Below are 40,424 nucleotides of genomic sequence, written 5' to 3'. Positions count from 1 at the left end.
GGCCGCGGCCTTGCTGGCCGCCCCGCTGACGCTGGCGCGCGAGCGGCGGCTGGCGCGGCGCTTGACCCGGCTGGTGACGCTGACGGCCACCGGCGCGGAAGGCCTGGCCCGGCGGATGCGCTTGCCGGACGGCCGGGTGTTCCACATTGCGCACGGCAATCGCGAAATCGCCGCCGAACCGCTGCCGGCCTTGCCGCCGCAGGGGCCGTTGCGGCTGCTGTACTTCGGCTACATCTACCAGGGCAAGGGCATAGAGGATGTGCTGGACGCGCTGGCCCTGCTGCAGCAAGAACCGGACACCCGGGACCGGGTGCGGCTGACCCTGGCGGGCGGCGTGGCCCCGGACGTCGCCTTCGGCCGCTCCGGCTCTTATCTGGAATCCCTGCGCCAGCAAGCCATCCTGCTGGGGCTGCACCGGGACATGCTGGAATGGCGGCCGGACCTGCCGGCCACCGACATCCCCGGCCTGATCCAGGCCCATCACGCCATGGTGCTGCCGTATCGGGAATCGTGGAAGCTGGCCTTGCTGGGCCGGATGTGCGGCGCCAGCGGCGCGCTTTCCTGGGCCGTGGCCTGCGGCCGCGGCGTGGTCTGTTCCGACGCGCGCGCGCTGGCCGAGGAGGCCTCCTTCGGCAATGGAGAGGTCTATGCCCGCGGGGACAGCGCGGCGCTGGCCCGGACCCTGATCAGCCTGCTGCGTCAGCCCGAGCGCTTGCGTCTGCACAGCGAACAGGCGCGCAGCCTGGGGCGGGAACGCGCCTGGCCGCGCGTGGCGACGCAGTTTCTGCGCATGTTCCAGACCGCGCTGGGGGAGAGGGCGCATGGCTAGCGCGCGCGGCGCGGCGTGGCGGACGCTGGTCCTGGCGGCGGCGCTGACATTGGCCGCGGCCGGCCCGCGCGCCGAAACCACCGAGCTGACCGCCGGCCGGCCGGTGGTGTGGCGCGACTTTCTCGGCGTCAACGCGCACTTCCTCTGGTTCACGCCGGAGCAATACCAGCGCCAGATGCAGCAGCTCAAATCGCTGGGCCTGAGCTGGGTGCGGGTGGACCTGCATTGGGACCGCCACGAGCCCAAGGAAAACCAGTTCGTGTTCGCGCCGCTGGATCAGCTGGTGGACACGCTGAAGGCGCAGAAGCTCAAATCGGTGTTCTACCTGGTGGGATCGGCGCCCTTCGCCAGCAGCGTGCCGCCGCTGCTTGGTTCCAGCGACCAGTACCCGCCCAAGGACGACAAGGTGTTCGCCAAACGCATGGCCATGTTGGCCAAGCGCTATCCGGCGGTGGACGCCTGGCAGGTGTGGAACGAACCCAACCTGCCCGGCTTCTGGCGGCCGCTGCCCAGCCCGGAAGGTTACGGCCGTTTGTTGCAGGCCAGCGCGGAAGCGCTGCGTGCCGCGGCGCCGGGCAAGCCGGTGGTGATGGCCGGCATGGCTTATTACAGCCAGATGCCGGTGCGCGGCGGCCTGATGCTGGAGGAACTGGGCAAGAAGGGCACGCTGAATCTGAAAACCATCGTCGCCTACCACCCCTACAGCCAGCAGCCTGAGGGCGATGATCCTAAAACGCGGGACTTCGTGCTGCGCGCTCAGCAGATCAACGCCCGGCTGCGCCAGGTCAAGGCGCCGGGCATCTGGGCCACCGAATGGGGCTGGTCCAGTTACGCCGGCCCCAAGGAAGAGCAGGACATCATCGGCCGCGACGGCCAGGCGGATTATTTACTGCGCCGGCTGGCGCTGATGAGCGCGCTGGACTACGACCGCGTCTTTCTGTTCGCGCTGTCCGATCTGGACCAGCGCGCCAGCGCGCGCGACCGCGGTTACGGCTTGCTGGATCTGAACGGCAAGCCCAAGCCCGCCTACAAGGCGCTGGCGCGCTTTCTCGCCATCACCGGCCCGCGGCTGGAGCCGGCGCCGCCGCCGCGCCTGGACGCCGCGCCGGACGGTTTGTACAGCATCGCCTGGCGCAAGCCGGACGGCGCGCGCCTGTGGATGTTCTGGAGCGCGAACGGCGGCGCGGCGCGCTTGCCCGGCGTCGCCCGCGCCACGCTGCGCCAGCCCTTGAGCGGAAGCAGCGCGGCCTTGAGCGCCGCCGGCGACAGCCTGAGCGTGGTGGTGAAGCCGCAGCTGCAAATCCTGGAGTGGCGAGAATGAAGCCGGCCTCTCTTTCCCTTGGCGGCTGTCCGCCGCTGCGCATTCTATGGACCCTGCCGTATCTGCCCTGGCCCACCACCAGCGGCGGCAAGCTGCGCCAGTTCCAGCTGCTGCGCGCCTTGGCGGCGCGCGGCCACCGCATCACCTTGCTGGTGCAGAGCAAGGAACCGGCCAGCGAGGCCTGCCGCCGCCAGCTGGAAGGCATTGTGGAACGGCTGATCGTGCTGCCGCGCCGGCCGCTGAAGCACCCGCTGACGCTATTGGCGGCGGCCTTGGGGCCCTACCCGATGCTGGCCAGCGTCAACGGCCTGTCGCCTGATCTGAGCCGCACATTCGACGGCCTGCTGCGCCAGCGCTGGGACGTGGTGCAGATCGAGCACAGCTACGGCTTGCAGCCCTTCCTGGAAGCGCTGGACCGCCGCCGTCAGCCCTTTTTGCTGACCGAGCACAATGTCGAGTCCGAACTGGGCGCGGCCACCTATCAGCATCTGCCGCGCTGGTGCGCGCCCTTCGTCTGGTGGGACCGCTGGCGTTACCGGCGTTGGGCGGCCCTGGCGCTGAACGCCGCCGAGCGCGTCGCCGCCGTCACCTGGGAGGACGCCGCGGCGATGGCCCAGCACAGCGGCCGGCTGGTGGACGTGGTGATCAACGGCGTGGACGCCGACGCCTTCGCCGAAGTCCGCCCGGATTACGCCAGCCAGCGTCTGCTCTTCGTCGGCAATTTCGAATACCCGCCCAACCGCGACGCCGCCGTCTGGCTGGCGGCGGAAGTGATGCCTAGGCTGTGGCGGCGCTTGCCGCGGGCGCGGCTGGCGATATGCGGCTACGCGATGCCGGAGGATTGGGCGCGGCGCTGGCCGGACGCGCGGCTGGAGTGGCTGGGCTTCGTGCCGGAACTGCCGACGCAGCAGCGGCGCGCCGCGGCCTTCATCGCCGGACTGCGCCAGGGCGGCGGCTCCAAGCTCAAGGTGCTGGAGGCGCTGGCCGCCGGCCTGCCGCTGCTGAGCACGCCGCAGGGCGCGTCCGGGCTGGACCTGCGTCCCGACAGCGAATACCTGCGCGGCGACGACGCCGAGCAATTGGCGGAGGCGGCGGCCGCGCTGCTGAGCCGGCCGGAGCGCGCGGCCAGCCTGGGCGCGGCCGGGCGCGAATTCGTGCGGCGGCGGCACGATTGGGCCATCGCCGCCGACCAGCTGGAAACCTTGTACCGGGAGCTGAGACATGCGCATCGGAATTGACTACCGCCCGGTGACCGCCGCGCCGCGCTCCGGCATCGCGCGGCAAGTGCTGGCGCTGGAGGCCGCGCTGGCGGCGCGGCCGAACGTGGAAGTGCTGCGTTTCACCGCCTGCCCGGCCGACCATCCCCACCGGAGGCTGGCGGAATGCCCGGCGCGGCCCAGCCCGGCCGACGGGCTGCATCGCCCGCGCGAGCGCTGGCATTTCGAATGCCGCTTTCTGCCGCAGGCCATCCGCGCCCGACGGCTGGATCTTTACATCGCCACCGCCAACACCGGGCTGCCGCCCTGGCGCGCGCCCGGCGGCGTGCGCTACGCCATGCTGTTGCACGATGTGTTCCAGCTGACCCTGGACAACTACCACGTCAGCCTGCTGCGCGCGCTGGCCTATCGCGTGATCGATTGGGCCGGCACCGCGCGCTCCCTGCAACGCGCCGACGCGGTCTGGACGCCGTCGCAATTCACCGCCGACGCCGCCGCGCGGCTGTTTCCGCGTCAGCGCGCCAAGCTGGCGCTGCTGCCCAACGCGGTGCCGCAGCCGGCGAGGCCGGCCGCGGAGCCGCCGGCCGGCTTGCCGGCGCGCTATTGGCTGGCGGTGGGCGCGCGCGAGCCGCGCAAGAATATGCCCTGGTTCGTCGAGCAATGGCGGAAAGCGCGTCAGCGCCAGCCGGACCTGCCGGCGCTGGCGCTGGTGGCGCGGCCGGAAGACCTGCCGGCGGAGCTGCGGCGGCTGGACGGCCTGATCTGGCTCAGCGATCTGGACGACGCCATGCTGAGCGCGGTGTACGCGGGGGCGGAACGGCTATGGCAGCCGTCCTACGCCGAAGGCTTCGGCCTGCCGGTGATCGAGGCGCTGGCGCAAGGCACGCCGGTGGCGGTGGCCACCGGCTCCGCGCTGGACGAGGTCGCGCCACCGCAAGCGGCGCGATTCGCCCCCAACGACGGCGGCGAGCTGCAAGCCTTGATGCACCGGCTGGCCGCGGCCGGGCCGGACGGCGATGTCGACGCCAACCGCGCCTGGGCGCGCCGCTACGATATGGACGCCTACCGCCGCCGCGTGGATCAACTGCTGGACAGGCTGCTGGCATGACGCCGCTGAATCGCGCGCTCGCCCTGAGCTGCGGGCTGTTGTTCGGCGGCCTGCTGGCCCTGCTCAGCCCGGCCGCCGCCGCGCTGGCGCTGGCCGCCGCCTGCGCCGGCGTCGCCGTGCTGCGCGCGCCCTTGCTGGGACTGGCCCTGTTCGGCCTCGCCGCCACCCTGGCGCCTTACGCCACGGTGCAACTGGGCGTGCGCGTCACCGTGTCCGAGGCCTTGCTGGGCCTGGCCTGGCTGGGGGCGCTGCCGCGGCTGGCCGTCGGCCTCCTGCAATGGCCGCGCGGCCGCGCCGAAGAGCTGCTGCTGTGGCTGATGGCCTTCAGCCTGCTGCCGTTTCTGGCGGGCCAGCTGATGGTGCAGGCCGACGGCAACGGCCCGGTCAACTGGGCGCGCTGGCTGCTGAATCTGTCCGCCTTGTTTCTGGCGCCGCTGCTGCTGCCGGACGAACGCAGCCGCGACCGCCTGATCGTGACGCTGCTGCTGGGCACACTGGCCATGCTGCTGCTGTCCATCGGCTATTTCCTCAAGGACCGCGACGCCAACAGCTTCATCCCGGTGCTGGAAAAACTGCGCTACGCCCACCCGGAAGCGGTGCGCGACATCTTCTCCGCCAACTACACCCGCATGGCCTCGCCCTGGGTGCATCCCAATCTCACCGGCGGCGCGCTGGCGCTCTTCCTGCCGCTGGCCTTCTTCTACGGCCTGGCGCAGCGCGGCTGGCGGCGCTTGCTGGGCCTGACGGTGGCGCTGCTGGGCGCGGCCGGCCTGCTGTTCAGCATTTCGCGCGGGGCCATCGTCAGCCTGGCGCTGGTCTTGCTGTGGCTGAGGGGGCGGCGCCCCCCCCACGCCGGCCGCATCATCGGCCTGGCCGCGGCGCTGGGCCTGGCCCTGGTCTTGTTCTATCCGCCCTTGCAGGAACGCCTGGCCACCACCTTCTCCGCCAGCAACGCCAGTACGGAAATCCGCATGGACGAATACCGCCGCTTCCCCGACGCGATGCGCGCCTATCCGCTGGGCCTGGGCTTCAAAGTGGATCCGCCGCCGCCGGACAGCGGCCTGCTCGGCATCTCCAACCTCTGGCTCAATTACGTTTACAAGCTGGGCGCGCCCGGCATGCTGCTCTTCGTCGCCGTCACCGTCGCCTGGTGGCGCGAGGCGCGGCCGCGCGGCCCGCTGTCCGCGCTGGACCCGGAGCGCGCGATCTGGCTCGGCACCCTGTCCGGCTTGCTGGCGGCGCTGCTCACCGGCCTGTTCGACCACTACTACAGCTTCACCATGGTGCTGATCGGCCTGTTCTGGCTGCTGATGGGCGTCAATCTGCAAGCGGCGCGCCGGCTGGCCGGCCGCGGCGATCCGCTATTGAGCGCCGTCGCGCCCGCCGGCCCGAAAACCGTTGATCCGAAAGCGAAACCGCGATGAAACCCACCGATCTTCCCGCCGCGCCGGCGCTGACGCTGCGCCACCGCATTTACCACAGCAGCGCGCTGCGCGAGCGGCTGGACGGCTACGCCGCGCGTCTGGGCGCGCCGGCGGCGGAGCTGGCCGCCGCCTACGACTGGATGCTGGCCAACAACGTGGCCTTCGAGGAGGGCGACGCCGCGGAACCGCGCGTGTCCATCGTCTCCGTCGACATGGAAAGCCGCATCCCGCACCCCTTGGCTAGCCGCTTCTACGCGCTCTTGCGCGACGAAGTGCCCACCCAGCTGGTGCCGCGTTACGGCCTCAACTGGGCCACTTTCAAGGATCGCTGGCTGCGCGCCTGGGAGCAGGGCTACAACATCCTGATCAACAAGCTGCCGTCCCACCACCTGCGGCTGGCCTGGCTGCGCCTGGGCGGCGCGCGCATCGGCAAGGGCTCCAGCGTGTGGCGCAACACCGAGGTGCTGGGCGTCAACAATCTGGTGATAGGCGCGGACAGCTGCGTGGCCTGGCACTGCCTGCTGGACGCCCGCGCCGGGCTGATCATTGGCGATCACGTCGCCATCGCCTCCTACGCCAAGATCATCGCCGGCAGTCACGACCTGAGCGCGCCGGAATTCTGGTCGGTGTCCGCGCCGGTCTATATCGACGACTACGCCTGGATCGCCACCGGCGCGCTGATCGGCCACGGCGCGCGCATCGGCCGCGGCGCGGTGGTCACCGCCAACACCGTGGTGGGCAAGGAAGTGGCGCCGTACAAGATCGTCGGCGGCAGCGGGGCCAAGCCCATGGGCGAGCGGCCGCGCGATCTCAACTACAAGGTGGGCGGCAAGGGGCTGTTCACCCTGTTCCACTAATGACACTGAGTCCATGTTCGGTCCCGCCGCGCTCTTGACCCTGGCCACGCTGGCCGGCCTGTTGGCCGGCTTCGCCCGCGAGTGGCTGCTGGTGGCCGCCTGGGGCGCCGGCGGCCGCAGCGACGCCTTTCTGGTGGCGATGTTCCTGCCGGAAGCCTTGCGCACCCTGCTGGCCGGCGGCTTGCTGTCCGCCGCGCTGCTGCCCTTGTGGCAAGCTCAGGCGCCGGCGCGGCGCGGCGCCTGGCTGGCCGGTCAACTGCGCCACTGGCTGGCCGCGGGCCTGGGTCTGGCGGCGCTGCTGAGCCTGGCCGCGCCGTGGCTGACGCGGGCGCTGGCCCCCGGCATCGGCGCCGCTCACGCGGAATCGGCCGCCGCCGCTTTGCGCTGGCTGGCCTGGCTGGCGCCCGGCCTGCTGGTCCAGGCGGTGCTGGCGGCGCCGTTGCAAGCGCAGGGCCGCTTCCTGCTGGCCGGGCTGGGCTCGCTGCTGTTCAATCTGCCGGCGGCGCTCTATCTGTACTGGGCTGGGCCGGCCGCGGCGGCGGCGACGCTGGCGCAATGCTTTCTGGCCGGCAGCGGGTTGATGGCGGCGGCGCTGCTGCCCGGCAACTGGCGGCTGGGCTGGCGGCCCTGGCTGCGCGCTGGCCGCGGCGATGTCCGGCAGGTCTGGCGGCGGCTGTGGCCGCTGCTGGCCAGCGGGGCCGCCAGCCAGGGCCTGGGCTTGTTGGAGCGCCTGGCCGCCTCGCTGCTGGGCGAGGGGACGATTACCCTGCTGAATCTGGCGCGCAAGCTGATCAATCTGCCGCTGATCGCCTTGATGAGTTTGAACCAGGTTTTGTTGAGCAAGATGAGCGGCGCGCAGGACGCGGACCGGCTGCGGCTGCTGGACCGCGGCCTGGCCGCCTGTGGCCTGCTGACCCTGCCGGCGGCGGCCGGACTGATCGGCGCCGCGCCGGCGCTGGTGACGCTGCTGCTGCCGGCCGGCTTGGCCGCGAGCGACCTGCCGCTGCTGCTGGCGCTGTACGCGCCGGGCATCGTGTTCGGCGCCTGGAACGCGCTGCTGGCGCGCTATTGCTACGCCGGCGGCGACACCCGCGGCCCGTTGGCGGTGGAACTGGCCGGCAGCGCGCTGAGCGCCGCGCTGTTGCTGACGCTGCCGCGCTGGCTGGGTCTGCCCGGCCTGGCCTTGGCCGCCTTGGCCGGGGTGTGCTTGACCGGCGCGCTGCTGGCCGTCCGGCTGGGTCAGGGCTTGCCGTCAAGGCTGGCGCGCCAGGGCGTGGCGGCGTGCGCGTCGCTGATCGTCGCCGGGCTTGTCTTGTTCCCGCTGCGCGGCTCCGGGCCGTGGCCGCAACTGGCGCTGGCCGCCTTGGCCGGAGTCGTGCTGCTGTTGGGGCTGGGCTGGCGTTTTAGATCGGAGAGCATAGCTCCAGCAGCAGCCCATCCGGACAACGCAGATGGGACACCGTCTGGCCCCAGGGCTTGAGCGACGGCGCTTGCAGCTCAACGCCGCCGTGGCGCAAGGCCTGGGCGTGGGCGGCGGCCACGTCGTCGGTCGTCAGCGCGATCTCCATGCCCAGCGGCAGCGGCGAGGCGTCCGCCGCCACATAGCCTTCCGGCAGATTCATTCGGCCCAGCGGGTGGGCGGCGAAAGCCAGCGTGGTGGCGCCGGTGTCCAGCTCGCCGTAATCGCCGGATTCGTCCAGGAAGCGGCGCTTCATGCCAAAGGCGTTTTCAAAGAAGGCCAGCGAGGCGGCGACGTCGGAGACATAGAGAATGGTGTAGGCGAATTGCATGGTTGGGCTCCTGATCAGGGTTTATTGCAGCTGCCGCAGCATGTCGGCGCACAGCACGACGCGGGCGTACTCTCCGTCCAGATTGGCCAGCGCCATTGAGTGTACCTCGTCGGCGCTGCGCGGGGTGCCGGCGTAGTCCGCCTTGTCGAAGGCGAAGCAGGCGTCGGCGGCCACCAGGGTGCGGAAGCCGAGGTTGCCGGCGCTGCGGGCGGTGGCTTCCACCGAGTTGTTGGTGCTGACGCCGACGATGAGCAGTTGTTCGATGCCGCGCACGCGCAGCCAGCGTTCCAGGCTGCTGTGGGCGAAGGCGTCCGGCACGTTCTTTTCCATCACGTGTTCGCTGGCCAGCGGCGCCAGCGCCGGCTGGAATTCGACGCCGGGCTGGCCGGGCCAGAACGGCGATCCCGGGGTGCGGGAGATGTGGCGCACGTGGACCAGCGGCGCGCCGGCCTGGCGCCAGGCGTGCAGCAGTTGGGCGATATTGGCTTCGGCCTGGGGGTTGTTGCGGGGGCCGGCTTCGGGGCGGCTCATGCCTTGTTGCATGTCGATGATGATGAGGGCGGGGGCGGTGTGCATGGCGGGGATGCCGGGGTCATGGCGGGGGTTTAGTGTAGCAGGGGAGGCGGGGGTGTTCGATAGATTGCTCTGTATTTGGAGAGGGTTGCTTTGTTGAATCTGCTTTCACGGAGAGATGTGTCCTCCTTTGATTGCGCTGTGATTTGTGAGGGCTTTTCTGTTGAGTCCGCTGCGCGGATGATGATTTAGGTGCCGCTTTCCGCGCGGCGAACGGGGAGGGGGCGGGCCGCCGCCCCCTTCCAGCCCCCCTCGTCCCCCAGGACGCGAAACCCCGAAGAAAAAGGGGCCTGCAAGGCGCGGCTGAACTCGCGATTTGCTAGCGTCAAATCGCTCAAACAAAGCAGCCGCTTAAAACCTTGCAGACCCCTTTTTCTCCGGCGCGCCCCGAGGGGACACTTGGGCGCTACACAAGGTGGTCTTTTTTGAATAAGAGAGGTGGTTTAGCGAAGTGGGTCATTTCTGTGAATAACTTGACCCCATTGCTCTTGTCTGTGGATAAGCCTAGCTCCCTAAAAGAAAGCATGTATCCGACGCGCCCCTGGTCCCTTCAAGCCTGCCGCCGGGTGGCAGGCCCGAGGTTTTAAGCGGCTGCCCTGTTTGAGCGATTTGACGTTAGCAAATCGCGAGTTCAGCCGCGCCTCGGGCCTGACGGGACCCGGCGGGAAGCCGTAGGCCAGGCTTGCAGGGCGGCCTTTGGGGTGTCTACGTGCGAATCTTTGATTCGCTCAGTGATAGGGAATTTGGCCGAGCAAATTCCCCTTCCTGCCTGCCGGGCAGCCCCGGCAATGAAAACCATCATCCGCGCAGCGGATTCAAAACCAGATCACTCAACAAGTAAGCCACGCTCAAGCAAACCAACCACCCTACCTTGACCCCAACCGCCCCCTCGGCAACAATCCCCACGTTGCCGCCCACACGCGGCACACGGGATTGGCGTCCCGTAATCACTGTTAACTTGCTTGCGCAGACCCCTGCGCAAGCTGCTTTTCCATGGTCGTGCCATTCGGCAGGCGCATGGTGGGAGAGTGCTATGCACTCACCGGGTTAACAGTGTCCGGTACGCCAATCCTGCCACGCGCCTGCCCAATACCTCAGCCTTCCCCCGGCAGGTGGTTTATCTTGTGTCACAGCAGGAGAAACACCATGCATCACGCTCAAAACTTCCCCCGTCGCCGCCGCTACAAACTGCACTCGCTGGAACAGCAGGAAGCGCTGCTTCCCTTTGTTCGTTTCTGCCCCGGCCGCACCTATCGGCATTACTGGCAAATGCCCACGCCCAGCAAGGATCTCCTCGCCGACCACGCCTACGGCCGCGAATGCGCGGCTCACCTGTTGCAATGGCTGAAGGACAACCGGGAATACGTCGGTAAAGGCCTGCTCAGCCGCGTGGCGCGCGACATCGATTTTGACGACCGCGCCGGACGCGGCCAGTGGATGGGCTTTTTCAACTATCTGGAAATCATGATGCTGCTGGGCGCCGACCGGGTCCGGGTCTACCGCCATGTAGACAGCCAACACCAGATCTACCTGGCGCTGGGACGGCGCTTCAGCCTGGAAGCGCGCTTCCGCCGCATCCGCCTGCGCAACCGCTAAGCGTCTTGCGGTGGGTATCGCTGCGCTCCACCCACCCGACGGCGGATGGTTTGGTCGGGGGTATTTGTAGGGTGGGTGGAGCCGATAGGCGATACCCACCAAGCCCCGCCGCCAAGATCCAAGCATCGGTCCCATCGCGTTTCCGCGTCGGTATCGCCGCGCTCCGCCCTACGGCGGATGGTTTGCTTGGGTGGGAGGATATCCTCCGCCGACACTGCCCAAGGACTCATCCGCCGCGCCCCCTCGCGCAAACCGCTTTAATCCCCCCGCAACTGCTCGCTGCCCACTCCACATTCCTGTTTCAAGAAGGCGTAACCGGCCGGCGTGATCCGCAAGGCGCGGCTGTCGCTGCGGCGCTCGGTCAGGCCGCGTTGTAAAAAGGCCTGGCACAAGGCCGCGCCCAGGCTGCCGGCGATGTGGTCGCGGCGCTCGCTCCAGTCCAGGCAGGCGCGCGCCAAGGGCCGGCGCGGGCGGGCGATGCCGGCCAGTTGAATGTCCAGCCGCGCCGCCAGCCAGTCCGCGCCGGCCGGCGTCACCGCGAACTCGCGCTCCTCGCGCCGTTGCAGCAGTTGCTGCTGTTGCAGGAAGTCGGCGACGGCAATGCCCAGCCGGCCGGCGAGGTGGTCGTAGCAGCTGCGCGCCAGGCGGATGTCGGCATTGCCCTTGGGGCGCACCGCGCTCCGGTTTTCGCCGGCGGCGGCGGACAGCGCTTCCAGCGCGTGGGCGATGGCCGGACTGGCCAGGCCGTAATAGCGGTGGCGGCCGCGTTGTTCCACCCGCACCGCCTGGCCGTGCAGCAACTTGGCCAGATGGTTGCTGGCCGCTTGCGGCGACAGGCCGGCGGCCTGGGCCAGATCGCTGGCCGGGTAGAGGCGGCCGTCTTGCAACAGCAGCAGCATCAGCGCGCGGCCGGGGTCGGCCAGCAGGCTGGCCAGGCGGCTGATGTCGGGTATGCGGTCGTGCGGGGCTGCAAGCATGGTTCATCCTCGGCTGAAACTTTGGCGGGTGCCGCCGGCTACGATAAACCCATCGTCAAGCTTGAACAAGGAGAGCGGGAATGGAGGATTTGCTGGGCTATCTGCATAGCCATTTTCTGAGCGAGCCGGCCTTGCTGGCGCGCAGCGGCGTGAGCCTGGACACCTTGCGCGCCTGGCAGCGGGCCGGCGCGGCGCCGTGGCCGTCCTACCGGCTGACGCTGAGCGGGGAGGCGGCGTCCTGTATGGGCGCGGCGGCGCTGAGCGCGGAGTCGGCCTGGTATCCGCAGGGCATGTTGTGCTGGCTGGGCCAGGCGCTGGCCTTGGACGGGGATCCGGAGTGCCTGCGCGCCTGTTTCGGCCGGCAGTGGCGCGCCGGGCTGGCGGTGCTGGAACTGCCGCCCGCCGAGGCGGAGCCGGATTGGGAGGCGGCGTGGCGGGATTTCCTGGCCGGCGGCTACGGGGTGTGCACCCGCGCCGGCTTGCCGGGGGAGATTGCGCAGAAGGAGGCGCTGGTGTCCTTGATCGACGCGCTGACCGAGCGGCAAAGCCGGCCCGCTCTGGACCCGGCCCGGCGCGAGCGCCTGGCCTGGGCGGTGACGGCGCTGGATGGGGTGGCGGCGCCGTTTGCGCCGCATGAGCGGGCGGCCAGTTCGCGCGTCCGCTGCGTGGAGCTGACGCGGCGGCTTTACCTGACGGAGGCGGCATGAGCGCCTGGCCTTTGGACCCGCTGGCGGCGGTGACTCACGCCCATCCCTATCCCTATTATCAGGACCTGGCGCAGCGGCGGCCGCTGTATTTTGATGCCGGCCTGGGCGTGTGGGTGGCGGCCGGCCACGCGGCGGCGCAGGCGGTGTTGGCCGCGCCGGAGTGCCGGGTGCGGCCGCTGGATCAGGCGGCGCCGCCGCAGTTGGGCGACGGCGGCTTGGCGCGCACGTTCTGTCTGTGGGCGCGGATGAGCGAGGCGCCGCGCCATCCGGCGCTGAAGGCGGCTTTGAGCCGGGCCTTGGCGACGGCGGCGGGCGCGGAAGCAGGGCGCTTGTCGGAAAGCCTGGCGCGGGACTGGCTGATGCGCGAGCCTTTGAACGGCGAGGTGCTGGACCGGATGGCGCAGGGCTTGCCGGTGCTGACGCTGGCCGGCTTGTTGGGTCTGCCGGCGGCGGACGCGCCGGCCTTGGTCGCGGAGGCGGCGGCGCTGGCGCAAGCGTTGGCGGCGGATGCCGATGTAGAGGCGCTGGCGCGCGGAGAGCGGGCCTTGACGGCTTTGCAGGCGCGGGTGGCGGAGGCGCTGCCGCGGGCCGGCGGCATGCTGGCTGAGCTAAGGAATGAATTGGCGCCGGATGAGGCGACGCTGACGGCGAATGTGATCGGCCTGCTGTTCCAGAGCCTGGACTCCGGCGCCGGCCTGTTCGCCGCCGCGGTCTGGCATCAGGCTCAGGGCCGGCCGCTGGCGGCGGGCGCGGCGGCGGAGTGGGATGGGCTGGCTGTGCAGGACCCGGTCTTGCACAACACTCGCCGTTTCGTCGCGCGGGATTGGTCCCATGGCGGCCAGACGGTGCCGGCCGGCGCTTCGGTATTGGTGGTGTTGGCGGCGGCGGCTTTGGACCCGGCCGGGCCGGGCGAGGCCTTGATGTTCGGCGCCGGCCGGCATGCCTGCCCGGGCCGGGCGCTGGCGCTGGAGATCGCGCGCGGCGGCCTGGCGGCATTGGCGGCGGCGCGGCCGGATTGGCAAGACTTGACGGCGGCGGCGCGTTTTCGCCGGCTGCCCAACGCGCGGGTGCGCCTTTATGGCGAGAAAGGGAGAACGGAATGATTGCGGTGATTTTCGAGGTGGAGCTGGCCGAAGGCGGCCGGGACGGTTATCTGGCTTGGGCGGAGCGCCTGGGGCGGGAGTTGGCGGAGGCGGACGGTTTTCTGTCGATCGAGCGCTTCGTCAGCCTGAATCGGCCGGAGAGGATGTTGTCGCTGTCGTTCTGGCGCGACGAGGCGTCGGTGGCGGCTTGGCGGCGGCTGGAGCCGCACCGCGCGGCGCAGCGGCAGGGCCGGGAGGCCTTGTTCGCCGATTACCGGCTGCGGGTGGCGGCGGTGTTGCGGGATTATGGGATGAACGAGCGGGCGCAAGCGCCCGATGGCGTCAGCCCTGAATTGGATGCAAGGCCTTGATCACGTAAAGATCAAAACGGGTGGACTTGCCGTCCAGCACCGCGGACGGCTTCACGCCCTCGATGGCCGCGCCCAGCCGCGGCCGTTTCACCACCACGCGGTTCTTGGCCGCGGCGATGGCGGCTTGCAGCAGCGCGGCGCTGTCCTGATCGTCGCCTATCACCTGCTGGAAGGCCTGCATGTCCTTCTTGGCGGCGGCGCTTTTCTTGTCGGTGTCCGGGAACATCGGATCGACGAACACCACGTCCGGGCGTTCGGCCTCGCTTAGCGCGGCCAGCCAGGCGATGGAGCTGGCGTGCACCAGATGCATGCGCGCGGCGATGTCGGCGGTGTCCGGGTGGCCGGCGGCGCGTTCCAGCGCGTCGGCCAGCAGCGCGGCGGCCACCGGCGAGCGTTCCACCAGGGTGACGCGGCAGCCCAGCCCGGCCAGCACGAAGCTGTCGCGGCCCAGGCCGGCGGTGGCGTCCACCACATAGGGCAGTTCCTTGGCGCCTTTCAGGCCGATGGCCTTGGCCACCGGTTGGCCGCGGCCGCCGCCCTGTTCGCGCCGATGTTTGGCCGCGCCCTCGACGAATTCCGCATACACCGCGCCGTGCTTGCCGGTGGTCAGCAGTTCCAGCCTTTGTTCGCCCAATTCCAGCCAATAGCCCTGCTCCGGCCGTTGTTCCAGCAGCGGCAGAGCGAAGCGCTGGCTCAACAGGCGGGCGGCGTCCAGGCGGTCGGGACGGGCGCAGTACAGCGGGGTGGCGGGCATGGAGAAATCCTTGGATGGGCGGACGGCGGACGAACGATACGGGATGCGGCGGGCGAGGGCAAGCCGGGGGATTTTGAATATGTTGAACAAATATCATGTGTGCTACGTATTTGCACTTAGCTTACTTCGCGTGAGGAACAACTATTTTTTAAAGAGGGGGCTTCTTGGTCGCGCTTGACAGCTTTTGTCAGCTTGCCGGCTGCCCGGTTTGTTACGGTGTCGCTGTTGTTCTGATTCGAATTTATTTAATTGTCATTTATTTTTGCTTTGATACCGGTTCTAATCCGCTAAGCAGCTTTTGGGATGTAGTCGCAAGCGTGGTTCGATCTGGGTCTTGGCGTCTGTTCAATGCTTGTTGCGTTTGGTGAAGCGTCAGCGGGCGGATACGTCTTAAGAAAGGCCTATGTACCGTATGTACATTCCGCCTTCTCTGCCGTCTTCGCCTTGTCTCGCTCTTGCTCGCAAGATGTTGAACAGCCGCTTAAGCCGAAATAATCCGGGAGAGCGTGATGGGGTGGTGGAAATCAGCGGGGCAATCGCAAGGCAGTGACAAGAAGACACCGGCTCTCAAGCGCTCGCGCCTGCTGTTGCAGGCTCTGGAGCCCAGGTTGATGTTCGACGGCGCGGCGGCCGCCACGGCCGCCGCCGCCTCGGCGCATGCGGACGCGCCGCTTCCGGCGGAACGCCCGGCGCAGACGGAAGCGCCGCGATCGGCCGCGGTGGAGCGTCTGGCGGAGAAGCTCGCAGCGGCGCTGGCGCCGACCGCGCCGCCCAAGCAGGTGGTGTTCGTCGAATCCAATGTCGCCAATTACCAAAGCCTGCTGGCGCAAATGCCGGCCGGCATGGAGGTGGTGGTGCTCAACGCCGGCAAGGACGGCCTGAGCCAGATCGCCGAGTGGGCCAAGACCCACCATGGCTACGCCGCCATCCACATCATTTCCCACGGCCAGAGCGGGGATTTGATGCTGGGCAGCATGGAGTTGACCACGGCCAAGCTGGACAGCCGCCAGGCGGACCTGAAAACCATAGGCCAATCCTTGCGCGCCGACGGCGACATCCTGCTCTACGGCTGCGACATCGCCGCCGGCAGCAGCGGCGCGGCCTTCGTCAGCGCGCTGTCCCGCTACACTCAGGCCGACGTGGCCGCGTCCACCGACGCCACCGGCGCGGCGCGCCTGGGCGGCGACTGGACGCTGGAGCGCAATAGCGGCCATATCGACGTGGATGCCTTGCATTTCAGCTACGACGCCCTGCTGGCGCGGCCGGTAACCGGCACCACCGATTTCACCACATCGGACGGCAACACCTATAACCCCTCAGGCAGTACCGTGAGCGCCGGCAACCTCCAGGGCTGGGATTTCACGTTGCAATTGGGCTCCACCAATAATGGCGGCCAGACGATTATTGTCGAAAAGGCCGGCTCGGTGACCACGGAAACGGTGGACGGCTATAGCGACGGCACCATTCCCATCTCCTATTTCAGCGTCAAGTCCAACGACAGCAGCCGCTTTACCTTGAACTCCATCGGCGTGGTGCTGAACGGCTACGACTCCGCCACTTCCGGCGGCAATCTGCAATTGGTCGGCTATATCAACGGCGTGGCGGTCAGCGGGGCGACGCTGACGCTGAACGTGGGCGACGCGCTGCAAGGCAGCGGCGGGCTGGTGACTTTCAACGTGTCCGGCAACAGCGCCTTCCAGGGCATCGATTCCTTCCGGGTGTTGGCGGCCAGCGGCCATAATGTGACGGGCATGATAGGCATAGGCGCCATCAACGCCATCAATTTCGGCTTTGCGCCGACGCTGACCGCCAGCGGCGGCTCCAGCGCCTACAGCAGCGGCACCGGCACCGCGGTGACGGTGGACAGCGGCATCACCCTGTCCGACTCCGACAGCAGCACCCAGGCCAGCGCCACGGTGTCCATCAGCGGCAACTTCCAGAGCGGCCAGGACGTGCTGGCCTTCACCAACAACGGCAGCACCATGGGCAATATCACCGCCAGCTACAACAGCGGCACCGGGGTGCTGACGCTGACGTCCAGCGGCGCCACGGCCACGCTGGCTCAATGGCAGGCGGCCTTGCGCGCGGTGACTTATTCCGACAGCTCGCTGTCGCCCAATACCGGCAACCGCACCATCAGCTTCGCCATCAACGACGGCGCGATCAACAGTAGCGCGGTGACCAAGACGGTGACGGTGGCGGCGGATTCCGCGCCGGTGATCGGCAACCTCAACGGCGACAACCCCACTTTCACCGAGAAAGGCGGCGCGGTGAAACTGGACGTGGGCACCGCGGTCACGGTGACGGACAGCGACACCCCCAACTTCAACAGCGGCAATCTGACCGTGCACATCTCCGCCAACGGCCAGAGCGGCCAGGATGTGCTGGGCGTCGACACCAGCGGCTCGGTGTCCCTGTCCAGCGGCACCAGCGTGGGCAGCGTGGTGACGGTGGGCGGCGTGAGCATAGGCGTGATCGCCAGCAACGGCGACGGCGTGGGCGGCCATGATCTGATCGTCACCTTCAACAGCAACGCCACCCCGTCGCGGGTGGCCACCCTGCTGGCGGCGCTGACGTACAACAACAGCAGCAACGATCCCAACACCGCCACCCGCACCATCAACGTCAGCGTCAACGACGGCCGCGGCGGCACCGGCTCCAGCAATGTGACGGTGACGGTGGCCGCGGTGAACGACGCGCCCACCGGCAGCGCCACCGCCTCCAATCCCACCTTTACGATGGGCGGCTCCGCGGTGACGGTGTTCAGCGGCGCCAGCGTCAGCGCCGTCGAATCCAGCCAGAGCGTGATCCTGCTGACGCTGACCGTGTCCGGCCTGCAAGACGGCAGCAGCGAAATCCTGTCCATAGACGGCAGCAATGTGGCGCTGACCAACGGCAACTCGGTCACCACCAGCGGCAACGGCCTGAGCGTCACCGTCTCGGTGTCCGGCGGCACCGCCACGGTGTCCATCAGCAGCAGCGGCGTTTCCGGCAGCACCGCGGCCAGCGTGATCAACGGCATCACCTATCGCGACAGCAATGGCAGCCCCTCCATCGGCAACCGGGTGGTGACGCTGACCAGCGTCAAGGACAACGGCGGCACCAGCAACGGCGGCGTGGACACCACCACGCTGGCCGTGGCGTCCACCGTCAGCGTGGCGGTGGTGCCGGTGGTGACCACCAGCGGCGGCAGCGCGGCCTTCACCGCCGGCGACAACACCGCGTCCACCCCGGTGGCGGTGGATTCCGGCATCACGGTGAGCAATAACGCCGGCCCCACGCTGGCCAGCGCCACGGTGTCCATCAGCGGCAATTTCCAGAGCGGGCAGGACGTGCTGGCCTTCACCAACGACGGCAGCACCATGGGCAATATCACCGCCAGCTACAACGCCGGCACCGGGGTGCTGACGCTGAGCTCCAGCGGCGGCAGTGCCACCTTGGCGCAATGGCAGGCGGCCTTGCGCGCGGTCACTTACACCGATACGGCGGTGACGCCCAATTCCGCCACCCGCACCGTCAGCTTCCAGGTCAACGACGGCAGCGCCAGCAGCGGCGTGGCCACGCGCTCGGTGACGGTGACGGCCACGGATCAAACGCCTATCGCCACCGCCAGCGGCGGCAGCGCGGTCTTCACCGCCGGCGACAACACCGCGTCCACGCCGGTGGCGGTGGATCCCGGCCTCACGGTCAGCGATCTGGACAACAGCACCTTGGCCAGCGCCACGGTGTCGATCAGCGGCAACTTCCAGAGCGGCCAGGACGTGCTGGCCTTCACCAACAACGGCAGCACCATGGGCAATATCACCGCCAGCTACAACAGCGGCACCGGGGTGCTGACGCTGACGTCCAGCGGCGCCACGGCGACCTTGGCGCAATGGCAGGCGGCGCTGCGCGCGGTCACCTACACCGACACCGCGGTGACGCCCAATACCGCCACCCGCACCGTCAGCTTCCAGATCAACGACGGCAGCAAGAACAGCGGCGCGGTGACCCGCGGCGTGACTGTGGCGGCGACGGACCAAACCCCTATCGCCACCGCCAGCGGTGGCAGCGCGGCCTTCACTGCGGGGGACAACACCACGTCCACGCCGGTGGCGGTGGACTCCGGCATCACGGTCAGCGATCTGGACAACACCACGCTGGCCAGCGCCACGGTGTCCATCAGCGGTAACTTCCAGAGCGGCCAGGACGTGCTGGCCTTCAGCAACACCAATAGCGTCACCTTCGGCAACATCAGCGCCAGCTACAACGCCGGCACCGGGGTGCTGACGCTGACGTCCAGCGGCGCCACGGCCACGCTGGCGCAATGGCAGGCGGCCTTGCGCGCGGTCACCTACACCGACACCGCGGTGACGCCCAATACCGCCACCCGCACCATCAGTTTCAGCGTCAACGACGGCAGCAAGGACAGCGCGGCGACGACGCGTTCCGTCACCGTGGCGGCCACGGATCAAACGCCTGTCGCCACCACCACCGGCAGCGCCGGGGCCTATGTGGTGGGCGGCGCCGCCACGCCGGTGGACGGCGGCCTGACCGTGTCGGATCTGGACAACACCACCCTGGCCAGCGCCACGGTGGCGATTAGCGGCAACTTCCAAAGCGGCGAGGACGTGCTGGCCTTCACCAACAACGGCAGCACCATGGGCAATATCACGGCCAGTTACAACGCCGGCACCGGGGTGCTGACGCTGACGTCCAGCGGCGCCACGGCCACCTTGGCGCAATGGCAGGCGGCGCTGCGCGCGGTCACTTACATCGACACCGCCGGCTCGCCTAATACCGCCACCCGCACCGTCAGCTTCACCGTCAACGACGGGACCAAGAACAGCGCGGCGGTCACCCGCAACATAGCCTTGCAGCTGATGCCGCCCAGCGTCTCCGGCCTGACCAGCGGCACCGACACCGGCAGCAGTCATAGCGACGGCGTCACCAGCAACGCCACGCCCACGGTGACCGGCACCGGGATCGCCAACAGCCTTGTCATCATCTATGTGGACGGGGTGCCTATCGACAGCACGGTCGCGGACGGCAGCGGGGCCTGGAGTTACAGCTTTGTCTCCAGCCTGAGTTCCGGCGCGCACGCCATCACCGCCGTGGTCAGCAGCGGCGGCGTCAGCAGCGGCCAATCCAGCGCCTTCAACGTGGTGATAGACAATAGCGCGCCCGCGGCGCCGTCCGGCGTGGCTTTGAGCACGGGGACGGACACCGGCAGCAATCACGGCGACGGCATCACCGGCAACAACCGGCCCACGGTCACCGGCACGGCGGAAGCCAATAGCACGGTCACGGTGTATGTGGACGGCACGGCGGTGGGCACGGCGACGGCGGACGGCAGCGGCGCGTGGAGCTACAGCCTTGGCAGCGCCTTGGCGGACGGCAATCACAGCATCCGCACCACCTCCACTGATCTGGCCGGCAACGCCAGCGGCCAATCGACGGCCTACATCATCACGGTGGACACCGTGGCGCCGGACAGCCCGGCCAATACCGGTCTGAGCCTGGCCACCGACAGCGGCTCCAGCAACCGCGACGGCATCACCAACGTCAACCGCCCCAGCGTCACCGGTCTGGCCGAGGCGGGCAGCAAGGTGGCCGTGTTCATCGACGGCGTGCAGGTAGGCACCGCCACCGCCGACGGCGGCGGCGTCTGGCTGTTCAATCTGAGCCAGGCGCTGGCGGACGGCAGCCACAGCGTGCGCGCCACGGCCACCGACGCGGCCGGCAACATCAGCGCGCAGTCGGCCTCGTTCACCGTTGTCGTGGACACCACCGCGCCGGCGCCGCAGTCCTTCACCCGCTTGGACCCGGCCTCCGGCGTCGCCGGCAGCCTGCGTTACGACCTGGTGTTGAACAAACCCATCGTCGGCCTGAGCGCCGGCGATCTGAGCGTGATCACCAGCGGCAGCGCCAGCGCCGGCATCGGCAATATCGTCCGCATCAGCGACAGCCACTACGTGGTGCAATTGACCGGGGTCAGCGGCGTGGGCTCGGTGGCGCTGGCGCTCAAATCCGGCGCGGCGGCGGACCTGGCCGGCAATGTGACCCAGCAGCAAACGGTGGCGCCGGCTTACCAGTTGCGCAGCGCAAGGACAGAGACGCCCCCGCCGATCCAGCCTGTGCCGCCGGCGGACGCGCCGCTGCCGCCCAATGCGGCGCCGGTCATCAATATCGCGCCCATCACGCCCAATATCGTGCTGGCCGCGGTGAGCGGCGCGGGCAACGGCAACGGGCCGGGCGCCGCGCCGACGCCGCAGGGCCCGGCGGGGCCGCAGACGAGCAATCCCATCCAGCTTGCCTTCGGCCAGGACCGCTTCGCGCCGACGCCCAGCGAGCCGTTTGGCCGCGGCAACGCCGGCCTGCCCTTTGTTTCCAATCTGGGCGGCACCTCCGGCGCCCCGTTGCAAGTGATGCCGGATCTGGGCGTGCGGCCGCTGGTGGCCGGACAGGGTTTCAACTTCAGCCTGCCGCCCGGCACCGTGATCACCCGCAATCCGGACGCGGTGCTGAACATCCAGGTGCGGCAGAGCAATGGCCAGCCGCTGCCGGCCTGGCTGAAGTTCGATCCGCAGACCGGTCGTTTCAGCGGCACGCCGCCGGCGGGCTGGAACCGTTCCTTGTCTCTGGAAGTGACGGTCAGCGACCAGAACGGCCACCGCGGCGTCACCCATATGCAGTTGAAAACCGGCGCGGGCGAGCAGGCGGCCGCGGCGACGGAAAAAGCAGCGGCGGCCGGCAAGCCGGCCCTGCACGAGCAGTTCCGCCAGCACGGCAAGCCCGCCTTCGATCAACAGATCGCCGGATGGCTGCAGGCGGAGGACGCGGTTTGACCGCAAGGTCCTAGCCGGCGAGCCACTAAACCAACAAACCGCACAGGGGACGATATGAAGAAAGCAACACAGGGGGGAGGGGCCGGCCGCGGCGTTTATTCAACGCTGGCCGCGCTGACGGCGCTGGCCTTGACCGGCTGCGCGGTCACGCCCGCGCCGATGAGCTTGAGCGACCGCCAGGCCACGCTGGCGGCGGACCGCCAGGCCATGTTCGGCAGCCAGGAGCCCTTGGCCGGGCCGGTGACCTTGCAAGAGGCGATGGCGCGCGCGCTGAAGTACAACCTGGATTACCGGGTCAAGCTGATGGAAGAGGCGATGGCGCAGCGCCAACTCGACTTGTCCAGCCTGGACATGCTGCCCAAGCTGGCGCTGGCGGCCGGCTACACCGCCCGCAACAAGGACAACGCGTCCTCGTCCCAGAACGTGGCCACCGGCGAACAATCGCTGGTGCCGTCTATCTCCTCGGAGAAGCGCAGCCATACCGCCGACCTTAATCTGAGCTGGAACGTGCTGGACTTCGGCGTCAGCTATTACACCGCCCAACAGCAGTCCGACCGCATGCTGATCCTGCAACAGCGCAAGCGCAAAGTGGCGCAGCAGCTGATGCAGCAAGTGCGCGAAGCCTGGTGGCAGGCGGTGGGCGCGCAGCAGCTGGAAGGCCGCATCGACGCGCTGCTGGCGGAAACCAACCGCGCGCTGGAAGACGCGCGGCAGGTGGAGAAGCAGAAACTGCGCGCGCCGCTGGAGGCGCTGAACTACCGTCGCCAACTGCTGGACGTGATCCGCCAGATGGGCATGATCCGCAACGCGCTGGCCCAGGCCAAGCCCAAGCTGGCCGCCATCATGAACGTGCCGCCCGGCACCGATTTCAAGGTGGCGGTGCCCGCAGGGCTGCCCACCCCGACGCTGGGCCTGAAGCTGGAGCAGATGGAAGAAATGGCCTTGCTGAACCGGCCGGAGCTGAACGAGGCACGCTACAACGAACGCATCGGCGTCACCGAAACCCGCAAGGCCATCGCCAAGCTGCTGCCGGGCCTGGAATTCAGCATCGGACAGAACTACGACAGCAATAAATTCCTGGTCAACAACTCCTGGAGCGACGCCGGCCTGCGCATCAGCTGGAACCTGCTCAATCTGTTCAGCGCCGGGCCGATCACCAAGGCCGCCGACGCCCAGCTGCAAGTGGCCAAGACCCAGCGCATGGCGCTGAACATGGCGGTGCTGACCCAGGTGCACGTGGCCTACCTCGATCTCAAAGGCCGCTCGCGCCAGTTCGGGCTGGAACAAGAACTCAACGACGTGGAACAGCGCATCTACGTGCAGAACCGCAACGCCACCGACAGCGGCGTGCAAGGCCGCCTGCCGGCGATCCTGGCCGACGCCAACGCGGTGTTCTCCACGCTGCGGCTGTACCAGAGCTACGGCGATCTGCAAAACGCCTACGGCCAGATGGGTTCCAGCCTGGGGATGGACCCGCTGCCGGAAAGCACCGCCAGCTATGATCTGCCGGCTTTGGCTGCCGCCTTCAAGGGCGCGGAAACGCGTTGGCAGGGGCAGGTGGCGGGGAGCAAGCCATGAAGTTGACGGTTCTGAGGGCCGCGGCCTGCCTGCTGGCGGCCGCCTGCGCCCAGGCGGCCACGCCGCCGGCCAAGCCCAAGCCGCCGGCGGCGCCGGTGACCAACGCCAGCGACGGCCGCATCCGCGTGCAGCTGATGGCGCGCAACGCCGTCACCCTGTCCGGCGAAGTGGCGGCCAAGATCGCGGCCTTGCCGGTGCCTGAGGGCGCCAGCTTCAGCAAGGGGCAGGCGCTGGTGCAGTTCGACTGCGGCAGCTATCGCGCCCAGCTGCGCAAATCCCAGGCTTCGCTGGAGGCCGCCAGCCAGCTGCTCAAGGTCAACAACCAATTGGCCAAGCTCAATTCCGCCGGCGCGCTGGACGTGGCCCAGGCCCAGGGCAAGGCCAAGGAAGCGGCCGCCGACGCCAGCTATATGCAGACCATAGTCGGCAAATGCGTGATCAGCGCGCCGTTCAACGGCCGCGTGGCGCGCCGCATCGCCGCCGTGCATCAATACGTCAGCCCCGGCAACCCGGTGCTGGACATCGTCGATTCCGGCTCGCTGGAACTGCGCATGCTGGTGCCGTCCAAATGGCTGGCCAAACTCAAGCCCGGCAGCAAGTTCACCGTGGCGGTGGACGAACTGGGCGCCAGTTTCCCGGCCAGGATAGAACGCCTGGGCGCGCAGATCGATCCGGTCAGCCAGTCCATCCTCGCGGTGGGCGTCATCGAGGGCAACGGCGCCAGCCTGCTGCCGGGGATGAGCGGCTGGGCCAGCTTCAAGTAGGCCGTGCATGGGGCACGCCGATAGAAGCCGGGAACTGGCCGGCCTGCTGCAGCTGCTGCATCGCGGACGCGATGCGGTCAGCGCCGAGCAGCTGGGTTTCATCATCGTCAACGAAAGCCAGCAACTGCTGCCCTACCGCCAGTCGGCGGTCTGGCGCGAGGGCCTGCATCGCCACGTGACGGCGCTGTCCGGCCTGGCCGAGCTGGACCCCACCGCGCCCTATATGCAGTGGCTGTCCCGCCTGTTCCGCCATCTGGCGGAATCCGGCGGGCCGGAAGTCGGGCAGGACAGCCGCTTGCTCGAGGCCGGCGACCTGCCCGCGGCGCTGGCCGAGGACTGGTCGTCCTGGCTGCCGGCCCACGCGCTGTGGCTGCGCCTGGGCGAGCAGGGCGCCTGGCTGTTGGCGCGGGAACTGCCGTGGAGCGATTACGAGCGCAAGCTGGCGGAAGAGCTGGCCCACGGTTACGGCCACGCGCTGCTGCGCTTCGCGCCCCGGCGCAACTGGCGGGAACTGGCGGGGCAATGGCTGCGGCCCGGCCGCAAGCAGCGGCGGCTGCTCATCGCCGCGCTGTTGCTGGCCTGCATGCCGATACGCCTCAGCGTGCTGGCGCGCGGCGAAGTGGCGCCGCAAAATCCGGTGCTGCTGCGCGCGCCGCTCAGCGGGGTGATAGACCGCATCCAGGTGCAGCCCAATCAGCGCGTCAAGGCCGGCGATCCCTTGTTCGATCTGGACGCCACCTCGCTGGCCGGCCAGTTCGCCATGGCCGCGCGCGAGCGCGACGCCGCGCAGGAAAGCTTCCGCGCCAGCGCTCAGCTGGCGGTCACCGACGACAAGGGCAAGCTGGCCATGGCGCAGGACCGCGCCAAGCTGGAAGAGAAAAGCATCGCGGCCGAATACACCGGACTGGAGCTGCAAAGGCTGCACGTCACCGCGCCCAGCGCCGGCGTGGTGGTGTTTTCCGACCGCAACGACTGGCAGGGCAAGGCGGTGACGGTGGGTGAGAAAGTGATGACGCTGGCCGACCCCGCCCACGTGGAACTGGCCGCCTGGCTGCCGGCGGCGGAAGCCATAGACGTGGCGCCCGGCGGCAAGATCACCCTTTATCCCAACGCTTCGCCCACCGAGTCCTACGACGCGGAAATCCTCCGCGTCGCCTACAAGGCGGAAGCGGTGGAGGGCGGCCTGCTCGCCTATCGGCTGCAAGCCCGCTTCGTCGGCGGCGACAAGCCGCGGCTGGGGCAGATGGGCACCGCCCGCGTCTACGGCGATTGGGTGCCGCTGATCTACTACGCGCTGCGCCGGCCGCTGACCGCCGCGCGGCAATGGCTGGGGTGGTGAGCATGAGATCCCCCGCCTTGCCCGCGCTGCGTCAGGAACTGACGCTGCATCCCGGCCCGGCGCTGGCCGACGGCGCGCCCAGTTGGACCCTGCACGACCCCTGCGCCCACCGCTTCTATCAACTGGGCTGGGCCAGTTTCGAAATCCTGTCGCGCTGGTCGCTGGGCACCGCCGAAGCGGTGCTGCAAGCCGTCAACGCCGAAACCACGCTGCAGTTGGGCGCCGAGGATATCGAGGCCGTGCTGCTCTTCCTGTCCCGCCATCAACTGCTGCAGGCCGCCAGCGCCGAGCAGAACGGCTGGCTGTGGCAGCTGCGCGAGGCCAACCGGCCTAGCCGCGCGATGTGGCTGTTGAAAAACTATCTGTTTTTCCGGGTGCCGCTGCTGCGGCCGGAAGCCCTGCTCAATCGCCTGCTGCCGTGGACCGGCTGGCTGTTCCATCCGCGCTTCTGGCTGGCGATGGGCGCGGTGCTGCTGCTGGCGCTGGCGCTGGTGTCGCGGCGCTGGGACGAGTTCACCCACACCTTCTCCGCTTACGGCGGCGTCAGCGCCGCCATCGGCATCGGCCTGTCGCTGAGTCTGGCCAAAATCCTGCACGAGATGGGCCATGCGCTGACCGCGCGCCATTTCGGTTGCCGGGTGCCGGCGATGGGGGTGGCCTTTCTGGTGATGATGCCGGTGCTCTACACCGACACCAACGACGCCTGGAAGCTGGATTCGCGCCGCCAGCGGCTGCTGATCGGCGGCGCCGGCATGCTGGCGGAACTGGTGCTGGCCGCCTGGGCCACCTTGTTGTGGAGTTTTTTGCCGGACGGGCCGCTGCGCGCCGGGGTTTTTCTGCTGGCCACCACCACCTGGCTGGCGACGCTGGCGATCAATGCCAGCCCCTTCATGCGCTTTGACGGCTATTTCCTGCTGGCGGACTACCTGGGCCTGCCCAATCTGCACAATCGCGCCTTCGCGCTGGCGCGCTGGCGGCTGCGCAAAACGCTGCTGGGCCTGGACGATCCGGTGCCGGAACATTTCCCGGACGCGCGGCGGCGCGGGCTGATCCTGTTCGCCTGGGCCACCTGGCTGTATCGGCTGGTGCTGTTTCTTTCCATCGCCTTCCTGGTCTACCACTTGTTCTTCAAGGCCCTGGGCATTCTGTTGCTGGCGGTGGAGCTGGGCTGGTTCATCGCCCGCCCCGTGGTTGGCGAACTGATGGTGTGGTGGCAGCGCCGCGCGGATCTGCGCTGGGGCCGCGAAACCCGCCGCAGCGCCGCGGCGCTGCTGATCCTGAGTTTGGCGCTGATTCTGCCGTGGCAGCGCGAAGTGGCCAGCCCGGCGGTGTTGGGCGCTTTGCAGTCGCAGGGCTTGTACGCGCCGGCGACGGGCGAGGTGGCGGAAGTTCTGGTGCGCGACGGCCAGCTGGTCAAGGCGGGGCAGATCATGGCCAGGCTCAGCTCGCCGATGCTGGAGGCGCAGCTGGCGCTGGCGGACGCCCGCGAGCGCGACCTGGCCTGGCAGACCGCGCAGCAACCGTTCGATCTGGAGCTGCAACAGCGCGGACCAGCCTTGCGCAAGCAATGGCAGGTGGCGCAGGAACAGGTGGCCGCCTTGCGTCAGCAGATGGCCAGGCTCACGCTCGCCGCGCCGTTCGCCGGCCGCGTGGTGGACCTCAGCGACGCGCTGCGCGCCGGCACCGCGCTGGCCGAGGGCGAGCATCTGCTGGACGTGGTGGGGCCGGACGGGGTCAAGGGCGAAGCCTTTGTCGACGAGGCCGCGCTGAGCGGACTCAAGCCCGGCCATGTCGCCCGCTTCGTCGCCGACGGCGGAGAGTTCTGGAGCGTGGAATGCCGGCTGGGCCAGATCGACCGGCTTAATCTGCCGCTGCTGGATCAGGCCTTGTTGGCCTCCACCTACGGCGGCCCCATTCCCACCGAACAGCGCGACCGCGGCCTGGTGCCCTTGGCCGCCACTTTCCGCGTGCGGCTGGAGCGTTGCGAGCGAGGCGCGGCGCCGCTGCGTGAGCTGGCCGGCGTGGCGCGCTTGCGGGGGGAGCGCTACAGCTTGCTGGAGCGCGGGTGGCGTCAGTTGTTGGCGGTGTTCCGTCGAGAGGCCGGACTGTAGACGCTGTTCGCGATCCGCTGGGGGCGGATAGCAAACGGTCTGGAGACGCCTGGAAAGCTCATGCCTTCGGCGTAGACTGAACAGGCCTTAAGACTGGGTTTCGCCTGATTCGCAAGACCTTGCGCGCGCATGCGCGTAGAACGAAACGGGCGCGCCGCCGGCGCGCCCCATAACAGGTTTTGGAAAGGAGCCGTTCGCCATGTCCTCATTCTTGAACACGTCCTCGCTGGCCGAAGGCCTGCATCTGCGCCCGGCGCGACATCACGACGAGGCCTTCATCGCCGGCCTCTACCGCAGCGCCCGCCCGGACCTGCAATTGATAGACGGCGAGGAGGAACTGATCCGCACCGTGCAGGAGCAGCAATACCAGGTGCTGCAACGCGGCGCAGGCGACAACTACCCGGACGCGATGCACTTCGTCATCGAGAAAACCGGGGCCAACGTCGGCGTGGTGATGGTGGACTTCGGCCATAACGAGGTGCGCATCATCTTTCTGGCCATGGTGCCGGAAGCGCGCGGCCTGGGTTACGGCAAGGAGGTGCTGATGGGCTTGCAGCAGGCGGCCTGGCAAGTGCGCGCGCCGCTGGCGGTGGTGGTGTGGCACAGCAATGTGCAGGCGCGCCGGCTTTATCACCAATTGGGATTCGTGCTGGAAGAGGCCGGCGACATGGCGGACAAGCTGGTGTGGCGGCCCGAGCGTCATTCGCCGCAGGGCGAGGCGCGGGCGGGTTTGTAATATTTCGCCGGGCGCGCCGCCCGGCCGGAGTCTTCGTCCTTTTTATCCGTCCGCCGGCCGCCCACGGGCTGTCGGCGGGCCGGCTCAATTGAACGGCAGCTGGAAGTAGGCCAGCGCCGGATCGCGTCCAGCGGGAATCACCCGCCCTATCCACACCAGATCCAGCCGGATGGCGTCGCTGTGCTCGGTGGCGGGCAGCTCCAGCTGGCCCACCGCGTCCGCCAGCTCGGTGGCGCCCTCGGCGGCCAATTCCACCACGAAGGGGGTGCGCCGCGCGGTCTGATGCGGCGATTGCGCCTGCGGCCGCAGCTTGACGGCCTGCACTTGCAGCGCGATATCGGGATGTTGCGGGTTGCGGAAGATGCAGTGCTTGCCGAGCAGATGCATGAAGTCTTCGGCTTGAACGGTGGCGAGCATGGCGATATCCCCTGAAGGCAACGGCCGCCGCCCCTGCGGCGGAGAGGCGGCCGGAAGCGGCGGTAGGCCGCGTATTGTGATTATGGACGAACCGGATACAGACCGTTGATAGCGATACAGAAATTCAGCGCCAGGAAGGGGTTGAGCACGCTGACCGGAGCGTTGCCGCCGGTCAGATCGGTATTGCCGGTGGCGGACAGGCCTTGCACCGACACGGGGTTGTTCAGCGCGGTGGACCAGATGGTGGCGAGGCCGGTGCCGGCGCCGGAAGCGCCCAGATAGGGGTTGCTGGAGCTGGGCGCGCTGGCCGGGGTGGCCGGCGTCGGCGTGCCGGCGGCGTGGAAGGTCACCGCCATGGACGTGGCGGTATGGGAGTGCGCCGGCAGGTTGGCCACGCTGAGCGCCACGTTCTGGGTGCCGCCGAACTGTCCGGGGTTGTAGGCCGGCAGATTATAGGCGGGCTGCGCGGGGCCGGTGCCGATGGCCATGCGGCCGGTCAGGTTGGGCAGCTTGAAGTTTTGAGACGCGGTGCCGCCGTAGAGCGTGCCCAGCAGCGAGTACAAGGCTTCGTACTGCGATACCTGATAGGTCTGGCCCTGGCACAGCGCCCAGTCTTGCGGCGCGTAATTGAAGCCGTAGACCGTGATGGTGCCCATGTATGCGTCCATGTATTCCTCCTGCGAGTGAACCGTCTGGCGGCTGCCAGATGGAAAGTCATGTGAAAGAGAGGCAGGCTGCCGCGCTTGGGCGCCGCCTGGACCTGGCGAGGCGTCGCGGCGGCCGGGGGTTTCGAAAGCGCTTGTCCTAGGTGTAGTCCAGCGCTTCGTTAATGCAATACGCATTTGTACTTGTTATTTTTTCCCGTTTCATCTGCTATGGGTGCGTTCCGAGATCATAAAAAATACGATCGGCATGATCTATTCGCTGCGCTTTAGTGAATGTATTTAATAGATTGCGGTGCCGCGGCATCGCCGCCTAAGATGCCGGCATGCCTGTCTTGATCGCTGTGTTGTGCGGCATCGCCGCGTGCGCCGTCTTGCCGGACTTGCCCGCCGCGACGGCTTGCCTGGGCCTGGCAGCGGGCGCGGCGGCGCTGGCCGCCTGTCTGCCGTCGCGCGCTCGGCCTTGGGCGGCCCTGGCGCCGGCTTTTCTACTGGGGCTGGGCTACGCCTCCTGGCGCGCCGACAGCCGAATGGCGCAGCAATTGCCGGCCGATTGGCAGCAACGGCCCATCGTCTTCGTTGGCGAGGTGCGGGGCCTGCCGCAGCCCGGCGAGTACGGGACGCGCCTGACCATGGAGGTGGAGCGCACGCTGACGCCGGGCGTGGACTTGCCGCCAACGGTGAGGCTGACGGATTTTCGCCGGCGGGAGTGGCCGACGGGCAGCCGCTGGCGGGCCGAGGCCCGTTTCAAGCGCAGCCGCGGGCCGGCCAATCCCTTCGGTTTCGACGTCGAGCAATGGCAATGGTCGGAAGGCGTGCTGGCCAGCGGCTCGCTGGGCGCGGGCGAGCGTCGCTTGGAGGACGGCCGCGCGCCGCTGGCCTGGGTGGACCGCGCGCGCGCCGCCCTGGTGGCGCGCATCGAGCGGGTGCTGGGCGAGTCGCGCGAAGCGGCGCTGATCGCCGCGTTGACGGTGGGTGCGCAGCAAGGCGTGGCGCGGGAGGATTGGCGGCTGTTCGCCGCCACCGGCCTGACGCATCTGATCTCGATCTCCGGCCTGCACATCACCATGCTGGCGGGCCTGGCCGCGGCGGCGCTGGCCTGGCTGGCGCGCAGGCTGCCGGCCTTCGGTCTTCCGCCGCGTTTGCTGATCGCCGGCGGGGCTTTTCTGACGGCGGCGGCCTATGCCTTGCTCGCCGGTTTTTCGGTGCCGACCCAACGCACCTTGTTCATGCTGGGCGTGGGGCTGGCCGCCTTATGCCTGCGGCGCGGCCTGTCGCCGTTCCGCATTTGGTGGCTGGCCCTGGCGGCGGTGTTGCTGATCGATCCTTTCTGCGTGCTGGCGCCCGGGGTCTGGCTGTCCTTCGGCCTGGTGGCGGCCTTGATGGCCAGCGCCATCGCCAGACGCCGCGCGCCGGGCAAGTGGCGGGCCGCCTTGGCCGGGCAGTGGGCGGCGGGCGTGTGCACGCTGGCGCCGCTGGTCTGGTGGTTCGGCGGCATTCCGCTGGTGTCGCCGCTGGCCAACGCGCTGGGTATTCCCTATGTGTCGCTGCTGCTGACGCCGCTGGCCCTGGCCGCCGTCTTGCTGCCGCTGGAGTGGCCGCTGCATGGGGCGGCCTGGCTGGCGCGCGGCTTTTACTGGGGCGTGGAGAGGCTGGCGCAAGCGCCGGTCCTGCCCTTGGCCGGAACGCCCTTGCCGTTGTTCTTGCTGGCCTTGCTGGGCTCGGCGTGGCTGATCGCGCCGCGCGGCGTGCCCGGCCGGGGACTGGCGGCCTTGATGCTGCTGCCGATGTTGCTCTACCGGCCCCCGCCGCCGGCTGAGGGCGCGTTCCGCGCCACCATGCTGGACGTGGGCCAGGGCCTGTCGGTGCTGGTGCAGACCCGGAGTCGCGCCCTGTTGTTCGACACCGGCCCAGGCGGGGCCGAGAGAGTGGTGTTGCCGCAGCTGCGCGGCCTGGGGGTGAGGAGGCTGGACGGCCTGATGCTGTCGCATCGCCACAGCGATCACGACGGCGCGGCGGCGGAGCTGGCCGCCGCCATGCCGCCGGGCCGGGTATGGGCGGGGCAGCCGGAATCCTTGTCCGAGTTGGGCTTGAGCGGCGAAGGCTGCCGTCCGGGACAGAGCTGGGCGTGGGACGGGGTGCGTTTTGACGTGCTGGGGCCGCCGGAAAGCGTTCCGGCCAAGGACGCCAATGCGCGCAGCTGCATCTTGCGGGTGGCGGGCGCGAGCCATGCGCTGCTCTTGAGCGGCGATGCGCCTGAGGCGGCGGAGCGGGTGCTGGCGGGCCGGTTGGACCTGCGCTTGCGCAGTACGGTGCTGGCCGCCGGCCATCATGGCAGCCGCACCGCCACCGGGGCGGCCTGGCTGGCGGCGGCGCGGCCGGAGGTGGTGTTGATCAGCGCCGGCTATCTGAACCGTTATCGCCATCCGCATCCGTCCGTGCTGAGGCGGGCGGAGGAGGCCGGCGCCGCGGTGCTGCGCACGGATCTGGACGGCGCCTTGACGCTGGAGTTCGGCGAAGGGGTGGAGTGGAGCTGTTGGCGCGACAGTCAGCGCCGTTACTGGCGCGAGCGCGGCGATTGCGGCGAGCCGCCGTGAGCCCGGGCGGGCCGGCTCGGGCGCGAACGCCGCGGCCGCTCCGCCTCAGCGGGGCCTTGAACCGCGTCTTATTCTCCGCTGTTGACGTGGGCGACCACGATATTGCCCCGGCCCTGGTAGTGCAGGCCGTCGAAGGACAGCTTGCGCGCGATCAGGATGCCGCGCCCATGACTGGACATCAGCGAGGCGGGCTCGGCGTTTTGGTAATGCTCCCAGTCGAAGCCCGCGCCCATATCGCTGATGGTGAAGCGCATCTGTTCCGGTTCGCGGCTGAAGTCCACGCTGATCTGGCGCTGTCCCAGCACCGGGTCTTGCATGCGGCGGGCCAGCTCGGCCTCCCACTGGCCTTCGGCCATATAGTGGCTTTTCTCGTCGAAGCTGATGTCCAGATTGCCGTGCTCGATGGCGTTGACCAGCAGCTCGAATAGGCCGGTGGCCACCCGCTCCGGATGGGCGCAGGTTTTGGCCAGCAGGGCGGTGACGGTCTGGGCCTCCTTGTGGCTGCGGCAGCTGAAGGTGGCCTTGTTCAGGTGGCGCAGGGCGTCGACGTGAAGATTGGCCAGTTCGCGGAAGTGGGCGTAGCGGTCCCAGTGGCCTATTGCCGCCTCGACGATGGCCAGCAGCATGTCGCGGGAAAACGGCTTGGTCAGATAGTAGAAGGCGCCGGCCGCCAGCCCTTCCTGCACGCTGGAGGCCGCGCCCATGGCGGTTTGCATGATGACCGGCAAAAACTCCAGCCGCGGCTCGCTCTTGATGCGCTTGAGCACGTCGAAGCCGCTGATGCCGGGCATCATCTTGTCCAGCAGCACGGTGGAGAAGGTTTCGCCTTCTCGCTGCAGGATGTCCAGCGCGGTCTCTCCGTCCTCGGCCTGGACCACTTCGTGGCCGGCGTCCTGCAGCAGCTCGGCCATCAGCTCCAGATTGAAGGGTTCGTCGTCAACGAGCAGTAGTTTGTGGGGCATGGTTGGGGTCCTCCGTGGCGCCGGCCTGTCCGGTGCGCGGAATGATGAAAGTGAACAGCGCGCCGCGTGTCGGCAAATTGCTGGCGAAGATGCGGCCATGGTGGGCGGAGATGATCTCGCGGCAAATGGCCAGCCCCAGGCCGGTGCCGCCTGCGCCGGTCTTGGTGCTGCTGCTCTGGATGAATTTGTCGAAAATGCTTTCCAGTTCGGACTCCGGCACGCCGGGGCCGGTGTCTTCCACGGTGACGAGGATGTTCTCGCCGTCGGCGTCCTGGCGCAGGCCGGCGTTGACGTAGATCTCGCCGCCGTGCGGGCTGAACTTGATGGCGTTGGACAGCAGGTTGCGCATCACTTGGCCGATGCGGAAGGGGTCGATGTCGGCGTGCAGTTGCTCCGACGAGCAGTTCAGATAGATGCGGATGTCGTTGAGCGCGGCCAGCGGCGTCATTTCGTCGCAGATGTCGTGCAGGCATTGGCACAGATTGTTGCGGCTTATGGTGTATTCCATGCGGCCCACTTCCATCTTGGCCAGGTCGAGCAAATCGTTGAGCAGGGTCAGCAGCCGGTTGCCGCTGCTCTGGATGCGGCTGAAGTATTGCGCCATCTTGTCGTCGTGCTGCCCGCGCGAGCGGGCCTGGCCCATTTCGGTGAAGCCCAGGATGGCGTGCAGCGGCGTGCGCAGCTCGTGGGACATATTGGCCAGGAACTCCGTCTTGGCGCGGCTGTTTTCCTCGGCCAGCACCTTGGCGTGGCGCAGGGTTTCCTCCAGTGCGCGCTGGGCGGAAAAGTCCTGATACAGCCAGATGGTGCCGAGCTTGGGCACCGAGGGGTTGATGGCCTTGCCGTACAGCCGGCACCAGAACAGCTTGCCGGTGCCGGTGCGCAGCCTTTGCTCGGTCTGCACCACCTTGCCGTCGTTGAGCAGGCTGTACAGCGCCTTGCCGGTGCGCTCCCATTGCTCAGGCGATTCAAAGAAGGGCAGGGTGCTGTGGCCGAGGACGACTTCCTCGCGCTGCTCGAACAGATCGAGAAAGGCGCGGTTCACCTGGAGCAGATTGCGGTCCACGATGTAGGCCATCGCCATCGGGCTGGCGTCCAGCAGCGCGGACAGCTGGCGGCTTTGCACTTCCACCTGCTCGGCCAGGCTGTTTTTCAGTTCGATCAGCGCCGCTTCCTGCTCCTTGCGGATGGAGATGTCGCGGCACACCACCACGTAGAACCAGTCGTCCGGCAAGGTGACCCGGCTGAGCGACAGCTCCACCGGCAGCATATGCTCGTCGCTGCGGCGCAAGCTGGCCTCGAACGGCCGGCCCTCGTGCTCCTGGGCGATGTGTTCGAAGCTGCGCGCCGGATTGCGGTCGTACAGCTCGTCCAGCAGCTTGCCTATCGGCAGTTGCCGCACCATGTCCGCCGATTGGCCGATCAGCCGCACCGCCGCCGGATTGATCTGCAAGACCAGGCCCTGGTGGTCGATCAGGATGATGGCGTCGGAACTGGCTTGCAGAATGGCGCGCTGGCGCGCCTCGCTCTGCGCTAGCGCCTGCTCGGACATCACTCTGTCGTTGATCTGCTCGCGCAGCGTGCGCGTGTTCATTTCCAATTGCTGCTGGCTGCGCTTGAGCTGATCCTGCATCCGGCGCCGGGATTGGGCCTGCTGTTGCTGGAACCAGAACATCGCCAGCAAAAAACCGGCCGTGGTGGCCAGGATCGCCCAGTGGGTCAGCCGCATGCCGGGATTGGCTACGCCTTGCGGATAGGCGCCGAACAAGATCTCGTTGCCGCCCAGATTGTGGCGAATGGTGTACAAAGGCGGCGTGGACGGCAGCGGCCGGGTGGGCTGGGAGTCCAGCAGCGGCGCGTCAGGTTGTTCCTGGGTCCAGGCGACGATGCGGACATGGCGCAGCGGGCTGGCGGTGCCGGGTTCGCGCTGGCTGTCCTGGATCAGCTTGTCCTTGCGCAGATTCAGCAGCAGCAGGGTGTTGTCGTCGTTCAGCCGCACGACGATGTCCAGACGGCTGCCGTTGCTGCCGGGCAGCGTGGTCGGCATCAGCACCGGCTGGGTGCTGTGGCGCGCCAGGTCCATCTTGCGGCGGGCGTTGCCTACGCCCCCCAGGTCCAGACCTTGCGGCAAGGCGTTGCTGTCGTCCGGCAGGTAGCCGGACACCGGATAGTACAGCGGGCGGCGCGGGCTGGGCGCCAGATGGCGGTCCTGTAATATGCGTATGCTGTTGGCGATGCGGCTCTCGAACGCCTCGCGCTGTTCCGGGCGCACGTATTCGATGATGCCCAGACCGCCGAACGGCGTATCGTCGCGTATGGTGCTGCGCGCGAGCACGGCCAATGAACGCGGCTGAGGGCTGTTGGCCAGGCTCTGCGCCAGCACGGCGGAGTGGTCCAGCATCGCCTGCATCCGCACCCGCAGCAACTCGGCGCTCAATTCGCCCCAGTAATGCTGGCGGTCGATGAGCTCGGCGCGTTCATCGTTGATCATCAGCCAGTATTCGGCGGACAGCAGGCCGACGCTCAGCAGGCCGCTGACCAGCAGCGAGCTCAGGCGATTCAAGGGGAGCCGCCTCCGCGCGAGCCGGCGGACAGCGGGAGAGGGACGCTAGGCCGGCCGTCCATCCCGCGCCAGCTCCTGGTAAAGCGCTTCGAACTCGCGAGACAGTTTGTGGCGCGGGTCCAGGTACACCATGGGAAGCGCCGCATCGTGTGACTCCCGGATTTTCACGGATGAAGACAGCGGAGAGGACAACACCGGCAGGCCTTCTTGCTTGAGCTCCTCCACCAGGCGCACCGGCAAACTGGCCCGCGCCTGGAACTGGTTGACCACGATGCCTTCGATGAACAACTCGGGATTGTGGTCGGCGCGGATTTCCTCGGTGTTCACTTTCAGGTTATAGAGGGCCTGGCGGGAAAAGGCATCGCAGTCGAAGGGAATCAGGCAGCGGTCAGCGGCGATCAGCGCCGAGCGGGTGAAGAAGTTCAAGGCCGGCGGAGTGTCGATCCAGATCTCGTCGAACCGGCCGCTCAAGCTGTCCAGCGCTTCCTTGAGTTTGAACATCTTGTAGCGCGCCTCCAGCTTGCCCATCAGCTCGGCAAGATCCGGGTGCGAAGCCAACAGGCTGAGCCCGGTCAGCGGCGTGGCGCGGACAAAGTCCGCCGGCTCCTTGCTGAACATGGAAATGCTCAGCATCTGCTCGAACAGGCCGGCCAGCGACGGCGCGTCGTCCCGGGCGGCGGAACCCATCAGATAATGGCTGGCGTTGCCCTGCGGATCCAGGTCCACCAACAGGACCCGTTTGCCCTGTTTGGCGGCGACGGCGGCCAGATTGACGGTAATGGTGGACTTGCCCACCCCCCCTTTTTGATTGAAGACCACTCGTCGAATCGCTTGCATGGGCGCTCCAGGCATGGGGCCGGTTGGGCGGCGGGGCCGCTACGCAAAAAACGCCCGCTCGCGTTTTGGCGCGCCGCGGGACGCGGCCGCGAGCGAGCGGGCTGGGCGAAACGGGCTCAGAACCCGGGTTCTCCCTTGCATACCAGCAGCATCTGTTGATAGCTGGCCGAATTCTGCACTACCGGCATAGGTTTTATCTGAGCGTCATTATAGGTGAAGCTGGCGATCTGGCGGCCGTTCTCATCGAACAGCACCATGTCCAGCAGGCGGAAAGTGCGCTGCGAACAGTCTATCTGCCAAGTATTGATCGACACCTTGTGACGCGGCGTGGACAGGAAGTTTTCCTTCTTCAGATTGAAGATGGTCTTGCGGTCGCGAAAGCTGGCCACCTGGCCCTGCTTGCGGACAGACAGCTTGTCCAGCTCGTTCAGGATGTTGCCGTTGGGGGAAACCCCCAGGTTTTGCCAATCGGCGTTGGCCGGACTGGCCCCGGACTGAGCGGGCTTGCCGACGGTCGATGGGCTGGGTGCTTTGCTGGGAGCGCTGGCGCAGCCGCTGATCACTGCGGCCGCCAGCAGGACGGGCCAAATATTACGCATTAATGCCTCCAAGAAATCGTCGGTCAGTGTCGCACAGCCGGGGGAAGGCTCCAAGCGTCGGCGCGCGGGACGGCTTGCGCGGCGGTGGCTAGAGACGGGTGGCGGGCTGCCTTCGACAGTGCGGCGCCGCAAAAAATCCGCAATGCCATATAAGTATTTTTTTGCGAAAAAACGCCAAAAATAAATGGAAAAAAAGGAACTTCGCGAGTGTCCCACAGGTCCATGGTAGTGCGAGAGCATTTTTCCTCTTCGTTTCACATTGTCTCCATCCAACTTTATGGCCGCTGCACTCCAGCGGCCCTTTTTTTGCCCGTGGCTCCCGAGACGGGACGCTGCTGGCCACTTGCCGTACAATAGGCCCCTTCTCGCAAGAAGACGGCTTATGCAGGACGCGCTCTCCCTACTCAATAATATCTTCGGCTATCCCGAATTCCGCGGGCAGCAAGGGGAGATTGTCGATCACGTCGCCCAGGGCGGCCACGCGCTGGTGCTGATGCCCACCGGCGGCGGCAAGAGCCTCTGCTTTCAGATCCCCGCGTTGATGCGGCCGGGCGTCGCCATCGTGGTGTCGCCGCTGATCGCGCTGATGCAGGACCAGGTCGCCACCCTGGTGGAGCAGGGCGTGGCCGCCGCCTGTCTCAATTCCGCCACCCCGCTGGACGAGGCGCGCGACATCGCGCGCCAGGCGCGCGCCGGCTCGCTGGATCTTTTGTACGTGGCGCCGGAGCGCCTGCTGACCCCGCGTTTCCAAGAGTTCGTGTCGCAGCTGAACATCAGCCTGTTCGCCATCGACGAAGCGCATTGCGTCAGCCACTGGGGGCATGATTTCCGCCCGGAATACCAGCAATTGGGCTTTCTGGCCGAGCGCTTCCCGCAAGTGCCGCGCATCGCCCTGACCGCCACCGCCGACGAACAGACCCGCGCCGACATCATCCATTACCTGAAGCTGCAGGACGCGCGCGTCTTCCTGTCCAGTTTCGACCGGCCCAATCTGTTCTACCAAGTGGTGGAAAAGCACAACGCCAAAAAGCAGCTGCTCGACTTCATCCGCAACGAATACCCGGGCAGCGCCGGCATCGTTTACTGCCTGTCGCGCAAGCGCGTGGAAGACACCGCGCAATGGCTGTGCGACAACGGCATCCACGCCTTGCCCTACCACGCCGGCCTCAGCCATCAGCAGCGCGAGGCGAACCAGCGCGAATTCCTGCGCGACGAAGGCGTGGTCATGGTCGCCACCGTCGCCTTCGGCATGGGCATAGACAAGCCGGACGTGCGCTTCGTCGCCCATATCGACATGCCCAAGAGCCCGGAAAACTTTTATCAGGAATCCGGCCGCGCCGGCCGCGACGGCCTGCCCGCCGCCAGCTGGCTGTGCTACGGGCTCAACGACGTGGTGCAACTGCGGCAAATGATAGAAGGCGGGGAAATGGCCGAGCTGCAAAAGCAGGTGGAACTGGGCAAGCTCGAAGCCATGCTGGCCTTCTGCGAAGCCGCCTCCTGCCGCCGCCAGCACATCCTGGCGCATTTCAGCGAACAGAGCCGGCCTTGCGGCCATTGCGACAACTGTCTGCATCCGCCCATCACCTTCGACGCCACCGTGGCGGTGCAAAAGCTGCTGTCCTGCATCTACCGGGTGGAGCAGCGCTTCTCCGCCGGCCATGTGATTGATGTGCTGCTGGGCCGCGCCAATCAAAGCGTCGGTCATTACGGCCATGACAAGCTATCCACCTTCGGCATCGGCCGCGACTACAACCAACGCGTTTGGCGCTCCATCATCCGCCAACTGGTGGCGCGCAAGCTGCTGCATGTCGACATCGCCCGCGGTCAGTCGCTGGTGTTGAGCGACGAATGTCGGGCCGTGCTCAAAGGCCAGGAAAAAGTCTATCTGCGGCCGCTGGCCGACGATAAGGCGACGCGCAGCAGCGCCAGCGCCGATCGCTGGCTGCGCACCGAGCGCGAAGAGCGGCTGTGGCAGGCGCTGCGCGGCTGGCGCCGGCAAATGGCGGACGAACACAATGTGCCGGCCTACGCGGTGTTCTCCGACCGCACCCTGCGCGACTTGGTGGAAAAGCATCCCAGCTCCCGTGCCGGTCTGGCCAAGGTGTATGGGTTGGGCGAACTCAAGCTGGCGCGCTACGGCGAAGCGCTGCTTGAACTGCTGAGCACGGCGGCGGCCGAAGCGGGTTGATCCGGCCGCCGTTTTTGTTTCCGGTCCGGCGGATCAAATCCGCTACAATCGATGCGAATAATATTGATTGATCTGGAGCGATAGATGGCAGTAAACCTCAAGCCCGTCAGCGGCGAACATCTCTTCCCCATTCCCGGCGTGGAACTGAGCGTTGCCGCCGCCGGCATCAAGAAAGCCGACCGCAACGACGTGCTGGTCATCCGTCTGGATAAAGGCAACACCGTTGCCGGCGTGTTCACCCAAAACCGCTTCTGCGCCGCGCCGGTGCAAATCTGCAAAAAGCATCTGGACGCCGGCGTGCAGATCCGCGCGCTGGTCGTCAACACCGGCAACGCCAACGCCGGCACCGGCGAACAAGGGCGCAGCGACGCGCTGCAAGTCTGCCGCACGCTGGCCGACGAACTGGGCTGCCAGCCGGAACAGATCCTGCCCTTTTCCACCGGCGTCATCCTGGAACCGCTGCCGGTGGACAAGATCGCCGCGGCGCTGCCGCATCGGCAAGGCGCGGACTGGGCCGACGCCGCCCGCGCCATCATGACCACGGACACCGCGCCCAAGGCGGTCAGCGCCCGCCTGACGCTGGACGGTCATCCGGTCAACATCACCGGCATCTCCAAGGGCGCCGGCATGATTCATCCCAATATGGCCACCATGCTGGGCTTCATCGCCACCGACGCCGCCGTGACGCGTCCGGTGCTGCGTCAACTGGTGAAGGAAGTGGCCGATGTTTCCTTCAATTGCATCTCGGTGGACGGCGACACCTCCACCAACGACAGCTTTATTCTGATCTCCACCGGCCAAAGCGGCGCTCCGTTGATCGATTCGCCGCAGCTGGCGGCTTATCAGGCGCTGAAGGCGGAACTGATTCAAGTCGCCACGGCGCTGGCTCAGGCCATCGTCCGCGACGGCGAGGGCGCCACCAAGTTCATCACCGTCAAAGTTGAGGGCGGCCGCTCCTTCGAAGAGTGCAAGGACGTCGCTTACGCCATCGCGCGTTCCCCGCTGGTGAAAACCGCTTTCTTCGCTTCCGACCCAAACCTGGGGCGCCTGCTGTGCGCCATCGGCTACGCCGGGGTGCAGGACCTGGACGTCGATCGCCTGGAGCTGTATCTGGACGAGGTGCTGGTCGCCGTCAACGGCGGACGCAATCCTCTATATAAAGAAGAAGACGGCCAGCGCGTGATGGCCCAGCCGGAAATCCTGGTGCGGGTAAACCTGGGGCGCGGCGCGGCGGAAGCCACGGTTTGGACCTGCGACTTCTCTTATGACTATGTGAAGATCAATGCGGACTACCGCAGCTGAGCAAGGCGTTTTAGCCGTTTGGGCCGCTCCGTTCGCCGGAATGCCGGCCTCCTGCCCAGAAAAAGCCCCGTCAATCGGGGCTTTTTCGCATCCTGCGCGTTTCCTCCGCGCGGGCTTGTCGGAGCGTTGGAGAGAAATTGTTCCGGCCCGGAATGACAGCTTCTTTACAAATCAAAAGCTTGCCGGCGCTGTTTGCGAAATCTCCGTCTTTTTTCAAAATAGGTGTTGACGGAGCGAGGGCTGTAACGTATATTTCACCTCCTCAGCAGACAACGCAGCGGCGGAAACGAAACGCAGCGACCTGCACCGATCTTTAACAGAACGAATAACCGATAG

General features: G+C 67.7%; 30 protein-coding genes. 20 read left to right on the top strand and 10 right to left on the bottom strand.

All coding sequences use genetic code 11. The features are described from left to right. The 7 genes from ACODSD_RS22480 to ACODSD_RS22450 all read left to right on the top strand — a co-directional run. Positions 1-829: glycosyltransferase (locus ACODSD_RS22480; RefSeq protein ID WP_488878380.1), on the top strand; the 829-nt coding region annotated here is incomplete at its 5' end. Beyond that, on the top strand, positions 822-2,150 hold the full coding sequence (locus ACODSD_RS22475) for a cellulase family glycosylhydrolase (protein WP_488878379.1): 1,329 nt from the start codon (positions 822-824) through the stop codon (positions 2,148-2,150). The genes ACODSD_RS22480 and ACODSD_RS22475, both read left to right, overlap by 8 nt. Beyond that, positions 2,147-3,388, top strand: a complete 1,242-nt coding sequence (locus tag ACODSD_RS22470) for a glycosyltransferase family 4 protein (protein WP_227106305.1) — start codon at positions 2,147-2,149, stop codon at positions 3,386-3,388. The genes ACODSD_RS22475 and ACODSD_RS22470 overlap by 4 nt, the downstream gene beginning before the upstream one ends. Continuing rightward, positions 3,372-4,475 carry a glycosyltransferase family 4 protein gene (locus ACODSD_RS22465; protein ID WP_227106306.1) on the top strand — a complete coding sequence of 368 codons (1,104 nt, stop codon included), beginning with the start codon at positions 3,372-3,374 and terminating at the stop codon, positions 4,473-4,475. Before ACODSD_RS22470 ends, ACODSD_RS22465 begins: the two co-directional genes overlap by 17 nt. Then, positions 4,472-5,899, top strand: coding sequence for an O-antigen ligase family protein (locus ACODSD_RS22460; RefSeq protein WP_488878378.1), 1,428 nt, complete (start codon positions 4,472-4,474; stop codon positions 5,897-5,899). Before ACODSD_RS22465 ends, ACODSD_RS22460 begins: the two co-directional genes overlap by 4 nt. Next, a complete protein-coding gene (locus ACODSD_RS22455) occupies positions 5,896-6,756 on the top strand; it encodes an acyltransferase (protein WP_199225973.1) in 861 nt (286 codons plus the stop codon). The genes ACODSD_RS22460 and ACODSD_RS22455 overlap by 4 nt, the downstream gene beginning before the upstream one ends. 13 nt (positions 6,757-6,769) lie before the next feature. After that, the gene (locus tag ACODSD_RS22450) at positions 6,770-8,236 is read left to right on the top strand and encodes a lipid II flippase MurJ (protein WP_488878377.1); all 1,467 of its coding nucleotides are present in this window, start codon (positions 6,770-6,772) and stop codon (positions 8,234-8,236) included. Here ACODSD_RS22450 and ACODSD_RS22445 read toward each other — a convergent pair. Both ACODSD_RS22445 and ACODSD_RS22440 read right to left on the bottom strand, forming a co-directional pair. Then, positions 8,160-8,546, bottom strand: coding sequence for a VOC family protein (locus ACODSD_RS22445; protein WP_488878376.1), 387 nt, complete (start codon positions 8,544-8,546; stop codon positions 8,160-8,162). The genes ACODSD_RS22450 and ACODSD_RS22445 overlap by 77 nt on opposite strands. 21 nt (positions 8,547-8,567) lie before the next feature. Continuing rightward, entirely contained in the window at positions 8,568-9,122 is a 555-nt protein-coding gene (locus ACODSD_RS22440; protein WP_488878375.1) for a cysteine hydrolase family protein, read from the bottom strand. Between the two features lie 1,143 nt (positions 9,123-10,265). Here ACODSD_RS22440 and ACODSD_RS22435 point away from each other — a divergent pair. Next, positions 10,266-10,715 (top strand): hypothetical protein, encoded by a 450-nt coding sequence (locus ACODSD_RS22435; RefSeq protein WP_488878374.1) that lies wholly within the window; start codon positions 10,266-10,268, stop codon positions 10,713-10,715. Between the two features lie 257 nt (positions 10,716-10,972). Here ACODSD_RS22435 and ACODSD_RS22430 read toward each other — a convergent pair whose 3' ends face one another. Beyond that, on the bottom strand, positions 10,973-11,692 hold the full coding sequence (locus tag ACODSD_RS22430; RefSeq protein ID WP_107801171.1) for an ArsR/SmtB family transcription factor: 720 nt from the start codon (positions 11,690-11,692) through the stop codon (positions 10,973-10,975). 80 nt (positions 11,693-11,772) lie between these two features. Between ACODSD_RS22430 and ACODSD_RS22425 the strand changes: the two genes are divergently transcribed. Genes ACODSD_RS22425 through ACODSD_RS22415 form a run of 3 tightly spaced genes read left to right on the top strand, consistent with a single transcriptional unit; the run spans position 11,773 to position 13,852 of the window. After that, complete coding sequence (locus ACODSD_RS22425; protein WP_488878373.1) at positions 11,773-12,399, top strand: DUF6058 family natural product biosynthesis protein; 627 nt, start codon at positions 11,773-11,775, stop codon at positions 12,397-12,399. After that, entirely contained in the window at positions 12,396-13,502 is a 1,107-nt protein-coding gene (locus ACODSD_RS22420) for a cytochrome P450 family protein (RefSeq protein ID WP_488878372.1), read from the top strand. The genes ACODSD_RS22425 and ACODSD_RS22420 overlap by 4 nt, the downstream gene beginning before the upstream one ends. Continuing rightward, entirely contained in the window at positions 13,499-13,852 is a 354-nt protein-coding gene (locus ACODSD_RS22415) for an antibiotic biosynthesis monooxygenase family protein (RefSeq protein WP_107801168.1), read from the top strand. Before ACODSD_RS22420 ends, ACODSD_RS22415 begins: the two co-directional genes overlap by 4 nt. Here ACODSD_RS22415 and ACODSD_RS22410 read toward each other — a convergent pair. Then, entirely contained in the window at positions 13,824-14,606 is a 783-nt protein-coding gene (locus ACODSD_RS22410; protein ID WP_107801167.1) for a class I SAM-dependent methyltransferase, read from the bottom strand. The two genes, ACODSD_RS22415 and ACODSD_RS22410, sit on opposite strands and share 29 nt — an antisense overlap. Positions 14,607-15,115: 509 nt before the next feature. On the opposite strand from ACODSD_RS22410, the gene ACODSD_RS22405 reads away from it, so the two are divergent. From ACODSD_RS22405 to ACODSD_RS22380, 6 genes are all read left to right on the top strand, one after another. Further along, positions 15,116-21,433 carry a DUF4347 domain-containing protein gene (locus ACODSD_RS22405; RefSeq protein WP_488878371.1) on the top strand — a complete coding sequence of 2,106 codons (6,318 nt, stop codon included), beginning with the start codon at positions 15,116-15,118 and terminating at the stop codon, positions 21,431-21,433. 54 nt (positions 21,434-21,487) lie between these two features. Further along, positions 21,488-23,011, top strand: coding sequence for a TolC family protein (locus ACODSD_RS22400; RefSeq protein WP_227106330.1), 1,524 nt, complete (start codon positions 21,488-21,490; stop codon positions 23,009-23,011). Then, positions 23,008-23,775: an efflux RND transporter periplasmic adaptor subunit gene (locus tag ACODSD_RS22395; RefSeq protein WP_227106332.1), complete on the top strand. Its 768-nt coding sequence runs from the start codon at positions 23,008-23,010 to the stop codon at positions 23,773-23,775. The genes ACODSD_RS22400 and ACODSD_RS22395 overlap by 4 nt, the downstream gene beginning before the upstream one ends. A gap of 7 nt (positions 23,776-23,782) precedes the next feature. Next, positions 23,783-25,114, top strand: a complete 1,332-nt coding sequence (locus tag ACODSD_RS22390; protein ID WP_107801164.1) for an efflux RND transporter periplasmic adaptor subunit — start codon at positions 23,783-23,785, stop codon at positions 25,112-25,114. Between the two features lie 2 nt (positions 25,115-25,116). After that, entirely contained in the window at positions 25,117-27,225 is a 2,109-nt protein-coding gene (locus tag ACODSD_RS22385) for a site-2 protease family protein (protein WP_488878370.1), read from the top strand. A gap of 199 nt (positions 27,226-27,424) precedes the next feature. Beyond that, positions 27,425-27,961 carry a GNAT family N-acetyltransferase gene (locus ACODSD_RS22380; RefSeq protein WP_107801162.1) on the top strand — a complete coding sequence of 179 codons (537 nt, stop codon included), beginning with the start codon at positions 27,425-27,427 and terminating at the stop codon, positions 27,959-27,961. Positions 27,962-28,045: 84 nt separating this feature from the next. Here the strand turns inward: ACODSD_RS22380 and ACODSD_RS22375 are convergent, their stop codons facing one another. Both ACODSD_RS22375 and ACODSD_RS22370 read right to left on the bottom strand, forming a co-directional pair. Continuing rightward, positions 28,046-28,378 (bottom strand): hypothetical protein, encoded by a 333-nt coding sequence (locus ACODSD_RS22375; RefSeq protein WP_107801161.1) that lies wholly within the window; start codon positions 28,376-28,378, stop codon positions 28,046-28,048. Between the two features lie 80 nt (positions 28,379-28,458). Next, on the bottom strand, positions 28,459-29,046 hold the full coding sequence (locus ACODSD_RS22370) for a phage tail protein (protein ID WP_048415544.1): 588 nt from the start codon (positions 29,044-29,046) through the stop codon (positions 28,459-28,461). A 320-nt stretch (positions 29,047-29,366) separates the two neighbouring features. Here ACODSD_RS22370 and ACODSD_RS22365 point away from each other — a divergent pair, with 320 nt between their 5' ends. Further along, positions 29,367-31,637, top strand: a complete 2,271-nt coding sequence (locus ACODSD_RS22365) for a DNA internalization-related competence protein ComEC/Rec2 (RefSeq protein WP_488878369.1) — start codon at positions 29,367-29,369, stop codon at positions 31,635-31,637. Positions 31,638-31,705: 68 nt separating this feature from the next. Here the strand turns inward: ACODSD_RS22365 and ACODSD_RS22360 are convergent, their stop codons facing one another. The 4 genes from ACODSD_RS22360 to ACODSD_RS22345 all read right to left on the bottom strand — a co-directional run bounded on the left by ACODSD_RS22360 (position 31,706) and on the right by ACODSD_RS22345 (position 36,598). Continuing rightward, positions 31,706-32,599: an ATP-binding response regulator gene (locus ACODSD_RS22360; protein ID WP_107801159.1), complete on the bottom strand. Its 894-nt coding sequence runs from the start codon at positions 32,597-32,599 to the stop codon at positions 31,706-31,708. After that, positions 32,574-35,162, bottom strand: a complete 2,589-nt coding sequence (locus tag ACODSD_RS22355) for a sensor histidine kinase (RefSeq protein ID WP_488878368.1) — start codon at positions 35,160-35,162, stop codon at positions 32,574-32,576. The genes ACODSD_RS22360 and ACODSD_RS22355 overlap by 26 nt, the downstream gene beginning before the upstream one ends. Before the next feature lie 45 nt (positions 35,163-35,207). Further along, positions 35,208-35,999, bottom strand: a complete 792-nt coding sequence (locus tag ACODSD_RS22350; RefSeq protein WP_107801157.1) for a ParA family protein — start codon at positions 35,997-35,999, stop codon at positions 35,208-35,210. Between the two features lie 116 nt (positions 36,000-36,115). Next, positions 36,116-36,598, bottom strand: a complete 483-nt coding sequence (locus tag ACODSD_RS22345) for a surface-adhesin E family protein (protein ID WP_235085113.1) — start codon at positions 36,596-36,598, stop codon at positions 36,116-36,118. Positions 36,599-36,980: 382 nt separating this feature from the next. Here ACODSD_RS22345 and recQ point away from each other — a divergent pair, with 382 nt between their 5' ends. Continuing rightward, positions 36,981-38,786, top strand: a complete 1,806-nt coding sequence (gene recQ, locus ACODSD_RS22340) for a DNA helicase RecQ (protein WP_488878367.1) — start codon at positions 36,981-36,983, stop codon at positions 38,784-38,786. Between the two features lie 84 nt (positions 38,787-38,870). Further along, on the top strand, positions 38,871-40,088 hold the full coding sequence (argJ, locus tag ACODSD_RS22335) for a bifunctional glutamate N-acetyltransferase/amino-acid acetyltransferase ArgJ (protein ID WP_486636342.1): 1,218 nt from the start codon (positions 38,871-38,873) through the stop codon (positions 40,086-40,088). The last annotated feature ends 336 nt before the right edge of the window (positions 40,089-40,424 follow it).

Source organism: Chromobacterium sp. FG22 (assembly GCF_057809415.1).
This window is presented reverse-complemented; position numbering and strand designations above follow the sequence as displayed.

What these genes read in the sequence shown, in the direction of transcription:
- ACODSD_RS22420 (WP_488878372.1), top strand. Translation starts at nt 12,396, where the DNA reads ATGAGCGCCTGGCCTTTGGACCCGCTGGCGGCGGTGACTCACGCCCAT.
- ACODSD_RS22440 (WP_488878375.1), bottom strand. Translation starts at nt 9,122, where the DNA reads ATGCACACCGCCCCCGCCCTCATCATCATCGACATGCAACAAGGCATG.
- ACODSD_RS22470 (WP_227106305.1), top strand. Translation starts at nt 2,147, where the DNA reads ATGAAGCCGGCCTCTCTTTCCCTTGGCGGCTGTCCGCCGCTGCGCATT.
- ACODSD_RS22365 (WP_488878369.1), top strand. Translation starts at nt 29,367, where the DNA reads ATGCCTGTCTTGATCGCTGTGTTGTGCGGCATCGCCGCGTGCGCCGTC.
- recQ (WP_488878367.1), top strand. Translation starts at nt 36,981, where the DNA reads ATGCAGGACGCGCTCTCCCTACTCAATAATATCTTCGGCTATCCCGAA.
- ACODSD_RS22450 (WP_488878377.1), top strand. Translation starts at nt 6,770, where the DNA reads ATGTTCGGTCCCGCCGCGCTCTTGACCCTGGCCACGCTGGCCGGCCTG.
- ACODSD_RS22405 (WP_488878371.1), top strand. Translation starts at nt 15,116, where the DNA reads ATGGGGTGGTGGAAATCAGCGGGGCAATCGCAAGGCAGTGACAAGAAG.
- ACODSD_RS22415 (WP_107801168.1), top strand. Translation starts at nt 13,499, where the DNA reads ATGATTGCGGTGATTTTCGAGGTGGAGCTGGCCGAAGGCGGCCGGGAC.
- ACODSD_RS22455 (WP_199225973.1), top strand. Translation starts at nt 5,896, where the DNA reads ATGAAACCCACCGATCTTCCCGCCGCGCCGGCGCTGACGCTGCGCCAC.
- ACODSD_RS22380 (WP_107801162.1), top strand. Translation starts at nt 27,425, where the DNA reads ATGTCCTCATTCTTGAACACGTCCTCGCTGGCCGAAGGCCTGCATCTG.
- ACODSD_RS22395 (WP_227106332.1), top strand. Translation starts at nt 23,008, where the DNA reads ATGAAGTTGACGGTTCTGAGGGCCGCGGCCTGCCTGCTGGCGGCCGCC.
- ACODSD_RS22435 (WP_488878374.1), top strand. Translation starts at nt 10,266, where the DNA reads ATGCATCACGCTCAAAACTTCCCCCGTCGCCGCCGCTACAAACTGCAC.
- ACODSD_RS22410 (WP_107801167.1), bottom strand. Translation starts at nt 14,606, where the DNA reads ATGCCCGCCACCCCGCTGTACTGCGCCCGTCCCGACCGCCTGGACGCC.
- ACODSD_RS22475 (WP_488878379.1), top strand. Translation starts at nt 822, where the DNA reads ATGGCTAGCGCGCGCGGCGCGGCGTGGCGGACGCTGGTCCTGGCGGCG.
- ACODSD_RS22350 (WP_107801157.1), bottom strand. Translation starts at nt 35,999, where the DNA reads ATGCAAGCGATTCGACGAGTGGTCTTCAATCAAAAAGGGGGGGTGGGC.
- ACODSD_RS22445 (WP_488878376.1), bottom strand. Translation starts at nt 8,546, where the DNA reads ATGCAATTCGCCTACACCATTCTCTATGTCTCCGACGTCGCCGCCTCG.
- ACODSD_RS22370 (WP_048415544.1), bottom strand. Translation starts at nt 29,046, where the DNA reads ATGGACGCATACATGGGCACCATCACGGTCTACGGCTTCAATTACGCG.
- ACODSD_RS22385 (WP_488878370.1), top strand. Translation starts at nt 25,117, where the DNA reads ATGAGATCCCCCGCCTTGCCCGCGCTGCGTCAGGAACTGACGCTGCAT.
- ACODSD_RS22430 (WP_107801171.1), bottom strand. Translation starts at nt 11,692, where the DNA reads ATGCTTGCAGCCCCGCACGACCGCATACCCGACATCAGCCGCCTGGCC.
- ACODSD_RS22400 (WP_227106330.1), top strand. Translation starts at nt 21,488, where the DNA reads ATGAAGAAAGCAACACAGGGGGGAGGGGCCGGCCGCGGCGTTTATTCA.
- ACODSD_RS22375 (WP_107801161.1), bottom strand. Translation starts at nt 28,378, where the DNA reads ATGCTCGCCACCGTTCAAGCCGAAGACTTCATGCATCTGCTCGGCAAG.
- ACODSD_RS22345 (WP_235085113.1), bottom strand. Translation starts at nt 36,598, where the DNA reads ATGCGTAATATTTGGCCCGTCCTGCTGGCGGCCGCAGTGATCAGCGGC.
- ACODSD_RS22360 (WP_107801159.1), bottom strand. Translation starts at nt 32,599, where the DNA reads ATGCCCCACAAACTACTGCTCGTTGACGACGAACCCTTCAATCTGGAG.
- ACODSD_RS22460 (WP_488878378.1), top strand. Translation starts at nt 4,472, where the DNA reads ATGACGCCGCTGAATCGCGCGCTCGCCCTGAGCTGCGGGCTGTTGTTC.
- argJ (WP_486636342.1), top strand. Translation starts at nt 38,871, where the DNA reads ATGGCAGTAAACCTCAAGCCCGTCAGCGGCGAACATCTCTTCCCCATT.
- ACODSD_RS22390 (WP_107801164.1), top strand. Translation starts at nt 23,783, where the DNA reads ATGGGGCACGCCGATAGAAGCCGGGAACTGGCCGGCCTGCTGCAGCTG.
- ACODSD_RS22465 (WP_227106306.1), top strand. Translation starts at nt 3,372, where the DNA reads ATGCGCATCGGAATTGACTACCGCCCGGTGACCGCCGCGCCGCGCTCC.
- ACODSD_RS22425 (WP_488878373.1), top strand. Translation starts at nt 11,773, where the DNA reads ATGGAGGATTTGCTGGGCTATCTGCATAGCCATTTTCTGAGCGAGCCG.